The sequence below is a fragment of the Hyphomonas johnsonii MHS-2 genome, from assembly GCF_000685275.1.
Lineage (GTDB): Bacteria > Pseudomonadota > Alphaproteobacteria > Caulobacterales > Hyphomonadaceae > Hyphomonas > Hyphomonas johnsonii.
This window is the reverse complement of record NZ_ARYK01000007.1, coordinates 111,467-160,785: the sequence shown is the minus strand read 5'-3', so window position 1 is coordinate 160,785 and position 49,319 is coordinate 111,467. Positions and strand designations below refer to the sequence as shown.

General features: G+C 62.4%; 44 protein-coding genes (1 of these 44 cut by a window edge). 7 read left to right on the top strand and 37 right to left on the bottom strand.

The features are described from left to right. Positions 1 to 54: 54 nt before the first annotated feature. The 16 genes from truB to miaB all read right to left on the bottom strand — a co-directional run bounded on the left by truB (position 55) and on the right by miaB (position 15,673). The gene (truB, locus tag HJO_RS14310; RefSeq protein ID WP_035618061.1) at positions 55 to 1,017 is read right to left on the bottom strand and encodes a tRNA pseudouridine(55) synthase TruB; all 963 of its coding nucleotides are present in this window, start codon (positions 1,015 to 1,017) and stop codon (positions 55 to 57) included. A 119-nt stretch (positions 1,018 to 1,136) separates the two neighbouring features. Further along, positions 1,137 to 1,781, bottom strand: coding sequence for a membrane-associated sensor domain-containing protein (locus HJO_RS14305; protein ID WP_035618060.1), 645 nt, complete (start codon positions 1,779 to 1,781; stop codon positions 1,137 to 1,139). A 92-nt stretch (positions 1,782 to 1,873) separates the two neighbouring features. Beyond that, positions 1,874 to 2,275 carry a 30S ribosome-binding factor RbfA gene (rbfA, locus tag HJO_RS14300; RefSeq protein WP_035618059.1) on the bottom strand — a complete coding sequence of 134 codons (402 nt, stop codon included), beginning with the start codon at positions 2,273 to 2,275 and terminating at the stop codon, positions 1,874 to 1,876. Continuing rightward, positions 2,275 to 2,802 (bottom strand): YcxB family protein, encoded by a 528-nt coding sequence (locus HJO_RS14295; protein WP_035618058.1) that lies wholly within the window; start codon positions 2,800 to 2,802, stop codon positions 2,275 to 2,277. Before HJO_RS14295 ends, rbfA begins: the two co-directional genes overlap by 1 nt. Positions 2,803 to 2,813: 11 nt before the next feature. Next, complete coding sequence (gene infB / locus HJO_RS14290; protein WP_035618056.1) at positions 2,814 to 5,378, bottom strand: translation initiation factor IF-2; 2,565 nt, start codon at positions 5,376 to 5,378, stop codon at positions 2,814 to 2,816. 53 nt (positions 5,379 to 5,431) lie between these two features. Further along, positions 5,432 to 6,109 carry an RNA-binding protein gene (locus HJO_RS14285; protein WP_051618642.1) on the bottom strand — a complete coding sequence of 226 codons (678 nt, stop codon included), beginning with the start codon at positions 6,107 to 6,109 and terminating at the stop codon, positions 5,432 to 5,434. Next, positions 6,084 to 7,847, bottom strand: a complete 1,764-nt coding sequence (nusA, locus tag HJO_RS14280) for a transcription termination factor NusA (protein ID WP_035618055.1) — start codon at positions 7,845 to 7,847, stop codon at positions 6,084 to 6,086. Before nusA ends, HJO_RS14285 begins: the two co-directional genes overlap by 26 nt. After that, positions 7,844 to 8,443 (bottom strand): ribosome maturation factor RimP, encoded by a 600-nt coding sequence (gene rimP / locus HJO_RS14275; RefSeq protein WP_035618054.1) that lies wholly within the window; start codon positions 8,441 to 8,443, stop codon positions 7,844 to 7,846. The genes nusA and rimP overlap by 4 nt, the downstream gene beginning before the upstream one ends. A 303-nt stretch (positions 8,444 to 8,746) precedes the next feature. After that, complete coding sequence (locus tag HJO_RS14270; protein ID WP_035618053.1) at positions 8,747 to 8,956, bottom strand: cold-shock protein; 210 nt, start codon at positions 8,954 to 8,956, stop codon at positions 8,747 to 8,749. 177 nt (positions 8,957 to 9,133) lie between these two features. Beyond that, positions 9,134 to 9,841 (bottom strand): tRNA (guanosine(46)-N7)-methyltransferase TrmB, encoded by a 708-nt coding sequence (gene trmB, locus HJO_RS14265; RefSeq protein ID WP_051618641.1) that lies wholly within the window; start codon positions 9,839 to 9,841, stop codon positions 9,134 to 9,136. 34 nt (positions 9,842 to 9,875) lie between these two features. Continuing rightward, positions 9,876 to 10,295 (bottom strand): helix-turn-helix domain-containing protein, encoded by a 420-nt coding sequence (locus HJO_RS14260; protein WP_035618052.1) that lies wholly within the window; start codon positions 10,293 to 10,295, stop codon positions 9,876 to 9,878. Between the two features lie 40 nt (positions 10,296 to 10,335). Further along, positions 10,336 to 11,979 (bottom strand): apolipoprotein N-acyltransferase, encoded by a 1,644-nt coding sequence (gene lnt, locus HJO_RS14255; protein WP_035618051.1) that lies wholly within the window; start codon positions 11,977 to 11,979, stop codon positions 10,336 to 10,338. 3 nt (positions 11,980 to 11,982) lie between these two features. Then, complete coding sequence (locus HJO_RS14250) at positions 11,983 to 12,795, bottom strand: transporter associated domain-containing protein (protein WP_241764759.1); 813 nt, start codon at positions 12,793 to 12,795, stop codon at positions 11,983 to 11,985. 63 nt (positions 12,796 to 12,858) lie between these two features. After that, a complete protein-coding gene (gene ybeY / locus HJO_RS14245; RefSeq protein WP_035618047.1) occupies positions 12,859 to 13,308 on the bottom strand; it encodes an rRNA maturation RNase YbeY in 450 nt (149 codons plus the stop codon). An 8-nt stretch (positions 13,309 to 13,316) separates the two neighbouring features. Further along, the gene (locus tag HJO_RS14240; RefSeq protein ID WP_156945681.1) at positions 13,317 to 14,243 is read right to left on the bottom strand and encodes a PhoH family protein; all 927 of its coding nucleotides are present in this window, start codon (positions 14,241 to 14,243) and stop codon (positions 13,317 to 13,319) included. Between the two features lie 53 nt (positions 14,244 to 14,296). Beyond that, complete coding sequence (miaB, locus tag HJO_RS14235; protein WP_035618045.1) at positions 14,297 to 15,673, bottom strand: tRNA (N6-isopentenyl adenosine(37)-C2)-methylthiotransferase MiaB; 1,377 nt, start codon at positions 15,671 to 15,673, stop codon at positions 14,297 to 14,299. Between the two features lie 161 nt (positions 15,674 to 15,834). Here miaB and HJO_RS14230 point away from each other — a divergent pair, with 161 nt between their 5' ends. Beyond that, positions 15,835 to 17,316 (top strand): alanine/glycine:cation symporter family protein, encoded by a 1,482-nt coding sequence (locus HJO_RS14230; RefSeq protein ID WP_035618043.1) that lies wholly within the window; start codon positions 15,835 to 15,837, stop codon positions 17,314 to 17,316. A 167-nt stretch (positions 17,317 to 17,483) separates the two neighbouring features. Further along, positions 17,484 to 19,076: a caspase family protein gene (locus HJO_RS17895; protein WP_051618640.1), complete on the top strand. Its 1,593-nt coding sequence runs from the start codon at positions 17,484 to 17,486 to the stop codon at positions 19,074 to 19,076. A gap of 133 nt (positions 19,077 to 19,209) precedes the next feature. On the opposite strand, the gene rpmE is transcribed toward HJO_RS17895, so the two are convergent. Further along, positions 19,210 to 19,428 carry a 50S ribosomal protein L31 gene (rpmE, locus tag HJO_RS14220; RefSeq protein WP_035618041.1) on the bottom strand — a complete coding sequence of 73 codons (219 nt, stop codon included), beginning with the start codon at positions 19,426 to 19,428 and terminating at the stop codon, positions 19,210 to 19,212. A gap of 163 nt (positions 19,429 to 19,591) precedes the next feature. Here rpmE and HJO_RS14215 point away from each other — a divergent pair, with 163 nt between their 5' ends. Continuing rightward, positions 19,592 to 21,430: an ABC transporter transmembrane domain-containing protein gene (locus HJO_RS14215; RefSeq protein WP_035618039.1), complete on the top strand. Its 1,839-nt coding sequence runs from the start codon at positions 19,592 to 19,594 to the stop codon at positions 21,428 to 21,430. Here HJO_RS14215 and HJO_RS18590 read toward each other — a convergent pair. The 4 genes from HJO_RS18590 to efp all read right to left on the bottom strand — a co-directional run bounded on the left by HJO_RS18590 (position 21,427) and on the right by efp (position 24,637). Continuing rightward, positions 21,427 to 21,585 (bottom strand): hypothetical protein, encoded by a 159-nt coding sequence (locus HJO_RS18590; protein ID WP_164473942.1) that lies wholly within the window; start codon positions 21,583 to 21,585, stop codon positions 21,427 to 21,429. The two genes, HJO_RS14215 and HJO_RS18590, sit on opposite strands and share 4 nt — an antisense overlap. Positions 21,586 to 21,668: 83 nt before the next feature. Then, the gene (locus HJO_RS14210) at positions 21,669 to 23,162 is read right to left on the bottom strand and encodes a flavin-containing monooxygenase (RefSeq protein ID WP_035618037.1); all 1,494 of its coding nucleotides are present in this window, start codon (positions 23,160 to 23,162) and stop codon (positions 21,669 to 21,671) included. A gap of 74 nt (positions 23,163 to 23,236) precedes the next feature. Continuing rightward, a complete protein-coding gene (locus HJO_RS14205) occupies positions 23,237 to 24,058 on the bottom strand; it encodes an inositol monophosphatase family protein (RefSeq protein ID WP_035618035.1) in 822 nt (273 codons plus the stop codon). Between the two features lie 12 nt (positions 24,059 to 24,070). Further along, positions 24,071 to 24,637, bottom strand: coding sequence for an elongation factor P (gene efp, locus HJO_RS14200; protein ID WP_035618033.1), 567 nt, complete (start codon positions 24,635 to 24,637; stop codon positions 24,071 to 24,073). Between the two features lie 176 nt (positions 24,638 to 24,813). Between efp and HJO_RS14195 the strand changes: the two genes are divergently transcribed. Beyond that, positions 24,814 to 25,122, top strand: a complete 309-nt coding sequence (locus HJO_RS14195; protein WP_035618031.1) for a DUF4282 domain-containing protein — start codon at positions 24,814 to 24,816, stop codon at positions 25,120 to 25,122. A gap of 4 nt (positions 25,123 to 25,126) precedes the next feature. Here the strand turns inward: HJO_RS14195 and thiE are convergent, their stop codons facing one another. The 6 genes from thiE to gap form a co-directional block, all read right to left on the bottom strand. Next, positions 25,127 to 25,807 (bottom strand): thiamine phosphate synthase, encoded by a 681-nt coding sequence (thiE, locus tag HJO_RS14190; RefSeq protein ID WP_035618029.1) that lies wholly within the window; start codon positions 25,805 to 25,807, stop codon positions 25,127 to 25,129. A gap of 51 nt (positions 25,808 to 25,858) precedes the next feature. After that, positions 25,859 to 26,086 (bottom strand): DUF1272 domain-containing protein, encoded by a 228-nt coding sequence (locus HJO_RS14185; protein ID WP_035618027.1) that lies wholly within the window; start codon positions 26,084 to 26,086, stop codon positions 25,859 to 25,861. An 8-nt stretch (positions 26,087 to 26,094) separates the two neighbouring features. Beyond that, the gene (locus tag HJO_RS14180) at positions 26,095 to 28,197 is read right to left on the bottom strand and encodes a M3 family metallopeptidase (protein WP_051618639.1); all 2,103 of its coding nucleotides are present in this window, start codon (positions 28,195 to 28,197) and stop codon (positions 26,095 to 26,097) included. A 164-nt stretch (positions 28,198 to 28,361) separates the two neighbouring features. Continuing rightward, on the bottom strand, positions 28,362 to 29,255 hold the full coding sequence (locus HJO_RS14175; RefSeq protein ID WP_035618128.1) for a fructose bisphosphate aldolase: 894 nt from the start codon (positions 29,253 to 29,255) through the stop codon (positions 28,362 to 28,364). A gap of 300 nt (positions 29,256 to 29,555) precedes the next feature. Next, a complete protein-coding gene (locus HJO_RS14170) occupies positions 29,556 to 30,749 on the bottom strand; it encodes a phosphoglycerate kinase (protein ID WP_035618024.1) in 1,194 nt (397 codons plus the stop codon). Between the two features lie 13 nt (positions 30,750 to 30,762). Next, positions 30,763 to 31,773: a type I glyceraldehyde-3-phosphate dehydrogenase gene (gene gap / locus HJO_RS14165; protein ID WP_035618022.1), complete on the bottom strand. Its 1,011-nt coding sequence runs from the start codon at positions 31,771 to 31,773 to the stop codon at positions 30,763 to 30,765. A gap of 296 nt (positions 31,774 to 32,069) precedes the next feature. On the opposite strand from gap, the gene HJO_RS14160 reads away from it, so the two are divergent. Next, positions 32,070 to 32,993: a DMT family transporter gene (locus tag HJO_RS14160; RefSeq protein WP_162173836.1), complete on the top strand. Its 924-nt coding sequence runs from the start codon at positions 32,070 to 32,072 to the stop codon at positions 32,991 to 32,993. Here HJO_RS14160 and HJO_RS14155 read toward each other — a convergent pair. Beyond that, positions 32,990 to 34,162: a CaiB/BaiF CoA transferase family protein gene (locus HJO_RS14155; RefSeq protein WP_035618018.1), complete on the bottom strand. Its 1,173-nt coding sequence runs from the start codon at positions 34,160 to 34,162 to the stop codon at positions 32,990 to 32,992. The genes HJO_RS14160 and HJO_RS14155 overlap by 4 nt on opposite strands. A gap of 85 nt (positions 34,163 to 34,247) precedes the next feature. Next, positions 34,248 to 35,660 (bottom strand): protein adenylyltransferase SelO family protein, encoded by a 1,413-nt coding sequence (locus tag HJO_RS14150; protein ID WP_035618017.1) that lies wholly within the window; start codon positions 35,658 to 35,660, stop codon positions 34,248 to 34,250. A 192-nt stretch (positions 35,661 to 35,852) separates the two neighbouring features. Between HJO_RS14150 and HJO_RS14145 the strand changes: the two genes are divergently transcribed. Continuing rightward, complete coding sequence (locus tag HJO_RS14145) at positions 35,853 to 38,726, top strand: TonB-dependent receptor domain-containing protein (RefSeq protein WP_035618014.1); 2,874 nt, start codon at positions 35,853 to 35,855, stop codon at positions 38,724 to 38,726. A 78-nt stretch (positions 38,727 to 38,804) separates the two neighbouring features. On the opposite strand, the gene HJO_RS14140 is transcribed toward HJO_RS14145, so the two are convergent. Together HJO_RS14140 and HJO_RS14135 are read right to left on the bottom strand one after the other, a co-directional pair. Continuing rightward, positions 38,805 to 41,159, bottom strand: a complete 2,355-nt coding sequence (locus tag HJO_RS14140; protein ID WP_035618012.1) for a TonB-dependent receptor — start codon at positions 41,157 to 41,159, stop codon at positions 38,805 to 38,807. A 189-nt stretch (positions 41,160 to 41,348) separates the two neighbouring features. After that, positions 41,349 to 42,275: an alpha/beta hydrolase gene (locus HJO_RS14135; protein WP_241764756.1), complete on the bottom strand. Its 927-nt coding sequence runs from the start codon at positions 42,273 to 42,275 to the stop codon at positions 41,349 to 41,351. Between the two features lie 94 nt (positions 42,276 to 42,369). On the opposite strand from HJO_RS14135, the gene HJO_RS14130 reads away from it, so the two are divergent. Further along, entirely contained in the window at positions 42,370 to 43,029 is a 660-nt protein-coding gene (locus tag HJO_RS14130; RefSeq protein WP_035618008.1) for a DsbA family protein, read from the top strand. Here HJO_RS14130 and HJO_RS14125 read toward each other — a convergent pair. From HJO_RS14125 to HJO_RS14100, 6 genes are all read right to left on the bottom strand, one after another. Continuing rightward, complete coding sequence (locus tag HJO_RS14125) at positions 43,026 to 43,925, bottom strand: hypothetical protein (protein WP_035618005.1); 900 nt, start codon at positions 43,923 to 43,925, stop codon at positions 43,026 to 43,028. The two genes, HJO_RS14130 and HJO_RS14125, sit on opposite strands and share 4 nt — an antisense overlap. Positions 43,926 to 43,995: 70 nt before the next feature. Continuing rightward, entirely contained in the window at positions 43,996 to 45,855 is a 1,860-nt protein-coding gene (locus HJO_RS14120) for an AMP-binding protein (RefSeq protein WP_035618002.1), read from the bottom strand. A gap of 127 nt (positions 45,856 to 45,982) precedes the next feature. Next, a complete protein-coding gene (glmM, locus tag HJO_RS14115) occupies positions 45,983 to 47,323 on the bottom strand; it encodes a phosphoglucosamine mutase (RefSeq protein ID WP_035618000.1) in 1,341 nt (446 codons plus the stop codon). A 59-nt stretch (positions 47,324 to 47,382) separates the two neighbouring features. After that, entirely contained in the window at positions 47,383 to 48,171 is a 789-nt protein-coding gene (cysQ, locus tag HJO_RS14110; RefSeq protein WP_035617998.1) for a 3'(2'),5'-bisphosphate nucleotidase CysQ, read from the bottom strand. Between the two features lie 25 nt (positions 48,172 to 48,196). After that, positions 48,197 to 49,081: an FKBP-type peptidyl-prolyl cis-trans isomerase gene (locus HJO_RS14105; protein ID WP_051618638.1), complete on the bottom strand. Its 885-nt coding sequence runs from the start codon at positions 49,079 to 49,081 to the stop codon at positions 48,197 to 48,199. A gap of 72 nt (positions 49,082 to 49,153) precedes the next feature. Beyond that, positions 49,154 to 49,319: the 3' end of a threonine ammonia-lyase gene (locus tag HJO_RS14100; RefSeq protein WP_156945678.1), read on the bottom strand. Its footprint extends 1,061 nt past the window's final position; 166 of the gene's 1,227 nt are visible here — the last part of the coding sequence; the start codon falls outside the window, past its right edge; it ends in the stop codon at positions 49,154 to 49,156.

The window sequence follows — 49,319 nt, the reverse complement described above, 5'->3', positions numbered from 1 at the left end:
GGTGGTCGGGGGAGACAGCCCCCTCATATGCCCGCCCTGCCGGGGTATGGCCGGTCAGGCGCTCTGCGATGCACGAATGTTGAACACACGGACCGGCTCGAAATGTCCGGCGCGGACGTCGCCGAGGGCCACGGCGGTCCCGTTGCAGCTGGCAAGGGCGAGGCGGTCATCATCGTCGGCAGGGTTGCGTGCCTCGCGCCAGGCCTCGATTACATGCGGCATCAGCATGATCGATCGTCCCTGGCGCAGATCGGCGGCTTCGCCCGGGGCAATGTCCAGGGCCGGCACGCCGGTGAGCACCGATTGCAGGGGTTTCAGCGCGGCGAGCAGGTCTGCCTTGTCCGTCATCTCCTGCAGGGCGGAAATCGCCACGGCATCGGCAGCGCTGAATGACCCGACGCGGGTGCGACGCAGTTGGCTGATATGGCCTTCACAGCCCAGGTCGAAAGCGAGATCCCGTGCCATGGCGCGGACATAGAAGCCCTTGCCGGATGTCACATGGACCACGGTATGATCTGCATCGGGCATGCCGATGACCTTGGCGGAATGCACGACGACCTCACGGGATTTCAGTTCGAAGTCTTCGCCTTCCCGGGCGAGGTCATAGGCGCGCTGGCCGTCGACCTTGATGGCGGAGAATCTTGGCGGAACCTGCTGGATCAGGCCGATATAATTCGACAGGGTGGCCTCGACGGCCTCGCGCGAGGGCCGGGCCGCCGACGTGGCGGTGACGGCGCCTTCGGTGTCCTGGCTGTCAGTGGATGTGCCCCATTCGATGGTGAAGACATATTCCTTCTCGGAATCCATCGCCCACTGGACCGTCTTGGTGGCTTCGCCGAAGGCAATGGGCAGGATACCGTCAGCCAGCGGGTCCAGCGTGCCGCCATGGCCGACCTTGTCGGCATTGTAGAGGCGTTTCAGGATTGCAACAGCCTGGGTCGAGGTCATCTCGACGGGTTTGAACAGGTTCAGCCATCCGCTGATCGGATCGCCCTTGCGTTTTCTCTGACGAGCCACGGTCTGGTCTCCTGTGCCCTGCAAAGCGGTTCGAACGCCTGTGGGCAGTTTGTCTGGCGGGATGTGAAGCGGGGCCCATAGGCTGCGACGGTGGCTTCGTCAACCGCGGGGCAGGGCGGTCAGGATGCGCTTTTGAGGGGTTCGGCCGCGTCGGGCGCATCGTCGAACAGGATTTCCGGCCCATCCGGTTCGCGCGGCCGGACCTTCGCGGCCCGTTCCGGGCGCTGACCGTCTTTCGGCATGTGCAGGTCGATAATATCGAGATTGAGGTCGAACTCGCCCGTGGTCTCGGTATCATTCGTATCCATCTTGTAGCGGACGATGTCCCGGATCTTGATCAGGACCTCGCGATTGTCGTCGACCAGCGGAATCTGCCGCCCGTCTGACGTGCCGATGGTGAGGCGGTAATAGGGCTCGCGCTTTTTCAGGCGCATCGCGATCAGTGTGGCCCGCAGGCCGAGGAATATGCCAAGCAACATCAGGGCGCCGCCGATGAACAGGGCGACAACACTGGAAGGCTGGCCCGGCATAAGGCCCCACCAGCCGATTGCCACCAGGCCGAAAAACAGGTTCGCGACGCACAGGGTGGCATACAGGCGCTGGGTCTGCCGGTTGCCGGGCGTGTCCCACGGAAAGAACATCATGCCTTCGACCGACATGGTGGCAATGCGCCGGATAGCGATCGTGTCGTCGCCAAGCTGAAGGGAAGCGGCCGACACTTCGCCTTGGCGTGCGCCTTCCATATCGAGCGTCTGGCGGTCCATCCGGTGCGTTCCCCTGTCGCAATTGGGTAACGCTCTCAACAGATGGGCGTCATGTCAAATGACAAAGCGGATAAGGCGGCAGTCTTGCGGACTCAGCTCTCGAGATCGCGTTTGACGCGCGGATCGGAGAGAAGACGGTCGATGTGCGTTGCCTCGTCATAGGATTTGTCAGCGATGAAGTGCAACTGGGGCGTGAACTTCATGTCGATTTCACGCCCGAGTTTGCCGCGCAGGAAGGCGGCAGCACGGGTCAGGGCGTCGGCGAGCTTGTCCCGGCCTTCTTGCGTGTCGTCGCCGAGCGGGGTGACGAAGACATTGGCATGGCGAAGGTCTGGTGAGCAGCGCACTTCGCCGACCGTGATGATGACACTGGCGAGATCCGGATCGCGCAGGTCTTCGCGCGTCAGTATATCAGCAAGTGCGTGGCGAATGATCTCGCCGGCGCGGAGTTGGCGCTGGGAGGGCATGCCGGCAGCAGCGGGTTTGCGGGCCATCAGGTGGGAACCTCTTGTTTCAGCCGGGCCATGAAGGCAGTCCGGGCGTCCTTTTTGCCTTTGAACCAGGCATCCGGGATGATCAGCGCATCGGCGCCGCGAACCATCACCGCTGTGTGGCTGCGGCCGGTTTTGATGCCGGTCACACATTGCCATGCCATGCGTGTCTCGATGCCGCCGCGCCGAAGCACGATGCCGGCATCTGTGAGGGAAATCTGTGTTTCGAGAGTCATTTCCGTGCCGCGTCCGAACTTGTGGCGATACGACCAGCGGATGAAGATCAGATACCAGCTGATCCCCGCAAGGGCTGCTACCATCGCGGAAATGAACCATTGCCAATAGTCCGACAGGCCGATCATGCGGGTGGCTTCGCGAACCATGATTGCCATGCTGGCGGATATTACCGGTGCCGTGACGCCGGCATAATAGACTGCGGTCGGGCCGACCGCGCCGCCCCTGGTGAGCCGCGTGAGCCGTTTGACGTCCTGCTCACGAAGGAGTCCGGAGACACGCAGGGGCTCGGTCATGGCGTCGATCCCTAGGCGAGGGTTCTCGCGATCTCCTCAACCTGGAAGCACTCGATCTTGTCGCCGACACGGATGTCTTCATAGCGCTCGAAGGCCATGCCGCATTCCATGCCGCTGGAAACTTCTGTCACTTCGTCCTTGAAGCGTTTCAGGGTTTTCAGCTTGCCCTCGTGGATCACGACATCGTCGCGCAGGAGGCGCACGCCGCAGCCGCGGACAACCTTGCCCTCGGAGATGCGACAGCCGGCAATCTTGCCGACCTTCGTGATGTTGAAGACTTCGAGAATGTCGGCGTAGCCGAGGAAGGTTTCGCGCTTCTCCGGTGCCAGCATGCCCGACAGCGTGGATTTCACGTCGTCGATCAGGTCGTAGATCACCGAATAGTAGCGGATCTCGACGCCTTCCTTCTCGGCGAGGTCACGGGCCTGCTTGTTGGCGCGCACGTTGAACGCGAAGATCGGGGCACCCGACGACTTGGCAAGCAGGACATCGCTCTCGGAAATACCGCCGACAGCGCCATGAATGACGCGGGCGCGGACTTCTTCGGTCGAAATATTGTCGAGCGACATGGAAATGGCCTCGACGGAGCCCTGAACGTCGCCCTTGACGACGATCGGCAGTTCCGAGGTTTCCACGGCACCGTCCTTGAGGCGGCTGAGCAACTGGTCGAGCGAGACACGCGCGGCAACGCCTGCCTTGCCGGCGACCTGGCGCTTGTTGCGCACGCGATATTCAGTGATCTCACGTGCACGGGCCTCGGTCTCGACGACAACGAACGGTTCGCCCGGATCCGGGGCACCATCGAGGCCGAGCAATTCGACCGGAAGCGATGGCCCTGCGCCTTCGAGCTGCTGGCCGCGCTCGTCGGTGATGGCGCGGACCTTGCCCCATTGGGCGCCGGCCACGACGATGTCGCCGCGCTTGAGCGTGCCGCGCTTGACGAGCACGGTGGCGACGGGGCCGCGGCCCTTGTCGAGCTGGCTTTCGATGACGACGCCATCGGAGGCGCGGTCAGGATTGGCAGAAAGTTCGAGCAGTTCGGCCTGCAGCGTGATGGCGTCGGTCAGGTCGTCGAGGCCAATGCGGGATTTGGCAGAGACTTTGACGGCCTGTGTGGCGCCGCCCATGGCTTCAACCTGGATGTCGTGCTGCAGAAGGTCGGTCAGCACCTTCTCAGGCTGGGCATCGTGCAGGTCGATCTTGTTGACCGCGACGATGATCGGAACGCCGGCCGCCTTGGCATGATTGATGGACTCGATCGTCTGCGGCATCACGGAATCGTCTGCAGCGACGACGAGGATGGCGATGTCGGTGGCGTTCGCGCCCCTGGCCCGCATGGCCGTAAAGGCAGAGTGACCCGGCGTATCGAGGAAGGTGATCTTCTGGCCGGATTTCAGCTGCACCTGATAGGCGCCAATATGCTGGGTAATGCCGCCAGCTTCGCCCGACACGACGTCGGTGGAGCGCAGGGCATCGAGCAGGGAGGTCTTGCCGTGGTCGACATGGCCCATGATCGTGACGATCGGCGGACGCGGCTTCAGCGTGGCTGGATCGTCGGCCTCGCCTTCAAGGCCGATCTCGACATCGGATTCGGCAACGCGGCGGACCGTGTGGCCGAATTCCTCGGCGATCAGTTCAGCGGTGTCGGCATCGACAATGTCGTTGCCGCGCATCATTTCGCCTTGCTTGATCATGAATTTCACGACATCGGCGACGCGCTCGTTCATGCGGCCTGCAAGGTCTTGCAGGGTAATGGTTTCCGGAAGGGTGACTTCGACCGACACCTTGTCGCGCTGTTCAGCACCGCCGAAACGACGCTCACGTTCACGTTCGCGGGCGCGCTTGAGCGACGCGAGGGAGCGCTGGCGATCAGCGTCGTCGCCGAGCGCGGATGAAATGGTCAGCTTGCCACGGCGGCGCTCGCCACTGTCGCGGACAGTACGTGCAGCTGCGTCGCGCGAGCGTTCACGATCATCCTTGCCGGACTTGCCGCGCTTGCTGCGGCCGGCCGCCTCTTCGGCGGCAGGGTCTGGCATGGCGGCGGCGTTGGCCGGATCGGATTTGGTGCGGCGGGCCGGTTTCTCTTCCTGCTGGGCAGGTGCGGCAGCGATGGCTTCGGCTTCAGCCTTGCGGGCTTCTTCCTCGGCGCGGCGGCGGGCTTCAGCCTCTTCGCGCTCGCGAGCTTCCTGAGCCTTGCGCTCCTGTTCCGAACGCAGACGGTTCTGGGCGGCAACGACTTCCTTGTTATCGAGGGCGCGGCTGGCTTCTTCAGCCTTGCGCTCAAGCAGCACTTTCTGGCGGGCCTTGAGCTCGTCAACAGTGATGCCGAGCTTGCGGGCGGTCGCGATCAGGCGGGCCTCAAGACTCTCGGCCTGCTTGGTCGGCGCGTCGGACGCTTGCCCAGGCGCAGGTGTGGCCCCGCCCGGCCCGACGGCCCGGCGTTTCTTGGTTTCCACCACAACCTGTTTCGAGCGGCCATGACTGAAGCTCTGCTTCACCGTGCCAGCTGATTTGCGTGCGACGGTGAGCGGCTTGCGGCCACCCGAATTATTGCCTGTATCGTTCGTTTCGCTCATGCGTCCTACATATCATATATTCCACCGAAACACCCATGCGTCCCGGCAAGTTTCTAATCCCGATCCTGATCCTTGAACCAGTTCAACTCAGGCACCTCGCGAAACCCGGTCAGCCGCCGATAGGCGAGAGTCCACGTCTTCGCAATGGCTCCTTTGCGGAGGAGACCGTGTATCACACGCTCGCGTCCAAAAGCCATGCCCAATTCCGCCGAAGTGAGAGCCCCGGCGACGTTCACGTTGCTATATAGCGCTTTCGCAAGAAAATACACCTTGTTACGGCCATCTTCTGCACCGTCGGACGCTTCGAGCAGTATTCCGTGGGTCTTCTTGCGCAGTGCGTCCTTCACCTGATCGTACCCCAGGATGACGGTGCCAGCTTTCTTGGCCATTCCAAGCACGCTGAGGCAGCGTTGCAGCAGCAGGGATTCGACCTGATCGACGAGGCCTTCAGGAACGGTGACCTGCATCTTGAAGCCGCGGGCGAAGGCGCCTTTCGAGGCCGCAAGCGCTACGCTCTCCCTGTCCGCCTTGACCCATACGCCCCGGCCCGGGAGCTTGGAGGCGACGTCAGGTGTGACGACCATGTCGGGCGACAGCACGAAGCGCACCATCTCCGTCTGCGCCAGACGCTCGCGCGTCACGGCACACTGGCGGACGGGGCCCTCCCCGTCCGACGTGTTACCTTCAATGCCGGTTACGCGCGGATCACTCTTCCGGTGCGGCTTCGTCATCACCGCCCTCCGCTGCCAGGGCTTCGAGATCGAACTCGAGCTCTTCGAGGGCGGCATCTGCCGCGTCTTCGCCGCCGAGACCACCAAGCGCGAGCAGGGCGCGTTCTTCCTCGGTCAGATCAGCCGTCTCGGTTGCGGCCGGCTGCTGGGCAGCGATCAGTTGTTCGATGGCATCCGCCTCGATCCAGCCAGCTGCGACGCGGGCCTTCATGATGAACATCTGAGCGTCGTCCTTGCGCATTTCGCCCTTCTTCAGGATGCCTTCGACCCAGACCGGCTTGCCGTCAGGGCCTGGCTCGCGGAAGCCGGTAATGTCGTCAGGCACGAGGCCGGCGACGTCTTCGACTGTCTTGACGCCCTCATTGCCGAGTTTCACGGCAAAGGCGGGGGTCATGCCCTCGAGTTCCAGGACTGCGTCCTCGACCCCGAGTTCCTTGCGCTTGGCATCGTTTTCAGCGGCCAGGCGGTCGAGGAATTCACGGGCACGTTCTTGCAGCTCCGCAGCCACTTCCTCGTCGAAGCCTTCGATCTGGATGAAGTCTGCCGGGGCCACGAAAGCGATCTCCTCGACGGTCTCGAAGCCTTCCGATGCCAGCAGCTGGGCCAGCGTTTCATCGGCATCAAGCGCCTTCATGAAGAGGTCTGTCCGCTCCTGGAATTCACGCTGGTAGCGTTCGGAGTCGGCCGATTCCGTGACAAGGTCGATCTGCCAGCCGGTGAGCTGGGAGGCGAGCCGCACGTTCTGGCCACGACGGCCGATCGCCAGCGGAAACTGGTCGTCAGCGACCACGACTTCAACGCGGCGCTCTTCCTCGTCGAGCACCACTTTCGACACTTCGGCCGGCTGCAGTGCGTTCACGATGAAGGTCGCGTCGTCATAGTTCCACGGGATGATGTCGATCTTCTCGCCTGAAAGCTCGCCGACAACCGCCTGGACGCGCGCACCGCGCATACCGACACAGGCACCGACCGGATCGATCGAACTGTCATTGGAGATGACACCGATCTTCGCGCGGCTGCCCGGGTCGCGGGCACAGGCGCGGATATTGATGACGCCGTCATACACTTCAGGCACTTCCTGGGCGAACAGCTTGATCATGAAGTCTGGCGCTGCGCGCGACAGGAAGATCTGCGGGCCCTTCATTTCGCGGCTCACCTTGTAGAGATAGGCGCGCACGCGGTCGTTCGGTTGGAAGTTCTCGCGCGGGATGCCGTCATTGCGACGGATGATGCCCTCGGCGCGGCCAAGGTCGACAATGACGTGGCCGTATTCGACGCGCTTGACGATGCCGTTGATGATCTCGCCGACGCGGTCCTTGTATTCTTCGTACTGACGCTCGCGCTCGGCATCACGCACCTTTTGCATGATGACCTGTTTCGCGGTCTGGGCGGCGACACGGCCGAAATCGAACGGAGGAAGCTCTTCCTTGAGTTCGCCGCCGATTTCGAGCGTCGGGTCGATCCGCTTGGCTTCGGTCAGGCGCAGTTCCTTGGAATCGTCCTCGAAATCCTCGTCGGCCACGACGGTCTGGATGCGCCACAGTGTCTGTTCGCCGGTCGCGGGGTCGATCCGGGCACGGATATCGTGCTCCTGGCCATACTTGGCCTTGGCAGCCTTTTCGATGGCTTCCTGCATCGCTTCGACGACAATGCTCTGGTCGATCGATTTTTCCTCGGCGACCGCTTTGGCGATCTGGAGGATTTCCAGCCTGTTGGCTGAAACGCCGATTGTATTCATGTGACGTCTCCCGTCTCTTCATTTGTATCTGTGTCGTCTTCGGTTTCGTCGATCTCGAATTCGCCGAGGTCGTCTTCGTCCGGCTGCGGCGGCAGGTTGCCGCTGGCGCGGGCCGCGTCGATCAATGCGTCCGTGAGGACGAGCGTGGCGCGGCTCATCTCGTTGACATGGGCTACCAGCTCTGTCTGGTCGTCAAGTTCGATATGGGCGCCGGCTTCGTCTTCGCCGGTAATGGTTCCGCCGAACCGGCGACGCCCGTCAAGCGGGCGAGCGAGTTCGATCCTGACTTCGTGCCCGATCCAGCGGGCAAAATCGCCGGGCCGTGTAAGCGGGCGGTCGATGCCGGGCGTCGAGACTTCCAGAACATAGGCTTCTTTGATCGGGTCTGCGGCTTCGAACACGGGGCTGAGCGCGCGCGACAGGCGGGCGCAATCTTCCACGCTCGTGGGGGCGCCGCCGGCCCGTTCCGTCATGATCTGCAAGCCTGGGCGCCGTCCGCCCATCACGCGCAGGCGCACGATTTCCATCCCAAGACTCTCTGCCACGGGTGTGGCGATGTCCAGAATGCGGCGTTCCTGTTCAGTCAGGGCGATCATGAGGCGGGGTAAATCCGGGCAAAGAAAAACGGCGGCCCCGTTGCCGGAACCGCCGCCGATATGTTTCGACTTGGGGGCTATATACTGTCGTGGGCCAGAGATGTCGAGAGGGGCACGGCTTAAGGCTGCCAATGGCGCAGGACAGGTCAGGCTGAGGGCGCTGGTTGTCTCTCTGCAGACCGTGCGCATTGGCTGGGGAGACGCCCTTTGCCATTGCAGACCCTTCACCGCATCGATTGATGCCGTGCTGAACCGTGCACCGTTGCCGGAGCCCGCCCATCTCCATGCGTGAGAAGGGGGTGCCTAGAGGACTTTCAGATCCACGGCCGATGTCTTGCCACGGCGCTCATCCTTGTAGAGCTCGTAGGAGACTGCCTGATCCTCGGCCAGCGTGCGCAAGCCCGAACGCTCAACTGCGGAAATGTGCACGAACACGTCGGTTCCGCCATCATCAGGCTTGATGAAACCGAAGCCCTTCTGGTCGTTGAACCATTTCACTTTACCCGTCGCCATTGCTTGTATTCCTTCACGTCTAAACACAACGTCCTGGCTCGGAGATGAGCCTGAACCGCCTATCGAAACGGGTGGGAAGAAAGTCATGGCCGTCGGTCTGACGGGGTCTTGATATTCAGACCGACCGAATTCGATGGCGGAATAAAACGCACAAGTGCGACATTTCGTCAAGCAAATCTAGGGCGCAGGATACACGCTGAAGTCGAACCAGACCGGATCACAATCGCCCAGTCTTTTGGCCTCATAGCGGGTCGGAACGTGGTCTGCGGGCGGTGTGCGCCAGTCGGATGCGCGTCCTGCATGCCAGTTGAACGCACCATGCGCCAGAAAATGCCCAAGGGCCTCGTCGGCATAGCTGGCGACGTCCGTGGCAAACCGGATACGGGCACCCGGCGCGGCGATGCGGGCCAGTTCGTCCAGGAATTCCGGTTGGATCAGGCGGCGCTTCTGCTGTTTCTTCTTGGGCCAGGGGTCCGGGAAGAGAATGTAGACGCTGTCGACCGAGCCTGCAGCAAGGCCGCGCATGAGGTCGCGGGCATCTTCCATCCAGAGCCTGACGTTCGAGAGGCCGTTTTCTTCTATGCCGGTCAGGGCCTTGGCCATGCCTTCAATGAAAGGTTCGCACCCGATGAAACCGGTATCCGGCGCCCGGCGAGCCTGTTCGACAAGGTGCTCTGCGCCGCCAAAGCCGATCTCGAGGCAGATCGCCGTGGCAGACGGGAACAGGGATTTCGGGTCAAGCGCGCCCGGCGCGCCGACCGGTACGGAGAGGCGCGGCAGGACATCGTCCACCAGCGCCTGCTGGCGGGCCGACAAGGCGCGGCCGCCGGTGCGCCCGAAGGTGCGGATGCGTGGCCTGGGTGGTGGGGGCGAAGCAGAGGTCATGAGGGTGGCCTCATGCCCCACGTGCCGCGGCGGATCAATCCTGCAGTTTCGGGTCGAAGGCCGACGCCGCCGCACGGACAGTGTTCAGCAGGGACTTGCGAAGCGACGTGTCCTCTATCTTCTGGAACGCGGCGATCAGGTCCAGCGTCTCGGTGTTCATCACCGGCGCATGCGCATCGCTGCCATCTTCCGCAAATTGCGCGTTTTCGTGCTCGACGAACCCTTCGGCCCCTTCGAAGAAATAGGTGATCGGCACCCCGAGCACGGATGCGATCTCGAACAGACGGCCCGCGGACACGCGATTCACGCCTTTTTCGTATTTCTGCACTTGTTGAAAGGTGAGATTCAGGAGTTCGCCAAGTCGTTCCTGAGTAAGCTTAAGTTCTCTGCGCCGCCAGCGAACACGTTGACCAACTACCCTGTCGATTCCACTTGGCAGTTTGTTCTCAGACATCTCCCACCCGAGTTCGCATCCTCTTTATTTTATTGTCATACTAGCGCCGCCAGCTCGCGAAAGCTAGGCCCGCGAACGCGAGCAGGGTGACCCAGAACAAAATAACGCCAATGCGCTGCTGGAAGAGCGTCACGCCGGCAGGGGCCGGAAGCCGCCCACGTCCGTATGCTGTGCTCCAGCCTTCGCGCGCACCAGCGACCGGTCCGGCCCTCAGGACTTCGCGGCCATAACCGTCGACAATGGCGGACGCGCCGCGGCTGGCCGCGCGCGCCATCGGCAGGCCTGACTCGATCGCGCGGTAGCGATTCTGGGCATAATGCTGGGAGGGGCCCATTCCGCCGCCGAACCAGGCATCGTTCGATACCAGGGCCAGCCAGTCGGCCCGCGCGCTGAGATTGGCGTTGCGTGTGATTGCGGGATAGAGGCCCTCATAACAGATCAGCGCGACGAAGGGCGGCACATTGTCGGCGTAAATGACTGCCGGGCCGGGACCGGGCGTGAAGCCGTCGGTCGCCAGCTGCTGCATCGCGCCGGGGAGCAGGCTGGAGAAAGACCGGCCGAACGGGATGATCTCGGCTGCCGGCAATTCACCGAAGGGAACCAGCCTGTGCTTGTCATACAGGGCAATCGGGCCTGACCGGGCCGCGCTCTGGTCGATGACCGTGAGGCTGTTGAAATAGTCGCGGGTATCGTCACCGGTGATTTCGTATCGCGTGGTCCCGGCGATCAGGATGCGCGGGCCAAGATAGGCGGACACGATGTCCATGGCGTTCGGATCCTGCAGCAGGTTCACGGGAACAGCGCCTTCGGGCCAGAGGATTATGTCCCCCGGCGCGCCTTCCTCGGTTGTCAGCATCTTGACGTATTCGTTGAGTATGGCGTCGGGGCCAACCTGCCATTTTTCGTTTTGCGGCACGCCGGAATCCATCAGCACGATCACGGTGTCAGACAGGGGCGAAGGTTCGGCGATGCGCTGGGCGCCCCACGCCCAGCCGACCGCAAGCAGGATACCGGACGCGAAGGTGGGTGCCATACGAATGGCGAGACCGCGGACGTCGCGCGTATCGACAAGCGCCGCGGGTGCCGAGACGACAAACACGGTGAGCAGGGTCAGCCAGTAAACACCGCCGATGGATGCAGCCTGTGACAGCGCGCCACCGGGAACCCAGGTCGTGCCGGGCAGGTTCCAGGGGAACCCGCCGAACAGGTGGCCGCGGACAAATTCACCGAGTGCGAAGAAAAGTGCGAACACGAACACGCGCGATGGCGATGAAGACCAGAATGCGCCGGCCATCGCGCCGACTGCGCCCCAGATCAGGGCCATGCCCGCAGGAAGCAGCAGCAGCGGCATCCAGAGGAAGATCGCCGTCTTTTCCGGCTCGACCAGGAAAGGCGCAGCCGTCCAGTGCATGCTGATCAGGAAAAAGCCGACACCGAAGGCCCATGTCCGCATGAACACGGACTTGCCCCAGTTGCGATGGCTCCGGGCGCCGTCCAGCATCCAGATCAGGCCGGTGAAGGAGATGATCAGGACTGCACTGAAGTGGAATGGTGCAAACGCGACCGCCGCGAGGGCGCCGAGCAGGAAGGCCGTCCCGGCCGCTGCCCATCCCGACAGGCGCGCGAACGCCTCGTGCAAGGGGCCAAGGGCGGTGAACCCGTGGCTGCGCACTCCGTCTTTCATGGTCTACTCCTGAGGGTTCGGCTCGGAACCGGTCTCTGGCGTGCGCAGGCGCAAGCGGCGGATCCGGCGTGCGTCAGCGTCCATGACCTCGATCTCGACGCCGCTTGGATGGCGCAGGACCTCACCGCGGACGGGAACCTTGCCTGCAAGGGCAAAGACGACGCCGCCAAGCGTCTCGATGTCGGTTTCCATGTCGGCGAGCGCAAGATCAATTCCGGTTTCCTCCGCGAAATCTTCGATTTCGGTCCGTGCATCCGCTTCCCAGATTCGCTGGCTGCGACGCACGAACATGGGTTCCTCATCGTCGTGTTCGTCTTCGATGTCACCGACGATTTCCTCGACAAGGTCTTCGAGTGAAACCAGGCCATCGGTGCCGCCATACTCGTCGACGACAAGGGCAAGATGTATCCGCGTTGACTGCATCTTCACAAGCAGATCTGTCAGCTTCATCGACGGCGGCACATAAAGCACTTCGCGGTGGAGACGCTCCAGCGGGCGTTTGGCCACTTCGCCCCCGGTCGCCAGTTCCTTCACCAGGTCCTTGATGTGCACGAAGCCGATCGGATCATCGAGGGACTCGCGAAAAACCGGCAGGCGCGAATGGGTCACCTCGGCGAAATATTTCAGCAGGTCGGCGAATTCCATGCCGACTTCGACGGCTTTCACCTCTGCCCGCGCCACCATGACGTCCTCGACACGCATTTGCTGGAATTCAACAATGCGCAGACGCATTTCCTGCGGGTCCGGTGCGGCGTCGCCATCAATGGGTTCCGGGCTCAGCTCGGGTTCACTGTCTCGACGGCCGAAGCCGAACATCCTGCGTAATCGTCCACTCGGTGCAGGGTCAGAAGGGTCAGGGTCGCTCATCTCGTCGGTGCTCTATTCTGAATCATAAGGGTTGGCTATGCCAAGTGAAGACAGGGCGGAAATTTCCAGCGATTCCATGCGCTCGGCTTCGTCGGGCTGCATGTGGTCGTGGCCCAGCAGGTGAAGGTAGCCGTGGATCAGGAGGTGGACCAGGTGATCGGCCAGCGCCTTGCCCTGTGCCCGCGCATCGCGCTCACACACGCCATAGGCGACGGCGATGTCGCCGAGCAGGGGCCGGTCCATCTCGAGCGCCGGAAACGACAGCACGTCGGTTGGCTTGTCGATGCCGCGAAAATCGCTGTTCAACTCGCGCAGGGCGGGATCATCGGCCAGCAGCAGGGAGACCACACCGTCGGCAGGTTCAACCGCGCGACCGGCATTGAAGGCGCGCTGGCAGAGCGCGTCCAGGTCTCCCAGGTCATGCCAGGATTCATGCTCCACGATCAGTTCAATCTGGATCATGGCCGGCCTCAGGTCTCCTCGGCGGCGGCATAGGCATCGATGATCCGGCTGACGAGGCCGTGACGCACCACGTCTGCGGCCGTCAGGTAGTGCGTCTTGACGCCGTCAACACCTTCCAGGATCTGCAGGGCGTGCTTCATGCCGGAGGGCTGGTGCCCTGGCAGGTCAACCTGGCCGGGATCGCCCGTCACCACCATGCGGCTGTCCCGGCCAAGGCGTGTCAGGACCATTTTCATCTGCGGGATGGTCGTATTCTGGGCCTCGTCGACGATGACGAAAGCGTTCTTCAGCGTGCGGCCGCGCATGAAGGCGAGCGGGGCGACCTCGATCTCGCCGCGCCCCATGCGCCGTTCCATCTGCTCCTGTCCCATCAGCTCGCGCAGGGAATCCCAGATCGGCAGCATATAGGGATCGACCTTCTCTTCCAGCGTGCCCGGAAGGAAGCCGAGCTTTTCACCGGCCTCGACGGCGGGCCGGGTCACGATGAGGCGCTGGCGGATGCCGGCTGTGAGTTCGGCGACGCCGGCCGCAACCGCGAGGAAGGTTTTGCCGGTGCCGGCGGGGCCGACGCCGAACACGAGCGCATTGTTCTGGTTTGCCAGCAGGTCGAGATAGCCGGCCTGTCCGCGTGTCTGCGGCTTGATCGATTTCTTCAGGCCGGCGAGGCCTGAAAATGTCTGGTTCGGAGACAGCGCGGCTTCCAGGGCGCCTTCGACCTCCATTTCATTGACGACGCTGCCGCTCCGGATTCGCCGTTCCAGTTCGGCGAGCGTTGCTTCGGCAATCGACACGCCTTCTGCCGTTCCCTGGAGCAGGATGCCGCCGCCCTGGCTTTCCGCGCGCAGGCCATGGTCGGCCAGCCGTGTTTCGAGCAGCTGGAGGTGGCGATGGTGCGGGCCGCAAATATCCTGCAGGCGCGCGGCGTTGCTGACCATGTAGGTGCGGCTGATCGGGGCGTCTGACGATGCAGGCTTGCGGCGCTTGACGGTCACGCAACGGCCTCGTGCGCGGAGACCAACTCACCCGTCAGCGAATTGAGGCTGGAGCCCACGATCCGAACGGTCGCGATGCGTCCGATCAGGTCCTGTGGCCCAACAAAGTGGACGGCTTGCTGGTAGGGTGAGCGGCCGTGCATCTGGCCGGCCATGCGGCCCTTGCCGGTGACCAGCACATCCAGTGTCTTGCCAGCCTGTTCAGCGTTGAACGCCGTCTGCTGGTCCCGCAACAGGGCCTGCAGCGCCTGCAGCCGCTGGTTCTTGACCTCTTCGGGCACCTGACGGGGTAATTCAGCGGCCGGTGTGCCGGGGCGCGGCGAGTATTTGAACGAATAGGCGATGGCAAACCCGGTTGCGCGGACGAGGTCCATGGTTGCGTCGAAGTCGGCGTCGGTCTCGCCCGGAAAGCCGACGATGAAGTCGGACGCCAGCGCAATGTCCGGCCGTGCTGCGCGGACCTTGGCAATGATCGCATGAAAATCGGCGGCAGTGTGCCCGCGATTCATGGCATCGAGCACCCGGTCGGACCCAGACTGTACCGGCAGGTGCAGGAAGGGCATCATTTCCTGCGTATCGCCGTGCGCGGCGATCAGGTCGTCATCCATGTCGCGCGGGTGGCTGGTCGTGTAGCGGATACGGTCAATCCCGCCGATCCTTGCGACATGGCGGCAGAGCTGGCCCAGCGTCCAGTCTTCGCCGCCGTCCATTGCCGGGGCGGCGCCATGATAGGCGTTGACGTTCTGGCCGAGCAGGGAAATCTCGCGCACGCCCTGGGCGGCAAGGCTGCGGGCCTCCATGACGATATCGTCGACACGGCGCGACATCTCGGCGCCGCGGGTATAGGGGACGACACAGAAGGTGCAGAACTTGTCGCATCCCTCCTGCACGGACAGGAAGGCTGTCGGGCCGTCAGCATTCCGTTCCCTTGGCAGCGCGTCGAACTTCTCGAGCGTCTCGAATTCGGTTTCCAGCCTGTCGCCGACGGCGCGACTTGCCCGGGCGATCATTTCGGGCAGTTTGTGATAGGATTGCGGGCCGAGCACGAGATCAACGGCCGGCTGGCGACGGATCAGCTCCTCGCCTTCGGCCTGGGCGACACAGCCGGCCACGGCAATCGTCATCCGGCCACCAGACGCCTCCTTCATCTTCTTCAGCTGCCCCAGCTCCGAATAGACCTTTTCAGTCGCCTTTTCGCGGATGTGGCAGGTATTGACGACGACAAGGTCTGCCTGTTCAGGGCCGTCCACCGGCGCATAGCCAAGGGGCCGCAGCACGTCGCGCATGCGTTCGGAATCATAGACGTTCATCTGGCAACCATAGGTCTTGATAAACAGACCTTTTGGCGCCTTCGCGGTATCAGTTGAATTCATCCGCGGCCTTATGCCTGAAAAGCGTCGGTCCTGCCAGAACCTTGTGCGGCACCACGCGAATGTCGGCTGATGGTCCGGCGCGCCTGCGACTAAGCCTTCACACACGGGCAAACCTGACTAGTGTGCCCCGAATTAGACACAAAAGGAGGCCGGGGAGGCCCATGCAGAACATTATTCAGACGTTGAACGGACTTGTCTGGGGGGTGCCCATGCTCGCCCTCCTGCTGGGTACAGGCATTTACCTGACGATTGGTCTCAGATTCCTGTCGGTGACGAAGCTTCCGTTTGCGTTCGGTCGGCTGTTCCGGAAACCCGACAAGGATGACGATGGCGATGTATCGCCGTTCGGGGCGCTGATGACGGCCTTGTCGTCGACAATCGGCACAGGCAACATTGCCGGGGTTGCCGCCGCGATCACGATTGGCGGGCCCGGTGCGGTCTTCTGGATGTGGATGACGGCGATCGTCGGCACTGCCACGAAATATTCCGAGGGCGTCCTCGCCGTGAAATATCGCGAAATCGACGCTGACGGCCGTCATGTGGGCGGGCCGATGTATTACATCAAAAACGGCATGGGCAAGAAATGGCTCTGGCTGGGCGGCCTGTTCGCCACGCTCGGCATTCTGGCCAGTTGGGGCACTGGCGCATCAATCCAGGCAAATTCCATCGCCGATGCCCTGAAGTCCAGTTACGGGGTCTCCCCGCTGGTCTCGGCCACCGTGCTGGCCGCCGGAGCGGCCGCCGTGATCCTGGGAGGCATCCAGCGCATCGCGAGTGTCGCCAGCCGGCTTGTTCCCTTCATGGCCGCATCGTACCTCGCCGGCGGCCTCCTGGTCATCGGGTTCAACGTTTCTCACATTCCAGAGGCGTTCGGGGCCATTTTCCGGGGCGCTTTCGGTTTTGGCAGCGCGGGCACCGGTATCTCGATCGGCCTCCTGATGCTGGCCATGCAGAAGGGTGTCGCGCGCGGTATCTTCTCGAACGAAGCCGGCCAGGGTTCGGCGCCGATCGCGCATGCGGCTGCCAAGAACCATGATCCGGTCGATCAGGGCCTTGTGGCCATGCTGGGGACAATCATCGACACGCTGATCGTTTGCTCGATCACGGCGCTGGTGATCCTGACTTCGGGTGTGCTTGACCAGAGCTGCTTGCCGACCGGTGAAACGGCGGCGAGTTTCCTGGCCAACGGCCAGCCGGCAGGCTGTGACACGGGTGCCCCGCTGACATCGCAGGCATTTGGCGCGGTCCTCTCCCCGACGATCGGCGGTATTCCGCTCGGTGAGCATATCGTTGCCATCGCGCTGACCATCTTTGCGTTCACGACCATTCTTGGCTGGAGCTATTATGGCGAGCGCTGCTGCGAATTCCTGTTTGGTGAAAAATCCATCCTGCCGTTCCGGGTGAGCTGGATCCTGGTCACCTTCATGGGGGCCGCGGCGCTGATGTTCGAAGGCGAAGTGAAGAATATCGTGAACTTGTTCTGGCTGGTTGCGGATACGCTGACCGGGCTCATGGCGGCACCAAACCTCGTCGCGCTTGTTGTCCTCAGTCCGGTCGTGTTCAAATTGACCAAGGACCATTTCGATGCCCGGCGAAAAGCGGCTTTGGCTGCCCGGGAGGACGGCGAAACACCCGCTGAATAGCCTGATCTGACAGGCAAAATTCCGGCCCGGCCCCTGACAGTGCTTCAGGGGCCGGGCTTTTTTCTGGGTGAAGTGTCCGCCCATGACTCGCGCGCTAGGCGTTTGACGGGTTCCGTCGCGGCGGGTTTTCTGCCTTAATGCGGGCCAGAAGTGTGGGGACACGGACCATGATCTACAAATTCGCTCTCAACCTCATTGTCGCCGCCGCATTGATGGCAGGCGCCGCAACCGCGCAGGCCCGTATTGCCCTGGTTATCGGCAATTCCAACTACAACCAGCCGGGATGGGATCTGCCAAACCCCACCAAGGATGCGGACCTGATGATGGATACGCTGACCGACGTCGGGTTCGAGGTCACGCTGGTCAAGGATGCCACGGAAGACGAGATGGAAGTCGCGTTCCAGGCCTATGGCGACAAGCTGAAAGCGGCCGGCACCGATGCGATCGGTGTGTTCTACTATGCCGGTCATGGCGTTCAGTCGGAGGGGCTCAACTACCTGGTCCCGATCGATGCCGATGCGCGGACCGAACAGGATATCTGGCGCCAGGCGCCGCGCCTCGGCGATGCGCTGCAATACATCAACAGCGCGGGCAACTCGGTGAACTTCGTGATTCTCGATGCCTGCCGGAATAATCCCCTGCCGAATGCCAGCCGGGACGTTTCAGGCGGGCTGGCGCCGGTTGGCCGGGCCAGGGGCCTGCTGATTTCCTATGCCACGGAGCCCGGCTTCACCGCGTTTGACGGCGAAAACGAGCATAGCCCCTTTACCGAAGCGCTCGCAGCCGTCCTGCCGACTGACGGCCTCATCGCCGAACAGGTGTTCAAACGCGTCGCCGACCGCGTCAGCGTGGCGACCGAGGGCGCCCAGACGCCGTTCTACAATAGCGGCCTGACGGGTGAGGACATCTGTTTTGCCCAATGCGCTGCCGGTGGGGGCATTTCGAGTGCGGAGCAGACCGTGTTCGATCTTGCGCAAAGCCCCTGTGAGTATGCGGCATTCCTCGACCAGTACCCGAACAGCCCGCTTGCGACCCTGGCGCGCACCCGCGCGGCCGCTTGCAATGGTGGCGCTGGAGGCGACGGGCGCGATGTCGCGTCGGTTTCAGAGGAGATTCCCGGTGCGCCAGCGGATACAGCGCCGTGGGTGCCGACGGTCGTGGAAAGCGGGTCCGACATCAGCGCCTCGCTGGCCTGTATCGCCGACCATGCAAGAGCTGGCCAGTGCGAGCTGGAAGACTGGGAGCAGGTCTCGGGGAACTGCAAGACAACCGAGCACGCCCTGCTGGACGATGGCAGCTTTCTGGATGTGGTCAGCAGTGGCCGGTGCACGGCAGATGGCTGGCCGGCGCTGATGAAGCGCTACACGTGGGAAGCCCAGAACGAGGATGCCTTCCGACAGAAGTATTCTGCGGCACCCAACGATTTCCGCTCGTCGATCACCTGTCTTGACGCCTATGCGCGTACGGACCGGTGCACCGAACGCCGCTGGAGCGAAGTATCGGAGATATGCCGTACGGCAGACCATGAGCGGCTGAATGACGGCACGCTCCTGGCGGGGGTCAAGGCCGGTCAGTGTTCAGCAAAGGGCTGGGGCACGCTACAGATCCGTCTCGGCGCTGTCAGCGGCCTGCTCGAGCAGAAATCCGTCGTGCCTTATGTGCAGGAACAGCTGAAGAGCAAGGCGCCGATCGAGCAAAAAGCGATTCCGATCCTCGATCCGAACGAAAGCTACATCCAGAAGCAGATCAACAAGCAGTGAATCCGGGCGCCAGGGGCCGTCAGGCGCTGCATTTCCGCGTAGGTCGGGCCCGGACACCAGGCCCAATAGAGAAAAACCCCGGCCATAAGGCCGGGGCGTTCCCACTCTACACAACGTGTAAAGACCCGTCGGCCTACACGAAGCCCTTGAACTTGTCTTTGAAGCGCGAAACCCGACCACCACGGTCGAGCAACTTGCCGTCGCCGCCAGTCCACGCCGGATGCGACTTGGAGTCAATGTCCAAAACCAATTTATCGCCTTCGCTGCCATAGGTGGAGCGGGTCTGGTATTCGGTTCCGTCGGTCATCACCACAGTTACGAAGTGATAATCTGGATGCCCTTCTTTTTTCATGGCGCGGGCCTCTCTATCTAGCCTTGGTGCAACGGGTGAATTACGCACGAGGTGCGCCGGCATGTCTCAGCCATTTTTCGAAGCCCGGCGTGTATCTGAAACAGGGCGGCCCTGCAAGGGGGCGCTTGCATCGATTTGAAGCGCGCAAGCGGAAAGAACCCCTATGGCCGATACAGAAACCAGCCTCGTCGAGGACCGCCGCACGACGCTTCCCGAGGGCGGGGAAGGCATTGCGCGCCCGAAGGGGCGCAGCCTGAAGCCACTGACGCTGCTGTTGCCTTATTTCAAGAAACATTGGGTGACGGTCAGTGTCGCGGTGGTTTTCCTGTTCACGGCCGCCGCCGCCAGCCTGTTCATTCCGATCCTCCTGGGGCGTGCGGCGGACGCCGGTCGCTCTGCCGGAGGCAATGTCGAGACCCTTCTGGCGCTCATCAATGAAGCGTTCCTGTGGGTGTTCATCGCGGCGGTTGCCTCGGGCCTGCTGGGAGCGGTGCGGTTCTATTTCGTGTCGCGGTTCGGCGAACGGGTGGCGGCTGACCTGCGCCGTGACCTCTATGCCCACCTCCTGAAGCTCTCACCCGCCTATCATTCCAGAATGCGCTCAGGCGAGGCTGTGTCGCGCCTGACGGCGGATATCACCCTGATCGAGACCTTCCTCGGCTCGTCGGCCTCGCTGGCCGCACGCACGCTGCTGACGACGACCGGTGCGCTCACGATGATGCTGGTGGTCAACTGGCAGCTTGGCCTGACCCTCCTGGCAATGCTGCCGGTGGCGGTCCTGCCGGTGATGGGCATCGGCCGGATCATCCGGAAAATGTCGAACCGGGCACAGTCGCGCCTGTCAGACGCCGGCGCAGAAGCCGCTGAAGCCCTGGATGCGATTGAACTGGTGCAAGCCTATGGCCGTGAAGAAGGGCGGCTTGCCTCGTTCACGACCGCCATCGAGGCGACGTTCGAGGCCGCGATGAAGCGGATCGGCGCGCGGGCAGTGATGATCGTGATGGTGTCTGTGCTGCTGTTCGGCGGCTTTGTCGGTGTGCTGTGGCTCGGCGCACGCGGCGTGGCAACCGGCGAAATGACATTCGGCAATCTCGCGTCGATGGTGATGTATGCGCTCTATGCCGGCTCGGGCATCGGCATGCTGGCAGAAGTCTATGGTGAGGTGATGCGGGCCGCCGGCGCAGCGGACAGGGCGGCCGAAGTGCTGAATACAGCGATCGAGATCGATGCGCCGGAACATCCCGTCGCGCTGCCGGCCAAGGTGACCGGCGCGCTGACATTCGACCATGTGACGTTCCGCTATGGTGACGAAACGCTTTCGGCGCTGGAGGATTTCTCGCTGACTGTGAAGCCGGGCGAATTCGTCGCGCTGGTCGGGCCAAGTGGCGCGGGCAAGACAACCGTGTTCCGCCTGGCACTGCGCCTGTTCGATCCGCAGGCCGGGAAGGTGTTGCTGGACGGTGTGTCATCAGTGACTGCGTCACCCGGCGACTGGCGTCACCAGTTTGCCTATGCGCCGCAGGAATCGGCCCTGTTCACGGGTACGGCGGCAGACAATATTGCCTTCGGAACCGACAATCCGGACGAAAAGCTGCTGGAACATGCCGCGCGCATGGCCGAAGCCATGGAATTCCTCGCCGCGAAGGATGGCCTGGCAACGGATCTGGGCCAGAAGGGCCGCAGCCTGTCGGGTGGCCAAAGGCAGCGCGTGGCACTGGCCAGGGCGCTGGTACGGGATGCGCCGGTCCTGTTGCTGGACGAGGCGACCTCGGCGCTTGATTCCGAGAGCGAAGCTGCCGTGCGCCGCGCGATTGCGAATGCCGCCGAGGGACGCACGACGCTGGTCATCGCCCACCGCCTGTCGACGGTGCGACGGGCCGACCGGATCGTGGTCATGGAGCAGGGGCGAATCGTCGAGGAAGGCACGCATGATGAACTGGTCGCCAAGGGTGGGCTGTATGCACGGCTGGCTGAACTTCAGTTCGCGAGCGAGCAGGCCTAGCCCTTGCGCAGCTTCTTCACCTTGCCATCAATGGTGAAGGCGAAGGCGAGCGACAGGATCAGCGGAACCCAGATGGGCAGTTCACCCAGGCCGGGCGCGCCCACCGCCGCTGCGAGGTGATCGTCAACACACCACCATAAAAGCCAAAGCCACATGCGGATACTCCTTCGTCCGGTTGCCCCATATGGACGTAGTATAGGTGAACCTTGCCCGGGATTATATGGGGTGGCGGGAAGGACTATTCTGCCGCCTGAAGAACCGGTTGCTTGACCTCGGCCTTTTCGGTCTCGAATTCCAGCACGCCGTCATCGATCCGGCCATAGCGCAGGTTCATCATGTCGGCGGTGTAGTTCTGGTTGAGCTTCCAGGGCTTTTCCTTGTGCTGGCGGGGGAACTTGTCCATCACGCGCTGGAAATAGCCGGACGAGAAGTCGACAAACGGGTCAGTATCGTTCGGGAAGCTGTCGAGCTTGGGCATGGCTGACGCATAGTCATGAGCATCCATGAAATTGATCAGGCGGCAGACATATTCGGACGTGAGGTCCGCTTTCAGTGTCCATGAGGCATTGGTATAGCCGAACGTGATTGCGAGGTTCGGTATGTTGGACACCATCACGCCCTTGTAGTTCAGCAGCGAGCCCGGTGCGGCCTTTGCGCCGTCGATGCTGACGTCGATGCCGTTCATGTATTGCAGATTGAGCCCGGTGGCCGTGACGATGATGTCGGCATCGAGCGTTTCGCCGGACTTCAGCTCGATACCGGTTTCGGTGAAGCGGGCAATGTGGTCAGTCGCGACCGAGGCCTTGCCGGACTTCAGGGCTTCGAACAGGTCCGCGTCGGGAACAAGGCAGAGACGCTGCTCCCACGGATTGTATGAGGGCGTGAAATGTTTCTCCACGTCATAATCGGGGCCCAGTTCCTCGCGGACCATGCCGAGCAGGCGTTCGCGGGCCTTGTCCGGATGGGCGCGGGTCTGGCGGAAGAAGAATTGCTGGAACAGCACATTGCGCCAACGGATGAGCCCGTAGGCCAAGCCCGCTGGCAGGAATTTCCGTAGCGAGTTGGCAAGCTTGTCGACTGCCGGGCGCGAGACGACATAGGTCGGCGAGCGTTGCAGCATGGTGACATGAGCGGCCTTGTCGGTCATCGCGGGGACAAGTGTCATCGCGGTGGCGCCGGAGCCGATGACGACGACCTTCTTGCCGGTATAGTCGAGATCTTCGGGCCAGTGTTGGGGATGGAGTATCTCGCCCTTGAAGCTGGCTTCTTCCGGGAACTCGGGCCGGTAGCCCTGATCGTAATTGTAGTAACCGCCGCAGAGGAACAGGAAGCGGCAGGTCAGCCGTTCGCGGGCGCCGGTCTGGTCTTCGGTCGTGACGTGCCAGGCCTGGTCATCGCTCGACCAGTTGGCGGCCACGACCTTTGTGTTGAAGGTGATCTTGTCATTGATGTTGTATTCATCCGCCGTCTTGCGGACATATTTGCGGATTGACGGGCCGTCGGCGATCGCCTTGGCCTCGGTCCAGGGTTTGAAATTGTAGCCCAGCGTATGCATGTCGCTGTCAGAGCGGATGCCCGGATAGCGGAACAGGTCCCACGTACCGCCAATGGCGCCGCGCTGCTCAACGATCTTGTACGTCTTGCCGGGGCAGCGCTTGGTGAGGTGAACCGCTGCGCCGATACCTGAAAGGCCCGCGCCGATGATGAGTACGTCTGTGTCTGTCTGAGTCATGCGGAAAACGATAACCCGGGAACGTGAATGCGACAATACATGACGCAGGTGTCACTTATGGCTTTCGTGGTGATCTAGACCGAGGCCGCCTTGCCGAATGCGCCTGCGTGACGGATCTGTTTCTGCACCAGGGGCAGGATATCCTCGTTGCCGGCGACGATCGAGCCGGTCTTCAGCACATCGCCGCCGTCGATCTCTTCGACGAAGCCGCCGGCCTCACGCACCAGCACGATGCCGGCAGCGATGTCCCACGGCTTCAGGTCACGTTCCCAGAAACCATCGAAGCGGCCGGCCGCGATCCATGCAAGGTCGAGTGCGGCGGAGCCATAGCGGCGGATGCCGGCGCAGACCGGGGTCATGGCGGCAATTTCGCGGGCAAAGCTGACATGGGCGGCTTCCGACTTGCCGATCCAGGGCGTGCCGGTGGCAATAACGGATTCGCTCAGCTTGCGGCGGGTTGCGACGCGCAGCTTGCGCTGTTCGAGCCAGGCGCCGCGGCCCGTCTCTGCCCAGAATATCTCGTTCTTTGCGACGTCAAAGACGACGCCGGTCAGCAGCTGGCCCTCACGCTCGAGCGCGATCGACACTGAGTAATGCGGCTGGCCGTGCAGGAAGTTCAGTGTGCCGTCGAGCGGGTCGACGATGAAGCGGTTGGACTTGTCACTGCCTTCGACAATGCCGCGCTCTTCCATCACGAAGCCATAGCCGGGGCGGGCCTTGGAGAGCTGGGCGTAGATGATTTCCTCGGCGCGGTGATCAGCGTTCGAGACGAAGTCACCGGGACCTTTCTTGGAGACCTGGAGGTTTTCCACTTCCCCGAAATCGCGCGCGAGCGCCCGGCCAGCGGCGCGGGCAGCGGCGATCATGACAGAGCCGACGGGGGAGGGTTTCGACATGAGGGGTCCTGACTAGTCTGCGCGGCGCAGGTAGGTGCTGTCGGCGGTCTGGACGACGATGCGTTCGCCGACTCCGACGAAGGGTGGAACGAGGACGCGGATATCGCCGGTGCACATGGCGGGCTTGAAGCTGTTGGCCGCCGTCTGGCCTTTGACGACCGGCTCGGTCTCGAGAATTTCAAGGATGACCTGGTCGGGCAGGGCGACACCGATCGGGCGCTCGCCGTAGAATTCGATCTGCACCATCATGCCATCCTGAAGGAAGGCACCCTGGTCGCCGATGAAGTCGCGCTCAATCATGATCTGCTCGTAGTTCTCAGTGTCCATGAACGTGAAGGCGTTCTCGTCGGCGAAGAGGAACTGGAACTCTTTCTGCTCGAGGCGCACCCGCTCGACCGATTCGTTGGCACGAAAGCGGGTGTTGGATTTCGATCCGTTGAACAGATTGCGAAGCTCGACCTGGTTGAACGCGCCGCCCTTGCCGGGCTTGACGGCCATGGTCTTGATCGCGCGCCAGACAGTGCCTTCATATTCGATCACATTGCCGGGCTTGATTTCATTACCATTGATCTTGGGCATTGATGGCATCCTGAATGGGGTTTGGCGCGACGTAAGCCTTTGCCGCGCAAGGGTCAAGCATGCGGGCGTGTTTCGACTGCGCCGGGCGAATTTCGCCTTTGGGGGGAGGCCCTCTTGCCGACGGACATATTAGTTGTAATCTGGGTTATACAATTTGGCAGTGGGAGGGCCTTGTAATGATTTCGCGTTTTCTGAATTTCGACAATCTGATCGGGACGACCCTGATCAAGGTTCTGTACTTTCTGGGCCTTGCGGGGATCGCGATTTTTGCGCTCGTCAGCTTCGTCGGTGGTATTGCCGCCATGCGCTTCGGCGTGATGCAGGGCCTCGGCATGATCGTCATGTCGCTGGTTGGTGCCGTGGTCGGTGTCGTGATGTGGCGTTTCATGTGCGAGCTGTATCTGCTGTTCTTCCGCATCAGCGACGATATTCGCGACATGAAGAACCACCAGCTGGGCATTGCCCCCGGCAAGCCAGGCGCCTAGCCCACTAGGGCTGACTGGCTTCGGCGATCTGGTCGAACAGGGCGTTGAAGGCGGCAACCGCTGATGCGGGACCTGCAGGATGGTCCCACACACCGGCTGAAACCGCCAGGAAATCTGCCCCGGCGGTGACCAGGGTGGCGGCATTGTCGACCGTGATGCCGCCTATGGCCACGCAGGGAAGCTCCATCGTGGCCTGCCAGAACTCGAGCAGTTCCAGCTCTGCCGGTACGGTGCCGGCCTTGGTGCCCGTCGGGTAGAAGGCGCCGAAGGCGACATAGTCTGCGCCCTGTTCGCCGGCGGCCATGGCGGCATGCCGGCTGTTCTTTGCTGTTGCCCCCAGAATCATGTCAGCGCCGATGATCTCGCGGGCCTTTTTGACCGGCACATCATCCAGGCCGACATGGACACCATCGGCGCCAAGTTCGACAGCGAGTTCCGGACTGTCATTGATGAGGACGGCGGCGCCGTAGGCCTGCGCCATGGCCATGACCGTTTCCGCGACCTCGCGCGTTGCCGCGACATCAATCCGGCCGTCTTCGCCCTTGAGGCGGATCTGCAGGCTGGCGACATCGCCAGCTTCCAGCGCACCTTCGAGGATCGCGGCAAAGCCGGACACGTCGTGAATGCGCGGGGGGGTGATGAGATAGAGGCGCGTGCGTTCGCGGGGAGGAATCTTGTCAGCCATGGGCGGGCTCTCTAGCCGAAGCGGACGCAGGAAGGAAGGTGGGTCTGGCGGTTACTTTGGCCCGACGCGCTGCGTACTTGCAGGATAGTTGGCCAGTGCCATGCCCTTGCGCATCGGGCGCGGCTCGAGATCGCCGCCGCAATTGGGGCAGACACCATCCAGCGGGCCGTCTGCGCAATCAGCGCAGAACGTGCATTCGAACGAGCAGATGAAGGCCCCGACCGCGTCGGGCGCGACATCCGCATCGCAGCGTTCACAATTGGGGCGCATCTCAAGCATGGGCTGGCCTATTTCTTCTTCTTCTTCATTGGCGCTTCTGATTTCGCCGCGTCGATCAGCTTCTTCTCGTAAGCTTCCGGGGTCCAGTCGCGGCCGAGGAAGTCGTGTACGAGTTGGGCGGCCGGTTTCGATGAGCCGGGCGCGAGGACCATGTCGCGGTAACGCGCGGCGGTTTCCAGGTCGCGCAGGCCATTCTTTTCGAATTCCGTGAACAGGTCTGTCGAGATCGCGAGCGACCATTGGTACGTATATACGATTGCGGAGTATCCATCGAGGTGCCCGAGGCTGGCATAGCGATGTGTGTCGGGCAGGATTTCGAACGGGCTGAGGGCAGACTCGCGTTCGTTCCAGATGTCGTCGAAGTCAACTTCGTCAGGCGGCCGGTTATAATAATCAAGTGATATATAGGCGTATGTCAGCTGGCGCAGTGTGCCGAGGCCAGTGCCGAAATCGCGGGCGGCATTCATCTTCTCGACCAGGTCGCGCGGGATGGTCTCGCCGTCTGCATTCACGGCGAATTTGGCGAGCGTATCATAGTCCCAGACCCAGTTTTCCAGCATCTGGGAAGGGGCTTCGATGAAGTCCCATTCCAGATTGCTCATGCTGAGATTGGCGAAATCCGGTTGGCCGGAGAACATCTGGTGGATGAGGTGGCCAAATTCGTGGAGGAACGTCTCCACCTGGCGATGCTCCATGAGGCCGGTTGTGTGGTCACCGGCTGGGAAGTTGCATATCAGGACCCCTACCGGAACACCGTCGGATGTCGGCCCGAAGCGGACCGGGAAGGCGGCGGCATGTTTGTACTTGCCGTCGCGGGGATGCATGTCGAGGAAGAAGCGGCCGATCAGCTCCCCATTGCGGTGCATTTCATGCGCAGTGACACTGGCATCCCAGACGGGTGCGTCTTCCCAAGGCGTGATCTGGACGCCGAACAGATCCTCGACCAGCGAGAAGATGCCCGCGCGGACATTGTCATAGGCGAAATACTGGCGGACTTCCTGGGAATCGAGCGCGTAATCCGACTGGCGGATCTGTTCGGAGAGGTAGGAGCTGCTCCATTCTGGAACGGTCGTCGCATCCGGCTGGGTTTCGTTGAGCTTGGCGAGAAGCCGCTCATGTTCGATCCCGGCGGCATCGGTCGCGGCCGCTTCGACACGTGACAGGAAAGCCTCGGCCACTTGGGGCGATCCGGTCATCTTGTCTTCGGTGATGTAGGCGGCCCAGTTCGGATAGCCGAGCAGGGTGGCCAGTTCATAGCGCTTCTCAAGCAGCCGGCGGAGGGGGGCGACATTTTCGGGCCAGGCGCGGTTGCCCGTTGCGAGAGACAGATCGCGCCGCAGGGAGTCGTTTTTGGCATAGTTGAACACCGGACCGGTATCAGGATAGTCGGTCGTGATGGTGATCTTGCCATTTTCATCAGGCTGGTGCGCGTCGATATAGTCCTGAGGCAGACCGTCGAGTGCTGTGACAGAGTCCAGTTGGATCGACCCCTGGATTTCACGCAGGTTCCTGCTGAACTCGGAACTGATCTCGGCAAGTTCAGCATTCAGGGTGCGGACCTTGTCGCGGGTTTCTTCGTCCTTATCGATTCCGGACCGGCGATAGTCGCGCAGGGTGCGGGCCAGAAGGAAAGCCTCGCGCGCGGTGAGGGTCGTTGCATCCATTGCGGCGAGGCGGTCGTAGATCGGCCTGGACAGGCTGAGCCGCGTCAGCACATCGGACGTGCGTTGCAGACAGAGGTCGCCCGCTGCACGCAGCGTGGCATCCGGGTTCGCCTCGGCCACGACGCTCGCTTCGCCAAAACCGACCGAATAGCCGAGATTCGTGATTGTATCGAGGAACTTGATATCGGCGGCGTCGGCGACCGAATCGCGCCCCTCCATTTCGGCGATCATCTTGTTCATGAGGTCGAGGGAATTGTCGCAGCGAATCGAAAATGCGTCCGCGCTGACGGGGGCCAGAACAACGTCCGCCATCATCGCCTTCGCTTCTGTTTCAAGCGTGTTGACCGGCGCCGGCACCGGCGTCTCGGCCTTTCCATCGGCTGGTGCGCAGGCGGCAGCCATCAGTGCCAGACCAGCGAGCGGCAGCGCGAACGGGAAGGATTTCATCGGGGCATTCCTTGGCAAGGGGCGGGGCGATTGAGTTGGGCGCCGCTAATATGAGACCGGCACTATGGTCCGTACGCGCGACGTGTGTCCACTCCAATTCCCCCACATTGTCCCCACAAAAAAGGCGGCCTGATGGCCGCCTTTTCAAGTCATGGTGTGGACGATCAACCGGCGCGGGACGCCTGGAAGATGTCGTCGATCGTTGCCGCCAGGGTTGCATCGAAATCCGCGTCGCTTTGCCGGGCTGAAAGGCCTTCGGTCAGTGCGCGCGAGAAGCTGGCGATCATGCGCGTGTTCTGGGACAGTTTCGCGTTCGCATCCTGGCGGCTGTAGCCGCCTGACAGGGCCACAACGCGCATAACGCGGGGATGCTCGCAAAGCGTCTTGTACTGGTTTGCCGTTTCGGGGAGCGACAGTTTCAGCATGACTTGCCTGTCGGCAGGAAGGGCGTCGAGCTGCTTGGTGATCTCGGCCAGAAGGATGTCTTCGGCTTCGGCCTTGTCCTTGATCGTGATCGTTACTTCCGGTTCGATGATCGGCATCAGGCCATGCCCGAGGATCTGGCGGGCGACATCGAATTGCTGGGCAACGACGGCGGCAATGCCTTTCGCATTGGCGGCGTGGATGACCGAGCGCATCTTGGTGCCGAAAATGCCCTTGGCAACGGCGCGTTCGAGCAAGTGGTCGAGTTCCGGCATCGGCTTCATCAGCTGAACGCCGTCGGCTTCGTCCGCGAGGCCCTTGTCAACTTTCAGGAAGGGCACGACACCCCGCTTTTCCCACAAGTATTGCGCCGTCGGGATGCCGTCGATGTCGCCGTCCATCGTGCGCTCGAACAGGATCGCGCCCATCACCTTGTCGCCAGTGAAGGCGGGAGACTTGATGATGCGTGCGCGCATCTCGTGAATCTTGCCGAACATTTCCTCGTCGTTGGCATATTCGCTTTCCTCGACTCCGTAGAGGCGAAGGGCTTTCGGTGTCGAGCCGCCCGACTGGTCGAGCGCCGCGATGAAGCCGGGCTTCTTGGCGGCCTGTTCGGCCATTGCTGCATTATCCATGATCATTACCGTGTCAAAATTCATTGTCCTGGGACCTGCTTGCTGGTTTGCAGGAGATGCTTTCAAGTACCGTGCCCAAACCCGGCGTCAACAGGGGCGGCTGTTGATGGTGGCACCCGCCTGAATCGCTTTATTTTCGGGGGATTCAGTGGTTTCAAGCTCGTCAGTGCGCTGCAAATCGAAGCGGCAATTGGCCAAATTCTAGGGGCCGGCTTTTCCGCGTGCCGACGGCCAGCGCAGATGGGATCGCTATCATTTCCTGGTGCCTGCGCGATATGCCGCAGGCTGTGCCATTCAGGGTCAGACTTTCAGGGCGTCGACGCCGGGAAGGGGCTTGCCTTCCATCCATTCCAGGAACGCGCCCCCAGCCGTGGAGACGAAGGTGAAGTCGCCCGCGACACCGGCATGATTGAGCGCGGAGACCGTGTCGCCTCCGCCCGCAACGGCAACCAGGTGTCCGGCCTTGGCGCGCGCGGCAGCAGCCTGTGCCGCCGCCACCGTGGCGGTGTCGAACGGATTCAGTTCGAAGGCGCCGAGCGGTCCATTCCAGACCAGGGTCTTGGCGGCATCCATGGCAGCAGTCAGGGCCATAACGGTTTGCGGGCCTGCATCGAGGATCATTTCGTCGTCGGCAACCTCGTCCAGGCCGCAGGTGCGGTGGGATGCATTGGCGGCGAAGTCCCTGGCGACGACAAGATCGACCGGCAGGAGGATCTTGCAGCCATTCTGCCCGGCAATCGTTTCGATCTCGCGCGCCGTGCCTGCCAGATCATGCTCACAGAGTGACTTACCAACTGAATGCCCGCGCGCGGCGAGGAATGTATTGGCCATGCCGCCGCCGATCGCGAGAGCGTCGACCTGCGTCACGAGGTTTTTCAGGAGGTCGATCTTGGACGAGACCTTGGCGCCGCCGACAACAGCCAGAACCGGCTTGACCGGCGTGCCAAGTGCCTTGTCGAGTGCGTCGAGCTCGCGCTCCATGGCGCAGCCGGCATAGGCAGGCAGCAGCTCCGCGAGCACGGCGGTCGAGACATGGCGGCGGTGGGCGGCCGAGAAGGCGTCGTTGACGTAGATGTCGCCGAGTTCGGCGATCTCTTTGGCCAGCGCCATGTCGCCCTTTTCCTCACCCGCGCAGAAGCGCGTGTTTTCGAGCAGGATCACGCCGGCAGGCGCCAGGTCGGCGATGGCCGACTTGACGTGATCGCCCTTGCAGTCTGCCACGAATGAGACGTTCGAGCCGAGCACCTTGGCGAAGGCGCCTGCAATCGGCGCAAGGCTCATCTCGGCAATTCGCTCGCCCTTGGGGCGGCCGAAATGGGCCAACAGCACGACCTTGGCACCCTGGGTGCGCAAGGTCTGAACTGTGTCGACAGCAGAGCGCAGGCGGGTGTCGTCGGTGACAAGGCCCTTGTCCATGGGCACGTTGAAATCCACGCGCACGAGGGCTGTCTTGCCGGTCAGGTCACCAGCGTCGGCGATACGTCTGAAGCTCATCGTGGTTCGCTTCCTACAGGAATTTCGACATCACGAGCGCGGTGTCGCTCATGCGGGTCGCAAAGCCCCACTCATTGTCATACCAGGTCAGGATCGAGACGAAATTGCCGTCCATGACCTTGGTCTGGTCGAGGTGGAAGATCGACGAGCGATCATCATGGATGAAATCGCACGAGACGTTGGGCTGGTCGGTGAAGCCAAGGATGCCTTTCATCGGGCCGTCGCTGGCGGCGGCGATGATGGCGGCATTGATTTCTTCGGGGGTTGTCTTCTTCTTCGAGACGAATTTCAGGTCAACGACCGAGACATTCGGCGTCGGCACGCGGATCGAGATGCCGTCGAGCTTGCCCTTGAGTTCCGGCAGGACCAGGCCAACGGCCTTGGCGGCGCCGGTCGACGTCGGGATCATTGAAAGGGCGGCAGCGCGGCCCCGGTAGAGATCCTTGTGCATCTGGTCGAGCGATGGCTGGTCGTTGGTGTAGGAGTGGATCGTGGTCATCATGCCCTTCTCGATGCCGATCAGGTCATTGAGGACCTTGGCGACAGGCGACAGGCAATTGGTGGTGCACGAGGCGTTGGAGACGACCATGTCGTCCTTGGTGATCGAACCGTCATTGACGCCGTAGACGATGGTCTTGTCGGCATTGGTGGCCGGTGCCGAAACCAGAACCCGCTTGGCGCCTGCGGCGAGGTGGGCCGAAGCCTTGTCCTTGTCGGCGAAGATGCCGGTACATTCCATCGCGATATCAATGTCGAGTTCGCGGTGCGGCAGGTCTTTCGGATCGCGGATGGCGGTGCAGAGGATCGGCTTGCCGTTGATCACGATCTTGTCACCGTCGACCTGGACGTCGGCACCGAAGCGACCATGCACGGAATCGAAGCGCAACAGGTGGGCGTTCGTGGCCACCGGGCCGAGATCATTGATCGCGACGACTTCAATGTCCTTGCGGTCATGCTCGATGATAGAGCGCAGGACGAGACGTCCGATCCGACCGAATCCATTGATTGCCACACGTATTGCCATTTCGAATATTCTCCTCAAACGGGATAAAAACTGAGCCTTCGCAGGCCCTTTACGATGCTGCGGCCCCTGCGTCCACCCGGCGGGCTTATGGCACAGGGCCGCGTGAGACTTATCGGAAGTGCGTTTGCGCGCGGCCGATTTCAATAGGCGCGGCTTGCAAGTTCCATGCAATTCTAGAGTGGACTTGGGGCCGGGCCTCTGTATTGCCTGTCCGCCTGCTATCAAGGGGCCATCCGGGTGAATCGTCGTTTTCTTGGCAAAGCATTGTCATTGCGCCGCTCATGGTGCGGGCGGGCATGAAACCGGCTGGCCGCTCCCTCGCGGACTGGGGCCTGTTCTGGCTGCTCAGCCTGGTCTGGGCTGGCGCCTATATGCTGACTCGCATGGCCGTCGAAAAAGGCCATGCCGATGCAGGCCTGCCGGCGGAATGGGTAATTTCCGGTCGCCTGACGATCGGCGCGGCAGCCCTCTGGTGCGTCCTGTTCGCGGTGCGCCAGCACCTGCCGCCGCTGTCTGACCGGCGGCGTTGGACGGCCATTGCCGGCATGGGCCTGGTTGGCTCGGTCATTCCCTTTTTCCTGATCACGACGGCCCAGGAGACGGTCAATTCGAGCCTTGCGGCGCTCTACACAGCCGCCGTGCCGATCTTTGTGGCGATTGGCGCGCACTTCCTGTTCCAGGACGAGCGTCTGTCGGCAAGCTCCGTCGTCGGCGTCCTGATCGGCTTTGGCGGCGTGGCGCTATTGTTCGGACCGGAAGCCCTGAAGGGACTCGGCTCTGCAACGGCGCTTGCCCAGCTCATGCTGCTCGGCGCGACCATGGCGTATGCCGCGTCCAGCCTGATCGCGCGGGGGGCGCCGCTGATGCGGGCCATACCGTTTGCCACCGCATTCGTATCGGTGGCCGCGGTTGTCTCGTGGCCACTGGCGCTGGTGGTCGATCCCGGTGACGTGAATGCCGGGTGGGGCAACTGGCTGGCGGTTGTGGGCCTCGGTCTTGGGCCGACGGCGTTCGCCCAGGCGCTGTACATGCTGTTGATCGTCCGCACGTCGGCAACCTTCCTGTCGCTGACCGGCTATGCCATCCCGGTGGTCGCCGCTGTCCTGGGGTTCGTGTTCTTCGGCGAGCTGCAGAGCTGGACGTCGCTGGCAGCCTTCGCAATGATCCTGGGGGGCGTCTGGCTGGCCCGCCATGGCGGCGGCGGGCGCAAGGCAGCCTAGAGGCCAAGGCTTTCGAGGATGGTTTCGGTATCCGCGCCGAGGCGGGGCGGATCACGGCGGATGGACGCCGGGCTGTCCGAGAAACTGACAGGATGTTTCATCGCGCGGTAGCGGCCGGCGCTTGCATGCACGCGCTCTTCGAAGAAGCCGACTTCGGCCAGGTGCGGATCGGTCAGCACGGCGGCCATCGTGTTGTAGCGCATGGCCGGGATGTTGGCTGCGTCCAGCAGGTCCAGCCATTCGTCGGTCGTCTTGGTTGCGGCGACTTCCTCGATCAGCGCGTAAAGTTCGCCGACATGTTCGGTTCGGGCCGAGTAGGTTGAAAAGCGCGGGTCTTCGAAAACTTCGGGCCGGCCGCCGATGGCGAAGAACTCGGCCCATTGCTGGTCGGAATAGGGAACAAGGCCGATATAGCCGTCCCGGGTGGCGTATGGCTTGCGATTGGCATTGATCGAGCGGGTATAGGCGAGGCCGCCCGTGGGCGGGATGAACGTCTCGCCATACAGGTTCTCGACCAGGTTGAAGAAGGTGAAGCTCTCCAGCATCGGAACCTGCACGAACTGGCCGCGGCCGGTGCGCTCGCGGTGGAACAGCGCAGCGAGGGTCGCATAGGTGGCGAACAGGCCGACCGTCTTGTCGGCGACGAGGGACGGGGCGTATTCGGGCGCGCCGCCAGAGCGCATGGCGTTGAGGGCGGCAAAGCCTGACGCGCCCTGGATCAGGTCGTCATACGCCTGGCGGTGCTCGTATTCGCCGCCAACCCCGAAGCCGGCGCAGTGGACATAGATGATGTCCGGATTGATCGCCTTCACGGCCTCGTAGCCGAAGCCCAGACGGTCCATGCCAGCAAGGCGGACATTGTGGAAGAAGACATCGGCATCCTTCAGGAGGGCCGTCAGTGCCGCCTTTCCTTCCGCCGTCTTCACATCCAGCACGACCGAGCGCTTGTTGCGGTTCAGGGCCGTATAGATCGGGCCGAGATCGCCTGTAGGGGAGGCGCCGGCATAGCGCATCATGTCGCCGGCCTTGCCGGCCTGACCGGCTTCAATCTTGATCACATCGGCGCCGAGGTCACCGAAGATCAGCGTTGCGAGCGGGCCGAGGACGACCGAGCTCATGTCGATGATCCGGAGGCCGGCCAGCGGCCCGGAGGCGGAAGTGTCGGTCATGGCAATATCTCGTCAGGGTGTGGCAGGGGCGTGGTGAGGGTGAGGTAGAGGAGGGCGGCGGACGGGATCAAGACCGCACCTCGCGTCAGGGGGCAAGCGCTGTCCGTGCTGCCTCGAGATGGGCAAGCTTCGCCGTGAAGGCCGACCAGTCATCATCTGCCGCGATCGGGTCCCAGAGGCTTTCGACATCTTCGACAAGCATGGTGACCGGCGCGGCAGCCTGGAAGTAGGGGAGGGAGAGGCGATCAGGGTGCGAGGGCGTCCGTGCCGCCAGCGCGTCGCGGACCGGACCGAAATCGCCAGCCTGGTAGAGCGCGGCCTGCGGTGATGCCGCCATGCGGTCAGTGCTTGCCGCGCCGCCATAGAGGTCGAAGAAGACCTGCGGCCAGGACGCGCCGCTTTGCGTCATCCAGCCGAAGAAGGCCTGCAGGAATGTGAGATCGGTGGGCAGGTCGCCAGCGCTGGAGAGGCCGAGCAGGCGGTGCGTGTGGGCGGCGAACGCGGTCTGGTAGGCGGTCTCGTAGGGGATGAGGCTGCGGGCGAGGTCGTCGGCCTCGGCCAGCGGCAGCAGGGCGGAGGCGAGTTGCTGCAACGCCCATGCCCCTTGCGTCGGCTGGCGCCCGAACCGGTAGAGTCCGTTCTCGTCGAAATAGGCTGCGGTGAAATTCGGGTCCGAGACAGGCAGGAAGCGCCACGGGCCGAAATCGAAGGTTTCCCCGGTGACGTTGAAATTGTCGGTATTCATGACGCCGTGAACAAAGCCGGCGGCCATCCACTGGCCGATCATGTGCGCGGTGGCGATCGTGACCTGTTCGAGCAGGTTGCAGGCTTTCGCGGCCATGTCCGGGGCGTCGGCGGCCGGGTGGAATTCGGCGACGCAGTAATCGACAAGCCGGGCCAGCCCTTCGCGGTCCTCGAAATAGGCGCAGCGCTGGAACGTGCCGAACCGGACATGGCTTTCCGACAGGCGCACGAGGACGGCGGACCGGGTCGGGGAGGGTTCGTCATTGCGATGGAGCTGCTCGCCCGTCTCGACGAGCGAGAACGGCTTGGACGTGTGCACGCCCAGCGCCTCGAGATAGCTCGCGGCAAGAACCTCACGGACCCCGCCCTTCAGCGTGAGGCGCCCGTCGCCCCGCCGGGACCAGGGCGTCTGGCCTGACCCCTTGGTGCCGAGATCAAGCAGGCGTCCGGACGAGTCGCGGACCTGGGCGAACAGGAAGCCGCGCCCGTCGCCGAGCTGCGGATTGTACGTTCCGAACTGGTGGCCGTGATAGCGCAGGGCGAGCGGACGGGGCAGATTTCCGGGCAGCGGAACGAAGCGCGCGAAGTGTTCGAGCCATTGCGGTTCGTCCAGATCGCCCAGCCCGACGGCATTCGCCCAGCGACGGTTGCGAAATCGCAACACATGGCGGGGAAATTCTATCGGTTCTACCGCATCTGCGAAATGGTCTGCCAGCGCAAGAAACGGGGGCGTGGAGGGGGATTCGCGCAACATCCATTCATTTTTGACCTGAAATCAAACCCTTTCGCAATGGCTTTGCTGGAATGCATAGGTGCCATGCGTTACTGCAGTGCAGCATAACTCATCCCTATCGCAGGGGCACGATGTGTCTAAGCTTGGCGTCGGTGAGGGAAACACCTGGAAACATAATCCGGGGTCATCACAGGCACAAACGGAGGAAATACAATGAAATTTTCGACCAATCTCGTGTTGGGCGCATCCGCGCTCGCGCTCATGACGGCTTTGCCGGCATTTGCGCAGGAAGAGGGTAGTGACAGCACCCGAAAATTGTCGACGGTCACGGTGACCGGTTCGTTCATCCAGGGGACACCCGAAGACGCAGCGCTGCCCGTCGACGTGCTGACAGCCGCCGACCTGAAACTCGAAGGCCAGCCTTCGATCACCGAACTGATCCGCAACCTTGGCCCATCCTCGGGTGTTGACGGCCAGACCAACCAGTTCGCATCGAACGGCCTTGAGGGCACGTCGAACGTCAACCTGCGCGGCCTTGGCCCGGCACGGACCCTGGTGTTGATCAACGGCCACCGCCAGACCTACCACCCGTATTCGATCGGCGAGCAGGCACAGCTGTTTGTTGACACGAACAATATTCCTTCCGTCGCCATTGGCCGGATCGAAGTGCTGAAAGACGGTGCTGCGGCGCTGTACGGCTCTGATGCCATCGCCGGCGTCGTGAACTTCATCACCAATCGCGACCTGGACGGGTTTGAGGTCGGTGGCTCGTTTACCACCTTCGAGGGGACCGACGGCGACTATGATCTTTCCGCCGCCTACGGCCTGCAGGGCCAGAACTTCAGCTGGGTGACATCAGTTGGCTACAACAAGCGCAGCGAAGTCGGCCTGACGGAAAAAGACTGGGCGATCCTGCCATATGACGAGAACCCTGTCGGCGGCTGGTCAACGCTGTCGAACCCCGGTTATTATGTTCCAATCGGTCCTGCCGGCACGCCCATTCAGGGTGCAACGAATGATAGCGGTTGCGAAGGCGTGGGTGGTCTCGTCGTCGCAGGCACCTGCCGCTTCCAGTTCACCAATTTCGACAACCTGGTTGAAGAAGAAGAGCGTTACCAGATCTTCTCCGAATACAACCGGAACCTGTCGAACGGCGCGGAATTGCATCTCGAAGCGCTCTACGCGTCTTCGGACGTTCCGACCTGGAAGACATCACCGTCCTATCCGCCACAGGCACTGCTGAACCAGTTCGTGCCGGCAAGCGCGCCTGGTTTCCAGCAATATGTTGCTGACAATCCCGGTGCGTTCCCGGCCACGTCCGTGGGGGCCCTCTTCATCGGCCGTTCGTTCGGCTGGGGTGGTTTCCCCGGTACAGGCGGCGCACAGGAAGGCTATCGCAAGAGCGAGACCTATCGCTTGTCCGGTTCCTATATCGGCGATTTCGATAATGGCGTGCACTATGATGCGGCCCTCAGCTATTCGGCGACCGAAAGCGAACGTTCAACCAATGATACCTATATCACCGGCCTGACATCCGCCCTGCGCGGTTTCGGTGTCTGTACCGACCCGAACACGGGGTTCGATCCCGCCACGGGAACAGTGCCGTATGCGGCCGGTTATGCCGGGGCGCTCATTCCAGGTGCCGGCGGGTGTGAATATTACAACCCGTTCTCGAACGCCATTCCTGCCAACGCCGTTACGGGTACAGCAAACCCGAACTATGTTGCCGGACTGGAAAACTCGGCAACGCTGGCTGACTGGATTACCGACCCAAGCCTGACAATCGCCAACACGGACCTGCTGGTCTTTGATGGCGTCTTCTCGGGCGAGAGCAACGTCCAGGCTGCTGGCGGCGCGGTTGGCTGGGCTGCTGGCGTGCAGGTTCGCCGGGAAAGCTACAAGGTGGACCCGTCTGCCCTGACAGACCTCGACCTGACACCGGGACCTGGTGGCACGGGACCTTATTCGTTCCTTGCCGGCACGACGCGGGCGGACGAAGACCAGACGATCTTTGCCATCTTCGGCGAATTGCAGGTGCCTCTGTACGATACCCTCAACGTGCAGGTTGCCGTGCGTTACGAGGATTACGGCGGTGATATCGGCTCTACCTTCGACCCGAAGATTGCAGCCAAGTGGGACGTGACGGACAATTTTGCCCTGCGCGGCTCGGCCCAGACCTCGTTCAAGGGGCCGACGCTGAACCAGTTGGGTGGCGTTGGCACGTCGCTGCAGTTCATCTCTGCGGCCTCGGCATTCAAGGCCGTCGATACGTTCGGCAATCCGGACCTGAAGCCGGAATCGGCGTTCAGCTTCAACCTTGGTGGCATCTATGAGATGGGCAACTTCTTTGCCTCGCTCGACTATTACAATTTCGACTTCTCTGATCCGGTCATCGTGGAAGAGCAGGCGAACATTGTGAACGCAGCGGTTGCCGCACTCGCCACAGCCACGACGGATGATGATGCCATCCTGGCACGGATCACATTCAACGATCCGATGGCGCCGACAGCGAGCACGATTTCGCGTGTCCGCACCAACGTCACGAACGGCCCTGACATCAAGACGTCGGGCCTTGACCTTCGGCTGCAGAACAGCTGGGAACTCAGCAATAATGCAGAGTTCGCCGTGGGTGCCGACGCCACCTACATCATCGAGTATGATGTTGATCCTTACTTCGTCGAGGGTCTGGCAATCGGTGGTGGTGACTATGTCGGCCAGTTCAACCGGGGCAACTTCACCCGGTCGATGCCGCAATGGAAAGCGAACCTCTTCGCCAATTATGGCCTCGGGGATCACAACTTCCGGGCCGTCATGCGCCATATCGACAGCTACAAGGACGAACGTGCAGCGGCCGCCCGTGGCGGTGTTGGCGAGAAGATCGACAGCCAGACGACGTTCGATCTGTACTACAGCCTGCAGTCGGAAGCCTTCGGAGGGTTCGATTTCGGCCTCTCCGTGGTCAACGTGACGGACGAGGACCCGCCATTCGCGGCCTTCGACCTGAACTACGATCCCTACACGCACAACCCGTTCGGTCGCACGTTCAAGATCAGCGTGACCAAGCGGTTCGGCGGCTCGGGCAACTAGGCCCCGGCTTCAGACACCAGACAAAAAAAGGGCGGCCCGTGGGGCCGCCCTTTCCTTTTGGGGTGAGGTTGGAACAGCCTAGCGGCTGATCGTGAACTCGATACCGATCAGGCGACCCTTCTGCAGCGGCGAGAATGTGCCGATTGCGGGGTTGGTCGCGAACGGCACGTCGACGCCGGTCGAGTTGTTTGAGCCACCTGGCGCGAACCCGGCCAGTGTTCCGCCGAACGGCACTTGCGTGTCGCCGCCAGCAATGGCTTCGTCGATCAGGTTCTTGCCGAACACGGACACGGAGACGCCGTCCATCGGCGTGTTCCAGGTCAGGTTCGCATCCAGCTGGTCAGCTGCGCTCATCCAACCGAAATTGTTGTCCGTGAAGGCGTTCTTGTCACGGTGCTGGAAGGTCAGGCGCGATACGAGCGAGCCACGGTCGGCCATGTCGTAATCGTGGATGACGGCAAAGCCGTAAGTGGCTTCCGGCACGCGGGGCAGATCCAGATCAAGATCCTTGCCGTCCACAACACCGTCACCCGAGATGTCAAAGATGACGTCGGTATATTCAGCATCGATCAGGCCAAGGTTGGCCGTGACGAGGAGCGAATCGGTAAGCGCGTAACGCCCTTCCAGTTCGAGACCGTAGATTTCGGCATCAGCCGTATTGATGATCGTCTGGGCCACACCGGAGGATGGCGAAGAGAGGTTCAGCTCGCGTTGCATGTCCTTGATGTCGTTCAGGAACACGGCTGCGTTGAGCTGGCCACGACCGTCAGCGGTGGTGTGCTTCATGCCGATTTCGAAGCTGTCGACCTGTTCCTCATCAAAGGCGCGCGAACCCGTTGCCGGGAAGAGCGCTTCGAACGCCAGGGCGTTCGTGATGCGGAAGTTGTAGCCACCCGAACGGAAGCCCTTGGTGTAGGTACCGTAGAACTGGGTGTCGTCGGTGTGGAAGTATTGCACGCCGATCTTTGGCGTCACTTCGCTCCAGTCGTCCTTGTCGGAGAAGCCGTTCGGCTCGCCGGCAATGTACGGGTTGGTACCGGTGGTCGGGCAGGTTGCATCGACGACAGAGCAATGCGGGCGTGGGCGCACATAGGTGACATCCACGTCCTTCTCTTCGTAACCGTAGCGCAGGCCGAAGATACCGGTCAGCTTTTCGGTGAAGTCATAGTCGACCTGGCCGAAGATGCCGTAGACCGTGTGGTCCTGGCGGCCACCGCCATTGAATTCCCAGTCGAGACCGGCCGGGAACGTGGCCGGGCGGGTGGTCGGCAGGTTGCGGCGCTCGGTATAGCCGACTTCCTGGGTAAAGTAGAAACCGCCGACGGTGACGTCAGCCCGGTCGAACGTGCCGGAATAGCGCAGTTCTTCGGAGAACTGCTCCTGTTGGAACTCGGTGTCCGAGTGGAACAGGGTCAGCGGCGTCGCATCAATGTCGGCGCTCGTCGTGGAGTCGACATCGCGGTAGCCGATGATGTTGGTGATCCGGCCATTGCCGAATCCGACATCGAGATCCGTGCGGAGCGTGGCGAACGTCGTGTCGTTGTCCAGGAAGCCCGGATTGTTGATGGCGATGTCAAAGCTGCCACGGTCGTAGAAGCCGCGGTTCTGGCCGTTGGGGCCATCGGAGCTGGTCTGGAAATTCTCGACCTTGCCGAGGAAGGTGAGGTCCGGGGTCGGCATCCATTCGAGGGCACCACGCACGATGGTCGTGTGAGCTTCGCCGAGGTTGTCGTCTGTGGCGAGGTTCTTGAAGTAGCCGTCATCGAAATTGTGGTAGATGCCGAGCTTGCCGTTCAGCTTGTCCTGGATCAGCGGGCCGGAAACGGTGGCCTGCAGGGTCGTGTTCGGGCCGCCGCGATCATCGTCGATCGGTGTTTCGACCGTGGCGCGGGCCTTGTAGTGGAAATCGTCGGTCGGGTTGCCGGTGTTGATCAGGACAGCACCGCCGGTCGTGTTGCGACCGAACAGCAGGCCCTGTGGACCGCGAAGGATTTCGACGCTGTCGAGGTCGAACAGGTCGAGCACGACGCCGGAGTTCACGCCGAGATACACACCATCAACGAAAACGCCGACGGTCGGGTCGACTGACGGGATCGACGAGTTGATGCCGAGGCCGCGGATCGAGAAGTTTGCAACGCCCTTGGACGTGCCGACATCTTCAAGCGAGACGTTGGGAGTGGAATAGCTGAGGCCCTGCAGGTCATTGACCTTGAGCGCGTCGAGCGTGTCGCTGTTGAACGCGGTGACGGCGACAGGCACGTCCTGCACGTTTTCGACATTGGCCTTCTTGGTGGCGGTGACGGTGACTGTCCCGAGAATACGGTCGACGGCGCTTTCGCGGGCCGGTGCTGCTTCCGTTTCCTGGGCAATGGCTGAACTTGCGACAAATACGATCGCGGATGCTGACAAAGCCAGCATTTGTTTCAATTTCATTCTGGGTTTCCTCTGGATTTTACAAGTTTATGACTTGTACCCATGGGCTCTGGGAGGAGGGCGGGTACACGTTACCCATATGGTGCAATCCACCGGTGACCAAAGCCGTTTCGGATCGCACCCAACCGATTGCATGGGACCGTCGCAAAAATGCAACGGTGAGTTAAGCGCAGGTGAAAATGGCGATCATCAGATTGCGCCCAGTGCCCGACCCGCAACATGCCCGGCATCGCGGATGGCGAGGCGGACAGTATCCGACAATGCAGTCATGTTCATGAAGCCATGCACCATGCCGGGGTGTTCGCGGACCGTCACGGGAACGCCGAAACTGGCCATCTTGTCAGCATAGGCGAGGCCTTCATCCTTGAGCGGGTCCCAGCCGCACAGGACGAAATGGGCCGGCGGCAGGCCCTTGAAGGCATCCGGTCCGGCAAACAGCGGCGATACGCGCACGTCCATGCGCTGGCTTTCGTCAGTGATGTAACTGTCTCGGAAATACTCGAACAGGTTGGCCGAGATGAAGAAGCCGCCTTCCTGGAAGCTCATCTTCTTGGTCCGGATGTCGACGAACTGGACAAGCGGATAAAGCAGCAGCTGGAATGCCGGACGCGGGCCGCCGGTGCGGTTCATCTCCTGGGCGAGATAGGCTGACAGATTGCCGCCCGCGCTGTCGCCGCAGACGGCAAGCCGCTGCGGGTCGAGGCCGAGGCGCGTCGCGTTCTCCACGATCCAGGCCCATGCGGCGAGCGCATCCTCGTGCGCGGCCGGGAAAGTGTGTTCGGGGGCCAGGCGATAGTCCACGGCGATGACGCGGCACCGCGCGCCTTCGGCCAGCCGCTTGCAGACCATGTCATGGCTGTCGAGATCGCCCAGCATGAAGCCGCCGCCGTGGAAGAAGACGATTCCGGGGCCCGGCGGCACGCCGGCACCGAGGGGCGTGTAGAGCCGCGCCCGCAACGGGCCCGCTGCGCCGGTCGCCTTCAGCAGGGAAATGTCCGCCATTTCCGGTGCGTCGCGCTCGATGGCCCGGCTGGCGACGTAAAACTGCTGGCGCAGCTTGTCGGTGGATCCCTTCCAGTCGAGCCCGGACATGTCGGGAAGCTGGAAACGGTCCATGAATTGGCGAAAGGAGTCATCAAGCGTCATGGCGCCAAGATGGGAGCGAAATTCGGCCTTGTGAAGGCGTAATCGAGAGGCCAAACTCGGTTCCATGAAAACTGTCGATGTCTTTTGGTCATTCCGCTCTCCCTATTCCTATCTCGCCACCCGCCGACTGCGTGCGATGAGCAAGACCTGGGATGTCCGGGTGCGCCCCCGGCCGGTCTATCCGATCGCCATCCGCACGCCGGAATTCTTCAGCCAGATCCGCCCCCAATGGGTGCCCTACCTGGTGCGCGACATCGTGCGCCTGTCGCAATACCTTGAACTGCCATTCGGTCCGCTGAACCCGGATCCGGTGGTGATGAACATGATGACGCGCGAGATTGCAGACGAGCAGCCCTACATTCACCGGTTGACGCGGCTTGGCATCCTGGCCTGCGAAGCGGGGGATGACGAAGGCTGGGCGTTCATGGACGAGGTCTCGACCCTGATCTGGTCTGGCGGAGCGTGGACGGAGGGCACGGCGCTGGCTGACGCCGCGGCACGTGCCGGGTTTGACCTGGCCGACCTGGACCGAAGACAGGCCGAGGAGACCGACCGGATCGAAGCGATCATCGCGGAAAACCAGGCCGCACAGGATCCCCATCACTGGGGTGTGCCGCTGATGGTATTCGAGGGCGAAGCCTTTTTCGGGCAGGACCGGCTCGACCTGCTGGAATGGCGGCTCGGTCAGGCCGGCGTGGCGCGCCGCGATTCGGTGACGTCCTAGAACCGGGTCAGCGATTCCAGGTTTACGCCATTCGAACCCGACTGGCGGACCAGATCGGCGAAGACGCGGCCCTTGGTGTCCTGCGGCAATGTCTTGAGGGCAGTCATCGCTGTAGCGCCGAGTTCGCAGACATTCAGCGATTTCATCACCGCGTCAGTGTCGGCCCCGCTTTGCGCCGCCATCAGCAGCGGCATGACCTGGGGGTCGGAGACCATCGACATCATCACGCCCTGCAGGGCAGCCTTGTCGGTCGGTGTCAGGGCACCGTGCCGGACAGGGTGCTCCTCGGCATCCTCGATCGCGACGAGGAGACTGGTCATGACGTCGTATCCGAAATCGCGGAGCGGCTCCTCAAGCATTTCGAGTTCTTCGATCACCTTGCTGCCATCGGTGAAGGAGGCCTGGTCGAGGGCGGCATACTGGCTGCCCTTACACCAGGCACTGCGGGACCGGGACGCCGATCTCAGGCTTTCGCGCGTCATGCTTAGCAGGTCATCGACGTGGCGCGTATCAGCCAGGGCAAGGTCGCCCGACCGACGCTTGAAGAGCTCGGCAGCGTGTTCGAAGGCAATTTGCGACTGTACGCTTGCAGGCAGATTCGCGCCTTCGATCAGGCGCTTCTGCAGGGCCCGGCTGGCGGCCGGATCAACCCTGTGGAGTGTCTCGAAATATTTCTCGGCCGATTTTGACGAAAGCAGTGTAGGCGTCGGCGGGGCAGCCGGTTCAAGCGTTGCGATGACGTCCGTTCGTGGTTTGTCAGGGCTGGTCGCCTTGCCGGGAAGAGGGACGGTCAGCGCGAGGAAGAATGCGCCGCCAACCACCGCGACAACCACCGCAGCGTAAAGCGAATTGTTGCTCCCGGGCAGCTCACTACCCTTGCGCGCGTCGAACGTCATGACGCATTCCTCCACATCTCGCCGGGAGAGTGCGCGAAAAATCCTGACAAGACTTTAATGTGATTACGGATTAAAGGCTGACGACGCCCTCTCCCGGAGGGTTTGCGTACAGCGATGCAACGCTGGTGGCCCGCCGGTCGATGACCAGGCGCTGGTTGACGTAACCCTTGTCGGTTATCTCTCCGGCATCAATCGAGGGGGGCTCGCTGAGGACGAGCAGGCGCCTGATGCGGCGCGACGAACCGGTTTCGGATGCATTGAAGGCGGCAGCCTTGCGGGCAATTTCATCCGTCAGCGTATCAAGCGCCCTGGCGACATCGCCGCCCGCTGCCTTGACATGCTGTTCCACGGCGGCCTGCGCCGGCCAGACCATGGCGGATGCGAAATCCTTGTCCTGCCCGGCGATCACCGCGTCGAAGACCAGCGGCGAGCAGGCTGACACGAAATCAGGCCGCAACGTGCCAACGCTGACCCATGTGCCGGAGGAGAGCTTGAAATCCTCGCCGACGCGGCCGTCAAACACCAGGCCGTGTTCGGGCCTGTCTTCATCAACGAAAGTCACGGCATCGCCGAGGCAATAATACCCTTCGTCATCGAAGACTTCGGTATTCTTCTCCGGGCTGTCGAGATAGCCCGGCATCACGGAGGGGCCCTTGACCCGCACTTCCAGCTTGGTGCCGTTGGGAACGAGCTTCAGTGTCATGCCGGGCAGCGGCAACCCGATCAGCCCGACCCTTTCGGCTTCCCAGTGCACGACAGTGATGCCCTGCGTCTCGGTTGCGCCGTACATGGTGATGATCGGGATGCGTCGGCCCGTTGCCCTGATCGCCAGTGACTGGAGGCGGTCGTAGAGATCGTCCGACAGCGTTGCACCGCCATAGCCGATGGAGCGCATGTTGCGGAAGAAGGCTTCCAGCAGCACATCATCGGATTCCATCGCGTCGGCCAGCATGGCCAGGGCAATGGGCGCCGTGCCGAACGAGGACGGCGAGCAGTCGCGAATATTGTCGATGGTCTTCTGGAACAGGGCTGCAGTTGGCTTGCCATCGTCAATCCAGAACGTGGCACCGTTCCAGATCGCGCCATTGAAATTCACATTGGAACCGGAAATGTGGTTCCAGGGCAGCCAGTCGAGCATGTTCACCACGTGGTCCGGGTCATGTTCGGGGTCACGGGAATCATCGCGCAGGCCTTCCTGCCCGGCGATCATGGCGCACATGGCGCCCTGCGTGGTCGGCACCGGTTTTGGCAGCCCGGTCGATCCGGACGTGAAGAGGTATTTGCCGACCGTGTCATCGTCCAGCCTGGCCATGGCATCGGCGACAGCACCGGTCGGCGCCGTGGCCGCGAGCGCATCGTAGGCGAGAACCGTGTTGTCGCCGCCGGTGTCGGCTGCCACGACCTTGAAGCCTGTATTGCCGAGCGCATCGATGGCCTTGCGGAAGGGGGCGAGTTGCTCGGCAAAGATGATGGCAGGCTGGACGGCGTTGAAACAGTGGCGCAGCTTTTCATGGTCTGTCGACATCAGTGAATATGGCACGGATATCGGCGCGGCAGGCGCGCCCGCCTTCTGCGCGGCCAGCATCACCATCGCCGCCCGCGTGGAGTTGCCGGACAGGATCATCACTGGCGCATCGGGGCCTGCACCGAGATCGAGAAAGGCTTGGGCGAGGCTGTCGGTAATGGCCTTTGCCTCACCATAGGTCAGGGTCTGCCACACGCCGGTTTCCGGGTCGCGCTCGCGCAGGAACGGGCGGTCCGGATGCGCAAGGGCGCGCTCATCCAGGCAATGGGGGATGGTTTTCGGGCGATCGCCCGGCGCCTGCCGCGGTGTGAGATAGATGATGCCGCCTTCGGCGCGGGTCATCTCGATGTCCGGCGCCTTCATTGGCAGGAGGCGAAATTCCGGCAGGGTGTGGCCCTCGGCCATGGCAGCATACTCCCTTGAATACTTTTATCATTGCAAGGGAGTTTATGGCATCGGGCGGCATATTCCATCCCCCGGTCGTGAATTCCGGCATGATTCCCGCCCCTGACGTGGCGGCAGGGCAGGGCGGTCAGGACGCGGCTTTGACAGCCGCCACGACATGTTCCAGCGCGCGGCGCATCAGGCCCGCCTCCAGCGCTTCGGCCATGACGCGGATCAGCGGTTCAGTGCCGGACTTGCGCACCACCATCCGGCCGTCTTCTCCCATCATCGCTTCGGCGGCAGTGATTGCCTCAAGCACGGCGGCGTTCTCCATCGGGTTGGCACCGGAATAGCGGATATTGACGAGTTCCTGGGGCGCCGGTTCGAATACATGTCCGAGCTCGGACATTTTCTGCCCGCTCCCGGCAAGGACCGAAAGCACGTGCAGGCCCGCAAGAAGCCCGTCACCGGTCGTGGAGACATCCGACAGGATGATGTGGCCGGACGGCTCACCACCGAAATTGAACCCGTGCGCGCGCATGTGTTCGCCGACATAGCGGTCGCCGACCCGGGTCCGGGCGAGCGTCAGGCCACAGCTGCGCAGGTAGCGGTCGAGGCCCATGTTCGACATCACTGTCGACACCATGCCACCGCCCTTCAGGCGCCCGGATTCATGCAATTCGCGGGCGATCAGGGCCATCACCTGGTCGCCGTCGATTTCGGCGCCGGTCTCGTCGACAACTATGACGCGGTCGGCATCGCCGTCGAGGGCGAGCCCGACATCGGCCTTGCGCGCCAGGACGGCGGCTTTCAGCGCGGTCGTATCGGTCGAGCCGCACCCGGCATTGATGTTGATCCCGTCGGGAGCGGCGCCAATCACGGTGACATCGGCACCACACTGCTGCAGTGCTTCGAGGGCGACATCGAAACCCGCACCGTGCGCGCAGTCGATCACGACTTTCATGCCCTTGATGCGATCTGCGGTCCCCATGGTCGCGAGGCAGGTGCGGACATAGTCGTCACCGACGCCCGCCATCCGTTGCGGCGAGGCGATCGCTTCGGGCGCTACATAGGCGCCTTCGAATGCGCCTGCCATTGCGGCTTCGAGCGTTTCTTCCGTGGCATCGTCGAATTTCAGGCCCTCGGGACTGAACAGCTTGATGCCATTGTCTGCATACTTGTTGTGCGAGGCCGACACCATCAGGCCGAAGCGGGCGCCTGTCAGGCGGGTTGTCATGGCGACGGCCGGTGTCGGGACGATTCCTGCCAGGCAGGGTGTCAGGCCCATGCTGGTCAGGCCCGCGACGAGGGCCGCCTCGATCATGTCACCGGAACGCCGTGTATCGCGGCCGATGATGACTGTGCCGTTGCCGTCCGGCGCAAAGGTGCGGGCAGCGGCAATCGCCAGCCGCAGCGCTGTTTCAGCGGTCATGGGTTTCTGGTTCACCCGTCCGCGTATGCCGTCGGTGCCGAAATATTGCCGTACCATGCGCCTCGTCTCCCTGCTGTTTTCTTGGCAGATTTGCGTGGTTTAAGCGAGAGGGGCGGTCAGCAGGGCGTCACGTCGCCATAGACGATGAAGTGCGGATTGTCGTAGCCGCGCTCGCGCTTGCCGTAGAGCAGCGGGGTACCGTCTTCCGTCAGCACCCGTCCGCCAGCTGCCTCGACCACGGCGTGCCCGGCGGCCGTGTCCCATTCCATGGTGCGGCCCATGCGGGGATAGAGGTCGGCTTCGCCCGCTGCGATGAGGCAGAATTTGAGAGATGATCCGGCGCTCAGCGTCTCGCGGACATCATGCTTGCCGAGCCAGGTGTCGGTTTCAGGCGTGCGATGCGATTTTGATGCGATCGCGGTCAGCCCACCGGCCGGGCAGGCGCGGATCTTCAGCGGCGTGCGGTCTGTCGGTACGTCTCCGCCCGGCGCCACCGCTGCCTGCCAGCCCGAATTGTGGCTTTCGGCGACGAACAGGCGCTGCCTTGCCGGGGCGTAGACCACGCCCATGACCGGGCGACCGTGTTCGATAATGGCGATATTGACCGTGAATTCACCGTTCCGGCTGACGAATTCCCGTGTCCCGTCGAGCGGGTCGACAAGCGCGAACCTGTGGCCGTGCTCGGGAACATTGCCTTCGCTCGCAGCTTCTTCGGCAATGACCATCAGGTCGGGGTCGGCAATTTTCAGGGCTTCCAGGATCAGCGTTTCGGCTTTCTGGTCGGCCGCCGTCACGGGCGAAGCATCATCCTTCTGGGCGACACCAAAGTCGCTCTCGTAGATGTCCATGATCACTGCGCCGGCCTGAAGGGCGATGCGGGCGAGGTCGTCTGGCGTAAGGCTCATATCGGTTCCCGGAAACTCAGGCGGCTCAGCCGCGCTTCATTACGTCCATCAGTTCGACTTCGAAGACCAGCGCCGCGTTGGGCGGGATTGGTCCGCCCGGCGTTCCGGCTGGGCCATAGGCGAGGTCTGAAGGGATGTAGATCATCCAGCGGTCACCCGGTTTCATCATGGCGAGTGCCTCGACCCAGCCGGGGATCAGCTGGTTCGACGGGAAGGTTTCCGGATTGCCGCGCTCGTAGGAGCTGTCGAACATGTCACCGGTTTCGGCGAGGCGGCCTTCATAGTGCACGGCGACCATTTCGCCATTTTCTGGCGAGGGGCCCGCCGGGTCGCCGCTGGCGAGCACGACGTATTCAAGGCCCGATCCGGTCTTCATGACTTCAGGCAGGTCTGAATTCCACGGCGTGTATTTCGCCCAGGCGGCCTTGTCGATTGCCTTGGGAACCAGCACGGATTCCAGCTGGACGCGGAAGACGAGGTCGTCGCCGGCCTTGATGACGTTGCCGCGTGCGGAATTGCCGTAGGCAAGCGCATTGGGAATGAAGAAGAGATAGTCGTCGCCTTCGCTCATCAGCTGCAGGCCCTGGGTCCAGCCGGGAATGACCTGGTTCAGCCGGAACTGGATCGGCCTGCCCTTGTCGAAGGAGCTGTCGAATTTTTCGCCTGCAGCGGTGCGGCCGTCATAGTTGACGCTGACCATGTCTGTCGCGACGGGAGACTTGCCGCCTTTCGGCCCTTCCTTGAGGACGATGTATTGCAGGCCGCCTTCGCCGGACTTCACGTCCTTTCCGGCTGCGTCCCAGGGCAGGTATTTTTCGAATGGAGCGTTCACGTCAGTCAAGTCCTTGGTCTCGCTGCAGGCAGCGATCATGAAGAGGGCAGCGCAGGCTGCAGCGAATATGCGGATCATCTCGGGTCAGCTCCGTCTGGTTCTTTATCTGCCGCGGGTCTAGGGCCGTTTTCCGGTCAAGTCACCTTACCGCTACAGCGCGCGGGGCGGGTAGCCTTCTGCTGTCAGGGCGTCGATCACGTCCTGTGTGTGCTGGGCATCGCGGGTCTCGATCAGGATGTCGAATTCAGCGCCCTTGGCCGGCACGTCGAGCGCGAGCCGGTTATGCGCGACTTCCATGATGTTCGCGCCATTATCG

What these genes read in the sequence shown, in the direction of transcription:
- HJO_RS14305 (WP_035618060.1), bottom strand. Translation starts at nt 1,781, where the DNA reads ATGGACCGCCAGACGCTCGATATGGAAGGCGCACGCCAAGGCGAAGTG.
- rbfA (WP_035618059.1), bottom strand. Translation starts at nt 2,275, where the DNA reads ATGGCCCGCAAACCCGCTGCTGCCGGCATGCCCTCCCAGCGCCAACTC.
- HJO_RS14295 (WP_035618058.1), bottom strand. Translation starts at nt 2,802, where the DNA reads ATGACCGAGCCCCTGCGTGTCTCCGGACTCCTTCGTGAGCAGGACGTC.
- infB (WP_035618056.1), bottom strand. Translation starts at nt 5,378, where the DNA reads ATGAGCGAAACGAACGATACAGGCAATAATTCGGGTGGCCGCAAGCCG.
- HJO_RS14285 (WP_051618642.1), bottom strand. Translation starts at nt 6,109, where the DNA reads ATGACGAAGCCGCACCGGAAGAGTGATCCGCGCGTAACCGGCATTGAA.
- nusA (WP_035618055.1), bottom strand. Translation starts at nt 7,847, where the DNA reads ATGAATACAATCGGCGTTTCAGCCAACAGGCTGGAAATCCTCCAGATC.
- rimP (WP_035618054.1), bottom strand. Translation starts at nt 8,443, where the DNA reads ATGATCGCCCTGACTGAACAGGAACGCCGCATTCTGGACATCGCCACA.
- HJO_RS14270 (WP_035618053.1), bottom strand. Translation starts at nt 8,956, where the DNA reads ATGGCGACGGGTAAAGTGAAATGGTTCAACGACCAGAAGGGCTTCGGT.
- trmB (WP_051618641.1), bottom strand. Translation starts at nt 9,841, where the DNA reads ATGACCTCTGCTTCGCCCCCACCACCCAGGCCACGCATCCGCACCTTC.
- HJO_RS14260 (WP_035618052.1), bottom strand. Translation starts at nt 10,295, where the DNA reads ATGTCTGAGAACAAACTGCCAAGTGGAATCGACAGGGTAGTTGGTCAA.
- lnt (WP_035618051.1), bottom strand. Translation starts at nt 11,979, where the DNA reads ATGAAAGACGGAGTGCGCAGCCACGGGTTCACCGCCCTTGGCCCCTTG.
- HJO_RS14250 (WP_241764759.1), bottom strand. Translation starts at nt 12,795, where the DNA reads ATGTTCGGCTTCGGCCGTCGAGACAGTGAACCCGAGCTGAGCCCGGAA.
- ybeY (WP_035618047.1), bottom strand. Translation starts at nt 13,308, where the DNA reads ATGATCCAGATTGAACTGATCGTGGAGCATGAATCCTGGCATGACCTG.
- HJO_RS14240 (WP_156945681.1), bottom strand. Translation starts at nt 14,243, where the DNA reads ATGGTCAGCAACGCCGCGCGCCTGCAGGATATTTGCGGCCCGCACCAT.
- miaB (WP_035618045.1), bottom strand. Translation starts at nt 15,673, where the DNA reads ATGAATTCAACTGATACCGCGAAGGCGCCAAAAGGTCTGTTTATCAAG.
- HJO_RS14230 (WP_035618043.1), top strand. Translation starts at nt 15,835, where the DNA reads ATGCAGAACATTATTCAGACGTTGAACGGACTTGTCTGGGGGGTGCCC.
- HJO_RS17895 (WP_051618640.1), top strand. Translation starts at nt 17,484, where the DNA reads ATGATCTACAAATTCGCTCTCAACCTCATTGTCGCCGCCGCATTGATG.
- rpmE (WP_035618041.1), bottom strand. Translation starts at nt 19,428, where the DNA reads ATGAAAAAAGAAGGGCATCCAGATTATCACTTCGTAACTGTGGTGATG.
- HJO_RS14215 (WP_035618039.1), top strand. Translation starts at nt 19,592, where the DNA reads ATGGCCGATACAGAAACCAGCCTCGTCGAGGACCGCCGCACGACGCTT.
- HJO_RS18590 (WP_164473942.1), bottom strand. Translation starts at nt 21,585, where the DNA reads ATGTGGCTTTGGCTTTTATGGTGGTGTGTTGACGATCACCTCGCAGCG.
- HJO_RS14210 (WP_035618037.1), bottom strand. Translation starts at nt 23,162, where the DNA reads ATGACTCAGACAGACACAGACGTACTCATCATCGGCGCGGGCCTTTCA.
- HJO_RS14205 (WP_035618035.1), bottom strand. Translation starts at nt 24,058, where the DNA reads ATGTCGAAACCCTCCCCCGTCGGCTCTGTCATGATCGCCGCTGCCCGC.
- efp (WP_035618033.1), bottom strand. Translation starts at nt 24,637, where the DNA reads ATGCCCAAGATCAATGGTAATGAAATCAAGCCCGGCAATGTGATCGAA.
- HJO_RS14195 (WP_035618031.1), top strand. Translation starts at nt 24,814, where the DNA reads ATGATTTCGCGTTTTCTGAATTTCGACAATCTGATCGGGACGACCCTG.
- thiE (WP_035618029.1), bottom strand. Translation starts at nt 25,807, where the DNA reads ATGGCTGACAAGATTCCTCCCCGCGAACGCACGCGCCTCTATCTCATC.
- HJO_RS14185 (WP_035618027.1), bottom strand. Translation starts at nt 26,086, where the DNA reads ATGCTTGAGATGCGCCCCAATTGTGAACGCTGCGATGCGGATGTCGCG.
- HJO_RS14180 (WP_051618639.1), bottom strand. Translation starts at nt 28,197, where the DNA reads ATGAAATCCTTCCCGTTCGCGCTGCCGCTCGCTGGTCTGGCACTGATG.
- HJO_RS14175 (WP_035618128.1), bottom strand. Translation starts at nt 29,255, where the DNA reads ATGGATAATGCAGCAATGGCCGAACAGGCCGCCAAGAAGCCCGGCTTC.
- HJO_RS14170 (WP_035618024.1), bottom strand. Translation starts at nt 30,749, where the DNA reads ATGAGCTTCAGACGTATCGCCGACGCTGGTGACCTGACCGGCAAGACA.
- gap (WP_035618022.1), bottom strand. Translation starts at nt 31,773, where the DNA reads ATGGCAATACGTGTGGCAATCAATGGATTCGGTCGGATCGGACGTCTC.
- HJO_RS14160 (WP_162173836.1), top strand. Translation starts at nt 32,070, where the DNA reads ATGAAACCGGCTGGCCGCTCCCTCGCGGACTGGGGCCTGTTCTGGCTG.
- HJO_RS14155 (WP_035618018.1), bottom strand. Translation starts at nt 34,162, where the DNA reads ATGACCGACACTTCCGCCTCCGGGCCGCTGGCCGGCCTCCGGATCATC.
- HJO_RS14150 (WP_035618017.1), bottom strand. Translation starts at nt 35,660, where the DNA reads ATGTTGCGCGAATCCCCCTCCACGCCCCCGTTTCTTGCGCTGGCAGAC.
- HJO_RS14145 (WP_035618014.1), top strand. Translation starts at nt 35,853, where the DNA reads ATGAAATTTTCGACCAATCTCGTGTTGGGCGCATCCGCGCTCGCGCTC.
- HJO_RS14140 (WP_035618012.1), bottom strand. Translation starts at nt 41,159, where the DNA reads ATGAAATTGAAACAAATGCTGGCTTTGTCAGCATCCGCGATCGTATTT.
- HJO_RS14135 (WP_241764756.1), bottom strand. Translation starts at nt 42,275, where the DNA reads ATGGACCGTTTCCAGCTTCCCGACATGTCCGGGCTCGACTGGAAGGGA.
- HJO_RS14130 (WP_035618008.1), top strand. Translation starts at nt 42,370, where the DNA reads ATGAAAACTGTCGATGTCTTTTGGTCATTCCGCTCTCCCTATTCCTAT.
- HJO_RS14125 (WP_035618005.1), bottom strand. Translation starts at nt 43,925, where the DNA reads ATGACGTTCGACGCGCGCAAGGGTAGTGAGCTGCCCGGGAGCAACAAT.
- HJO_RS14120 (WP_035618002.1), bottom strand. Translation starts at nt 45,855, where the DNA reads ATGGCCGAGGGCCACACCCTGCCGGAATTTCGCCTCCTGCCAATGAAG.
- glmM (WP_035618000.1), bottom strand. Translation starts at nt 47,323, where the DNA reads ATGGTACGGCAATATTTCGGCACCGACGGCATACGCGGACGGGTGAAC.
- cysQ (WP_035617998.1), bottom strand. Translation starts at nt 48,171, where the DNA reads ATGAGCCTTACGCCAGACGACCTCGCCCGCATCGCCCTTCAGGCCGGC.
- HJO_RS14105 (WP_051618638.1), bottom strand. Translation starts at nt 49,081, where the DNA reads ATGATCCGCATATTCGCTGCAGCCTGCGCTGCCCTCTTCATGATCGCT.